This is a genomic window from Acaryochloris sp. IP29b_bin.148, from assembly GCF_028285565.1.
GTDB lineage: Bacteria > Cyanobacteriota > Cyanobacteriia > Thermosynechococcales > Thermosynechococcaceae > Acaryochloris.
The window spans coordinates 1-41757 of record NZ_JANQOY010000153.1 but is presented as its reverse complement, the minus strand read 5'-3'; the positions used below and the strand labels follow the sequence as shown (position 1 = coordinate 41757).

General features: G+C 46.8%; 29 protein-coding genes and 1 pseudogene. 17 read left to right on the top strand and 13 right to left on the bottom strand.

Going from position 1 to position 41757, the window contains the following annotated elements; all coding sequences use genetic code 11:
- Positions 1–209 precede the first annotated feature (209 nt).
- Both Q0986_RS14630 and Q0986_RS14625 read right to left on the bottom strand, forming a co-directional pair.
- Positions 210–2816, bottom strand: a complete 2607-nt coding sequence (locus Q0986_RS14630; protein WP_299411577.1) for a M1 family metallopeptidase — start codon at positions 2814–2816, stop codon at positions 210–212.
- Between the two features lie 919 nt (positions 2817–3735).
- Positions 3736–4998 (bottom strand): MSMEG_0569 family flavin-dependent oxidoreductase, encoded by a 1263-nt coding sequence (locus Q0986_RS14625; protein WP_299411575.1) that lies wholly within the window; start codon positions 4996–4998, stop codon positions 3736–3738.
- Positions 4999–5209: 211 nt separating this feature from the next.
- Here Q0986_RS14625 and Q0986_RS14620 point away from each other — a divergent pair, with 211 nt between their 5' ends.
- On the top strand, positions 5210–5392 hold the full coding sequence (locus Q0986_RS14620; protein ID WP_299411573.1) for a hypothetical protein: 183 nt from the start codon (positions 5210–5212) through the stop codon (positions 5390–5392).
- Positions 5393–5800: 408 nt separating this feature from the next.
- Here Q0986_RS14620 and Q0986_RS14615 read toward each other — a convergent pair whose 3' ends face one another.
- Together Q0986_RS14615 and Q0986_RS14610 are read right to left on the bottom strand one after the other, a co-directional pair.
- A complete protein-coding gene (locus Q0986_RS14615) occupies positions 5801–6142 on the bottom strand; it encodes a hypothetical protein (protein ID WP_299411572.1) in 342 nt (113 codons plus the stop codon).
- Entirely contained in the window at positions 6139–6816 is a 678-nt protein-coding gene (locus Q0986_RS14610; RefSeq protein WP_299411570.1) for a hypothetical protein, read from the bottom strand. Before Q0986_RS14610 ends, Q0986_RS14615 begins: the two co-directional genes overlap by 4 nt.
- Before the next feature lie 439 nt (positions 6817–7255).
- On the opposite strand from Q0986_RS14610, the gene Q0986_RS14605 reads away from it, so the two are divergent.
- The 5 genes from Q0986_RS14605 (at position 7256) to Q0986_RS14585 (ending at position 11450) form a co-directional block, all read left to right on the top strand.
- Complete coding sequence (locus Q0986_RS14605; protein WP_299411568.1) at positions 7256–7738, top strand: MSMEG_0572/Sll0783 family nitrogen starvation response protein; 483 nt, start codon at positions 7256–7258, stop codon at positions 7736–7738.
- 26 nt (positions 7739–7764) lie between these two features.
- On the top strand, positions 7765–8763 hold the full coding sequence (locus Q0986_RS14600; protein WP_299411565.1) for a Nit6803 family nitrilase: 999 nt from the start codon (positions 7765–7767) through the stop codon (positions 8761–8763).
- Between the two features lie 9 nt (positions 8764–8772).
- Complete coding sequence (locus Q0986_RS14595) at positions 8773–9858, top strand: MSMEG_0568 family radical SAM protein (protein ID WP_299411563.1); 1086 nt, start codon at positions 8773–8775, stop codon at positions 9856–9858.
- Between the two features lie 75 nt (positions 9859–9933).
- The gene (locus Q0986_RS14590) at positions 9934–10449 is read left to right on the top strand and encodes an MSMEG_0567/Sll0786 family nitrogen starvation N-acetyltransferase (protein WP_299411561.1); all 516 of its coding nucleotides are present in this window, start codon (positions 9934–9936) and stop codon (positions 10447–10449) included.
- Entirely contained in the window at positions 10449–11450 is a 1002-nt protein-coding gene (locus Q0986_RS14585; protein ID WP_299411560.1) for a sll0787 family AIR synthase-like protein, read from the top strand. The genes Q0986_RS14590 and Q0986_RS14585 overlap by 1 nt, the downstream gene beginning before the upstream one ends.
- Here the strand turns inward: Q0986_RS14585 and Q0986_RS14580 are convergent.
- Positions 11439–12593 (bottom strand): PDDEXK nuclease domain-containing protein, encoded by a 1155-nt coding sequence (locus tag Q0986_RS14580; RefSeq protein ID WP_299411559.1) that lies wholly within the window; start codon positions 12591–12593, stop codon positions 11439–11441. The two genes, Q0986_RS14585 and Q0986_RS14580, sit on opposite strands and share 12 nt — an antisense overlap.
- Positions 12594–12652: 59 nt before the next feature.
- Between Q0986_RS14580 and Q0986_RS14575 the strand changes: the two genes are divergently transcribed.
- Complete coding sequence (locus Q0986_RS14575; RefSeq protein WP_299411556.1) at positions 12653–13810, top strand: MSMEG_0565 family glycosyltransferase; 1158 nt, start codon at positions 12653–12655, stop codon at positions 13808–13810.
- Here Q0986_RS14575 and Q0986_RS14570 read toward each other — a convergent pair.
- Positions 13794–14087: an MSMEG_0570 family nitrogen starvation response protein gene (locus Q0986_RS14570; protein WP_299411555.1), complete on the bottom strand. Its 294-nt coding sequence runs from the start codon at positions 14085–14087 to the stop codon at positions 13794–13796. The two genes, Q0986_RS14575 and Q0986_RS14570, sit on opposite strands and share 17 nt — an antisense overlap.
- A 166-nt stretch (positions 14088–14253) precedes the next feature.
- Between Q0986_RS14570 and Q0986_RS14565 the strand changes: the two genes are divergently transcribed.
- Entirely contained in the window at positions 14254–15663 is a 1410-nt protein-coding gene (locus tag Q0986_RS14565) for a LuxR C-terminal-related transcriptional regulator (protein WP_299411552.1), read from the top strand.
- A gap of 593 nt (positions 15664–16256) precedes the next feature.
- The gene (locus Q0986_RS14560; RefSeq protein ID WP_299411550.1) at positions 16257–17630 is read left to right on the top strand and encodes an NAD(P)/FAD-dependent oxidoreductase; all 1374 of its coding nucleotides are present in this window, start codon (positions 16257–16259) and stop codon (positions 17628–17630) included.
- A gap of 152 nt (positions 17631–17782) precedes the next feature.
- On the opposite strand, the gene Q0986_RS14555 is transcribed toward Q0986_RS14560, so the two are convergent.
- Positions 17783–18259, bottom strand: a complete 477-nt coding sequence (locus tag Q0986_RS14555; RefSeq protein WP_299411548.1) for a hypothetical protein — start codon at positions 18257–18259, stop codon at positions 17783–17785.
- 114 nt (positions 18260–18373) lie between these two features.
- On the opposite strand from Q0986_RS14555, the gene Q0986_RS14550 reads away from it, so the two are divergent.
- The gene (locus Q0986_RS14550) at positions 18374–18745 is read left to right on the top strand and encodes a VOC family protein (RefSeq protein ID WP_299411546.1); all 372 of its coding nucleotides are present in this window, start codon (positions 18374–18376) and stop codon (positions 18743–18745) included.
- A 27-nt stretch (positions 18746–18772) separates the two neighbouring features.
- On the opposite strand, the gene aroF is transcribed toward Q0986_RS14550, so the two are convergent.
- Genes aroF through rpsO form a run of 3 tightly spaced genes read right to left on the bottom strand, consistent with a single transcriptional unit; the run spans position 18773 to position 20773 of the window.
- Entirely contained in the window at positions 18773–19831 is a 1059-nt protein-coding gene (aroF, locus tag Q0986_RS14545) for a 3-deoxy-7-phosphoheptulonate synthase (RefSeq protein WP_299411544.1), read from the bottom strand.
- Positions 19832–19843: 12 nt separating this feature from the next.
- Positions 19844–20488 carry a PAM68 family protein gene (locus tag Q0986_RS14540; protein ID WP_299411542.1) on the bottom strand — a complete coding sequence of 215 codons (645 nt, stop codon included), beginning with the start codon at positions 20486–20488 and terminating at the stop codon, positions 19844–19846.
- A gap of 15 nt (positions 20489–20503) precedes the next feature.
- A complete protein-coding gene (gene rpsO / locus Q0986_RS14535) occupies positions 20504–20773 on the bottom strand; it encodes a 30S ribosomal protein S15 (protein ID WP_299411541.1) in 270 nt (89 codons plus the stop codon).
- Between the two features lie 130 nt (positions 20774–20903).
- On the opposite strand from rpsO, the gene larE reads away from it, so the two are divergent.
- The 7 genes from larE (at position 20904) to Q0986_RS14500 (ending at position 39069) form a co-directional block, all read left to right on the top strand.
- Positions 20904–21728 carry an ATP-dependent sacrificial sulfur transferase LarE gene (gene larE / locus Q0986_RS14530; protein ID WP_299411539.1) on the top strand — a complete coding sequence of 275 codons (825 nt, stop codon included), beginning with the start codon at positions 20904–20906 and terminating at the stop codon, positions 21726–21728.
- Positions 21729–22229: 501 nt separating this feature from the next.
- Positions 22230–22673, top strand: a complete 444-nt coding sequence (locus Q0986_RS14525) for a hypothetical protein (RefSeq protein ID WP_299411537.1) — start codon at positions 22230–22232, stop codon at positions 22671–22673.
- Entirely contained in the window at positions 22670–23788 is a 1119-nt protein-coding gene (locus Q0986_RS14520) for a DegT/DnrJ/EryC1/StrS family aminotransferase (RefSeq protein WP_366918594.1), read from the top strand. Before Q0986_RS14525 ends, Q0986_RS14520 begins: the two co-directional genes overlap by 4 nt.
- Positions 23789–23944: 156 nt before the next feature.
- Positions 23945–25039, top strand: a complete 1095-nt coding sequence (locus tag Q0986_RS14515; protein WP_299411533.1) for a hypothetical protein — start codon at positions 23945–23947, stop codon at positions 25037–25039.
- Positions 25040–25774: 735 nt separating this feature from the next.
- Positions 25775–29737 (top strand): FkbM family methyltransferase, encoded by a 3963-nt coding sequence (locus tag Q0986_RS14510; protein ID WP_299411531.1) that lies wholly within the window; start codon positions 25775–25777, stop codon positions 29735–29737.
- 153 nt (positions 29738–29890) lie between these two features.
- Positions 29891–34756 carry a type I polyketide synthase gene (locus tag Q0986_RS14505; protein ID WP_299411529.1) on the top strand — a complete coding sequence of 1622 codons (4866 nt, stop codon included), beginning with the start codon at positions 29891–29893 and terminating at the stop codon, positions 34754–34756.
- A 26-nt stretch (positions 34757–34782) separates the two neighbouring features.
- Positions 34783–39069, top strand: coding sequence for an amino acid adenylation domain-containing protein (locus tag Q0986_RS14500; RefSeq protein ID WP_299411528.1), 4287 nt, complete (start codon positions 34783–34785; stop codon positions 39067–39069).
- A gap of 27 nt (positions 39070–39096) precedes the next feature.
- On the opposite strand, the gene Q0986_RS14495 is transcribed toward Q0986_RS14500, so the two are convergent.
- The 3 genes and pseudogenes from Q0986_RS14495 to Q0986_RS23010 all read right to left on the bottom strand — a co-directional run.
- The gene (locus Q0986_RS14495; RefSeq protein ID WP_299411526.1) at positions 39097–39918 is read right to left on the bottom strand and encodes an ion transporter; all 822 of its coding nucleotides are present in this window, start codon (positions 39916–39918) and stop codon (positions 39097–39099) included.
- An 84-nt stretch (positions 39919–40002) separates the two neighbouring features.
- A complete protein-coding gene (locus Q0986_RS14490; protein WP_299411524.1) occupies positions 40003–41307 on the bottom strand; it encodes an AAA family ATPase in 1305 nt (434 codons plus the stop codon).
- Between the two features lie 234 nt (positions 41308–41541).
- Positions 41542–41658, bottom strand: a pseudogene (locus Q0986_RS23010) (IS6 family transposase); the annotation flags it as partial.
- Between the last annotated feature and the right edge of the window lie 99 nt (positions 41659–41757).

Below are 41757 nucleotides of genomic sequence, written 5' to 3'. Positions count from 1 at the left end.
GTTTAAAATTTAAGATCATTGATTCACAGTCCTCTGCGCATCAGAAATGGGTTTGCCAAGATTTATTGTCGAATTTTGAGGGGCCTTTGTAAAGCGAATAACCTGTAAAGCCCTGCTTTGGGGCTGATGTTTGTAAAGGTTTGTATTTTTTTACCTGTCTCCTCTTCCGGGTGCCAGCCGTTGCGAATTGGGTGGAGGGGACGTCAGATCTAAGTTGTCGCTGATTTGGCTTTAGCCTCAAGATCCGCTAACCGACTTTTTAGATCTTGATTGGCTTTTTGCAACTGCTGTACCTCCTCTTGGAGGGCGGTCAGCGCTTGATTCGATTTCACCTGGGCCTGCACTTTTTTGATCGATTCTTCCGCCATCCGTCGGACCCGGCCATCGGGGGTTTGGTTGGCTAAGGTTTTGAGCAGTGCGATCGCTTTCGGTGTTTCCATTTGTCCCAGAGAAGCAGACACAGATACCTGCGTTAAAAAGAAGCTTTCACCCACCAGCACCGATAATCGGTCCAAAATGCGTTGCAGTTGTTCTGGGGATTGGCCAGTGGAAATACTGCCTAAGGCTCGAATGGCAGCGAGGCGCAGCGGCTGTGGGGTGCCTGCCTCGGTATAGGCCAAAATCAAATCCAGTGCTGCAGTGGAGGTTTTCATTTGGCTGAGAGCACCAATGGCACCAGAACGCACTACTTCATTCCAGCCGCCCCGATCCTTAAGGACTGATTTGAAGAGCTTGATTACCTTCGTTTCCTTAGGTTTGGTGGTCAGGGTGGAGGCTGCGATCGCACCCACGGCTCGTAACGCACTCGCTTCCACGTAGTAACTGGGGTCGCCCTTTTCGGCGAAGGGTTTAATGGCTTTGTAACTTTCATCGGTCTTAAAGGTCGCCATGGCTTCCACGACTGCCCGTCGGACTCTAGCATCCTGATCTTTTAGTCCGGGCTTAAGGGCAGGCAACACCTGATCGAGCTTGATCTGGGCGAGCTGCTTGGCCACTTCGACCCGGACGCCCCAGAACCCATCGGTAGTTAGGGCTTCTCCTAAACTCTTGACGACTTCTAAGCCGCCTTTTTTCGCTAAGGACTGAGCAGCATAAATGCGAGAGAGGGGATCGGGGTCTTGCTTTAGCTGAGCTTTCAGCTCCGGCATCGGATATTCGAGGGCAACCTGCTTGAGATAGTGATTGCCTTGATCAAAGCTAATCAATAAGGGCTTTTCGGATAGACCAAAGTAAAAGCTCTGCTCCTGCTCATGGACGCGGACTGTAAAGGTTTGGAACTCCACGGGTTGTTTGCCTCGGTCATAGCCAAAGGCAATGGGCAGACTCAAGTCAAACAGCTCTTTGGCGCTATTTTTATCCTTGGGATTGACCTGGGTTTGAGTGACCGTTACTTTGGCCATTTGGTGATCGGCATCCCAGCTATAGCCCAACTTATATTCGGGGTGACCGCCCCGATAGACATACTGATCAAATAAGAAGAGCAGATTGCGACCCGTGGCTTTTTCGATCGCCCGCAGTAAGTCGATAGTCTCTACGGTTTGGTGGGCGTTGTCCTGGACAAAGGTATGGATGGCCCGCCAAAACAGTTCATCCCCCAATTCGGCCCGAATCATATGGTAGATACAGGCCCCTTTTTCATAGAGATGGCGGTCATACAGCTCAATCGCTTCTCGATAAACATGGGTGACTACGGGGCGACGATAGCGAGTACTGTCCTCATTGAAATAATTCCGTGCTTCCCGCAGCCGATAATAGGCGGCATCCTCAGCCCCATACTCATGGTTGGTCCACATTACCTCGGAGTAAGAGGCCATCCCTTCCTTAATCCAGGCATGGGACCAATGCTTAATCACGACTAAATCGCCAAACCACTGGTGGGCCAATTCATGGGCCACTAGACTTTCCGCCGCCCGATTATCGATGGCTGCCCGCTCATCCAACAAGCAGCGATCGGTCAGTAGGGTGGTGGAGGTATTTTCCATGCCCCCAAAGATAAAGTCATCCACACAGACCTGGGCATACTTGGGATAGGCGTAGGGGTAGCCGTAGTATTCGCTAAAAAATTCGATCATCCGGGGCGTTTTGCCCATGGTCAGCTTGGCCTGATCTTCTCGCCCTTTTTCGACATAGTAGGTAACGGGTTTGCCCTGCCACTCATCGATAATTTCCGCAAACTGCCCCACTGCCAGGGTCATTAAGTAAGTCGGATGGACTTCTCGCTGCAGCCAGTGGTAGATTTTTTGCTTGCCGTCCACTTCCGTTTCAATCAGCTCTCCATTGGAGATGGCCATATAGGCTTTGGGTACCCGCACCCGAATCTCTGAAGTGGCGAGTTGGCCGGGATAGTCAAAGCAGGGAAACCAAAACCGGGAGTCTTCATCTTCCCCTTGGGTCCACACCTGGGTGGGTTTATCAGGATAATGCTCGTCCGGTTGGACAAAGTAAAGGCCGCGTTGGGGTTGGTGGACGGAATATGCGATCGCAACCGTAAATACTTTTCCTGCCGTCGTCGGCTGCTTCAACTGAATCTGTAACTGCTCGCCATCATAGTCAAAGGGCTGTTTGGTACGGCCCACTTTCACCCCGTCGATTTGTAAATCGACAGCATCCAATATTAAGGTCTCAATCCCACTGCGCACCGGGTTTAACCGGATCTGGCAGGTACCATTAAAGGATTGACCCGGAATATCCAGGGTTAAATCCAGAAAAATATGTTCGACTTGACCGGGGCGATCTGGGTTGTAGTGCGGTCGTGCCCCTGCCATTTCAAAGGACTTGTGCTTTTTGGTTTCAGAATCGAAGAAAAGATGGGACATCTTGTTACCTTGCTGAGGATGGTGCTAGCTGAAGAGAATTGCTGGCAATGATTGGCTCTCGATCCAGCGTAGCGCTTTATCAGGACTATCAGTGCAATGAAATTAAAGCGCACGAGCTAGGTGCAGCATCTAAGGAAATGGTGCTTAAATCTCTAGAATTATGGCCTCAAGTCCCAGGATACTTATGGCTATGTGTTATCTACAGAAATATCTATGAGGATATGCCAAAAGCCATTAATTTCGCCCATCCAGCTTTGAAACTAAGCCCTACCTCAGCGAAACGTGGGTATACTGAGGATTTCATTAGGAAAGTCCAAGGACTATTGGCAATTCAACGCTAATATCCTGAGAGCAGGAGCGGCTAAACCTTTATGTCTTGCATGGGCTGAAACCTGCCTTATTCCGTAGAATAACTTCAATCAAGAGGGAGATGGTCTGCCTTCGCAACACAAGGTTGAACTAGTCCCACATCGATATGGGCTTACCAATAAAAAATAAATATGTCAACTTATGTTGCATTTTGTTTACATAGATGTTACTTTGATTTACATAAAGATACATTTTGTTTGTCATCTTATTTTTGTAATCGGTTTCTACAGCGAGTTGAAAGTTAGACCATGCTTGTCCTTATTTCATTTGCGATCGCAGGTAAAGTACTAGGTTCAGTTCTTAGAACTGAAGCATATTCTCCAGTTGAGCAAATGGTTGCCTACACTCAACAGGCGGGCTCAAAACCTTTTAAGACGACTAAAAATTTTGGTTTAGATCTATCGGGTCATCGTTCAAACTCATTGCCGTATCTAACTCCAGAACCTTGTTCTTGATGGGTGATTAAACGGCTTAGACGCTATGTTTGTCGGCATCACTGATGACATCGCTACGATCCAATCGCCATTTCGTTGAAGCGAAGTTGCGATGCTCAAAGAGCGGCCTTCGGCCATTGCACATTCACCCGATGATTGGCCTGCACATAGTCCGCAAGATACCGAACATCCCGAGCAATCCCTGAAAAGCGTCCCGACCCCCAGGTATAGAGCCAAGGCAAGCCGACAAAATAGAGTCCTTTCACCCCAGTGACACCCCGATCATGACCAGGGTAACCCTTGCCATCAAACACAGGAATTTCCACCCAGGAATAGTCCATGTCATAGCCAATGGACCAAATCACAGTGGTAATATTGGCAGCCTCTAGGTTAAGAGAAGTGGGTTCAGTAGCAGGTTCCCAAACCGGACAATAGGAGGCCTCCATGGGGGCATCAATTTGATGCTTATTAATATAGGCATCAATCGTTCCTTTGATACTTTCAGCTACCGCATCGGCCTGATCCAAGTTCTCTCGCAAATTGGCCTGAAAGGTTAACTGAGCATCGCGAATATCCGTCAGTCTGCCGTAGAGCTGCATTCCTTCTAGGGCAAAATGACGTAAATCAATTTCCCGCCCTCTACCACGGCCCGTTACATAGTGGTTGGTTTTGGTTCTCACCTGTTCTTTTTGGGGATGATCTTCAATGGTCAGATCGTAGTAACCCAGTTGATCGAGCCAATCCACCACATCTTTGCCTCGGTATTGCCGGGGCGATCGCGGCGCACTACCCACACATAAATGCACCTGTTTCCCTGCAAGATGGAGGTCTTCAGCAATCTGGCATCCTGATTGTCCGGTGCCTACTACGAGCACGGCTCCATCAGCTAAACTCTCAGGATTTTTATACTCAGAAGAATGGAGTTGGCGAATCTCGTTAGGTAAACGCTGGGCCATACCAGGGATGCGAGGTCGATGATACCCACCAGTGGCCACCACAATTTGATCGGCGGAAAATTCACCGATGGAGGTGGACACTTCAAACACATCGCTAATCGGATTTTTACGCACTCGCTGGACGCTGACACCTTCTCGAACCGGAGGGTTAAAGGACTGGGCGTAAGCTTCGATATAATCCACGATTTGTTCTTTCTGCATAAACCCGTTGGGGTCATCCCCTGGATAGGAAAAGCCCGGTAGCTGACATTGCCAGTTCGGGGTAACGAGACAAAAAGAGTCCCAACGCTTATTTCGCCAAGAATGGGCAATCTGATGCTGCTCAAAGATAATGTGATCGATCTGGCGTTCGCCCAAACAGTAACTAACCGATAAACCAGCCTGTCCTCCACCGACAATGACGACGGAATAGTGACTCCCCATATTTGCCTCCAATCTGCGATTGTTTGCACCATAGAAGGCATACAGACGTGATCCTGTTACAGAGGCTACGAAATTGAAATGTTTAGTACTATCAGTAGGTTAGAAAAGGTTCGCTGATGTTTCGGGCTTGTGCTTAGGCTCAGCAATATTGCACATCCTATGATTTTCGATAGTTATAAATGGATTAATCTAAGCGCTTTGGAGGTTGAGCATGAATGATAAAGATTGGTCAGATATGATTGGAGGTCTGACTGCTGATGCTCTATTAGATGCAAATATTATCCAGAAAGATCAATTTGAAGATGCTTGCGAAGTGATTGCCGAAGAAGTCTTCGTTCGTTTATGTCTTAATGACAGACCTACACAAAAAGACCTCGACAGCATGAGTACCTAAGACCCTACCAAAGAAAATCTGATCTTCCGAGTCAAACTCAATGATGGCTTCATACCCCTTATACTTCATCGTTGATACCTGCCTTGGTTAAGAAGTTTCGAACGGCTTGCACTTGATAGCGTTTTAGCGTTCAGACAATCGGCGGCATTTTCTTGTTAAGAACGGGTTTATAGTACCTCACAGCCAAATTTTCAGCTCGGTTAAGCAGCCATTCTGGTAATTGAACCCAGTCGATAAAAGCATTCGTTCCACAACGAGATAGGATATCGCTGATTTTGTGATGTCCCTTCTGCCAGCGTTGATGGATATTCTTCGCTTGCCCAACGTAAATAACTGTCCCAGCGCCATCCAGAACTCAATAGATTCCACCATAAGTCGGTAAATTGTCTAGCTGGGTAATCGGTAACACTAAACCTCTAGCTCCTCAAGGGTGACATCGATTGAGTTGGCCTGGGCATTGTGTTGAATCCTGTCCCATATTTTGTCTACCGCTTTGGCTGATAATCCCGTCACTCTACCTACTCGATGTAAGGATTGCTGAAGTTCTATCTCTTGTTGATCCAGTTGATCGAGGGTTATATCTGGTTGGATGGTTTGCTGATGCTTCAGTAGGTCAAGTATCGCCAGCCATTCAGCTTTATAGCGTAAGTCACGGCCATGGGTAAGATCTGGGCGCTGACGCTTGAGTTCTGGTGTTCGAGGGACACCAGTTAATTTAAATACCTCAACCTTAATTCCTTGAAGTTTCACGATTTCTCGTTCTCAGATCCAGAAAGATGTTTATAGCGAATTGCTTTTTTCACCAGCTTTAAGATTTCTGACTGTTCCCAATCCAACAGTGACTCCCCGATCGCGATCGCTTTATTCACGGATCGAGTACTGTAAATCTGATCCACTTTTGTCCGAATTGAGGGATCTACACCTTCGTGTTCCAGGACTTTTTTGACTAAAGTGCGCTGCACCCGGTAGGTATCATTCCATTGTTGAAGCGATCGCTGGCTATTTTCTAATTTTGCAACCGTTTTAAGCTTTTCAGACCAGCTATCGAGGAGGTTGGAGAGGGCACTAGCAGAACTAACCCCCACCTTTTTCATAAGATTTCGCAGAACATTGCCGCGATCTTGCGCAACTTGGATAACCCGCACATGTTCATCGCGGTAGAGCGCCAATACTAACTCTGTTGCAGCATTGGTGGCATGTTTAAGCTGACGACCCGACATGCTCCCTTGATTATGCTCAATTTCTTGCAGAACATCGTCGTAATTGGTCACATTATGGCGCAAGTGATTGAGTAGCTCCCGCCCTGAAGCAGAAGAGAAATCGAGGACATCACCATATTCATCCTTAATTTGATACAGCAAATCAGGTCGCTTAAGTTCGACCATTGATTTAATCTGCTCTTTGGAATAATACGGACTGGGCATGGTTACAGCTTGAAAACAGATGTTATGAATGATCTCAACAGTTGAAGTGAGTCATCATCTATAACGTCACCTACAAAGATCCTTCTTCTCTAGGATTCCCCTGTATAAAGGCTAATTCTTATATTGGGTACCAATATCACTGTCTCACAGCATTATTTTCCCAAAAATGTAGCGCATTACTAATTTAATTCAATCATGATGAATGTTCTCAAGTGAACGCTATGACCTGTAATAAACCTATTAAAAGTGATAGGAAATCTCTAAATTTTTCACCTAGAGACCATGCAATAGTTGCACTCCCCTATCACTTCAATTAGACATTGTAGGTTTGTAGTTATTGATACAGGGGAAGGATTTCAACCCACTTACTGTGCAGAGTTAATGATGCTGATTGACGCATCAGGCACTTCCAAAACTCTTCAAGAAGGATGCTTAACCGATGCCAGAAGTAACCACCCCCATCCACCAGACTGGCGACTTTTTTGTGGATTATGAGGAAAAAGTCTTCCCCGATGTGCAGGCCGATTCCGGCGAAAAAGCACTAGTTACCTTTCACACCGTTGCCTTTGAAGGATCGATTGGCTTGGTGAATCTATTGCAGGCCACCCGTTTGATTCGCAAAGGATTTGAGACCTCCGTTTTGCTTTATGGGCCAGGCGTCACCCTGGGTGTGCAGCGCGGCTTTCCCAAGATTGGCGATGAAGCCTTTCCCGGTCATCAGGCCATGAACAACCAGCTCGTCAAAATCATGGAAGAAGGGGGCAAGGTCTATGCCTGTCGATTTGCCTTGCAAGCTCTCTATGGTCACGGTGAACCCTCTTTGATTCCGGGGATTCGGCCCATTAACCCCTTAGATGTCTTAGATATTGTTTTGATGCACCGTAAGTCAGGGGCTTTTATTCTCGATACCTGGACCACCTAGCCGCCAGCCCCCTGAGGTCATTAGTTATGGAACAGGCAAAAACGGTACGCGCCGCTGCGGTACAGATCAGTCCAGTCTTGTTTAGTCGAGAAGGGACCACGGAGAAAGTTTTGGATGCGATCGCATCTGCAGCCCAAGAGGGCGTACAACTGATTGTCTTCCCAGAAACCTTCGTTCCCTACTACCCTTACTTCTCCTTTATCCAACCCCCGGTGGTGATGGGGAAGGCTCATCTGCAGCTATACGAAGAAGCGGTGACCGTACCGGGGGCGGTGGTGGATGCCATCAGTCGAGCAGCTCGATCCTACGAAATGGTGGTAGTTCTGGGGGTCAATGAGCGAGAAGGCGGTTCCCTCTATAACACCCAGCTGATCTTTGATGCCGATGGCACCTTGGGACTAAAGCGACGTAAAATTACTCCCACCTACCATGAGCGGATGGTCTGGGGACAGGGAGATGGGGCGGGACTAGTCGTCCTAGAGACGGCAGTGGGTCGGCTAGGGGCCTTAGCCTGCTGGGAGCATTACAATCCCCTAGCTCGCTATGCCCTGATGGCTCAACAGGAAGAAATTCACTGTGGGCAGTTTCCCGGATCAATGGTGGGACAAATCTTTGCCGACCAAATGGAGGTAACGATGCGCCACCATGCTCTGGAGTCGGGCTGTTTTGTGGTCAATGCCACGGGCTGGCTTACCCCAGAGCAAAAGCAGCAAATTACCGCCGATGAAAAACTGCAAAAAGTCCTAAGTGGGGGCTGCTATACCGCCATTATTAGCCCCGAGGGGGTGCCCCTCTGTGACCCTGTGACTGAGGGCGAAGGGATGGCCATCGCCGATCTCGATTTCTCCCTAATTACCAAACGCAAGCGAATGATGGACTCCGTGGGCCATTATTCCCGGCCCGATCTACTCCAGCTCCAGGTGAACCAACAAGCGTGGGCCGTCATGCAATCCGCTCCCACCGTACCGCTCCCAGAGCAGGATTCTCCCTTATCCAGTGAGCCCATCCCTCACCCCGTCGATTAACCCAAGATTATGGACAAACAACATCTAATTACTGAACTGCAATCAAATGGACTGCAGGTAATTGACCCCAGTATTGGCGTGGCGGGTCGTCGGGGTGGGGCAGGCCCCTCGGATCATAAAGCGGTAACCGTGGATGGAACGACGGTGATGGTTCCCATCTATACGGGCACCGCTAGCCAGTCCCCTTATACTGCCCAGGTGAATCAAGGTCGGCAGGCGATGCTAGAGAAAGCCGACCAGGCTGTAGCCACGGTGGAATTTCCGCAGCAGCCCCAGTTTTATCAACTGCAAACGGCAGAGGGTATCCCCTACTGGAAGATTGCCCTCCTCCATAGCCATGACGTGTTGGCCACTACGGTATTGCAAACCTGTATGCGGTATCGAAATCCCGATACGGCCTGTCAGTTTTGTGCCATTGAAAAGTCCCTAGAGGCGGATCGGACCATTGCCCGCAAAACGCCAGAACAACTGGCAGAAGTGGCAGAGGCGGCGGTGCGTCTAGATGGGGTCAAACATATGATTATGACCACCGGCACACCCAATACCCGCGATCGCGGGGCTGCCTACTTAGCTGAATGTGCCCAAGCCATTAAAGCGCGGGTCAACCTACCGATTCAGGCCCAATGCGAACCCCCAGATGATTTTGGCTGGTTTGCCCAGATGAAAGCGGCAGGGGTAGATAGTTTGGGAATGCACCTAGAAGCGGTGGATGCGCAGGTGCGATCGCACATTATGCCCGGCAAAGCCGAAGTCCCTCTATCCCATTATTTTGAAGCTTTTGAGGCAGCAGTGCAGGTATTTGGCTGGGGCCAAGTTTCCACCTATTTATTAGCTGGACTAGGGGATAGCTTAGACACTTTGGTGGAGACTTCGCAACGACTGATTGATTTGGGGGTATATCCCTTTGTTGTTCCCTTCGTTCCCATTTCTGACACCCCCTTAGCCAACCATCCCGCCCCCAGCAGTGAGTTTATGTTTGCCCTCTATCAGCAGGTGGGGGCAATGCTCAAACAGGCGGGCATGTCCTCGGCAGATATCAATGCGGGATGTGCCAAATGTGGGGCTTGTTCCGCTTTGTCTACGTTTGAAGCTTAATTTTTTTGAGGGTTTATAGAAGCCTGCAATCCCCCGATTGCTGAGCAGCACTATTTAGCAGCACAGAGGTATCTGATGGCATCTAGTCGATATTGCTTTAAGTTGGCGCAATCTCCCCAGGATCTACGGGGATATTTTGACTTGCGTCAGTCTATTTTTTGCCAGGAACAAGGTCTATTTGAAGGGAACGATGAGGACGATATTGATACCACCGCCTATCCGATCGTGGCTATTGATAAAGAAGCACCTCCAGACCAACAGGTGGTCGGCGTAGTCCGCATCTACGAAGAGCAAGATCGGCTCTGGTACGGTGGTCGCTTAGGGGTTCATGCTGACTATCGGCGGGTGGGTCGCATCGGTAAAGGATTGATCTATAAAGCCGTGACCACGGCCAATACCTGGGGATGCGATCGCTTCTTGGCTACGGTCCAACTCCAGAACGTCCGGTTCTTTCAACGCCAGCACTGGGACTCCTTAGAAGAGATACAGATTTGCGATCTCCCCCATCACCTAATGGAAGCAGACCTGGCCTTTTATCCTCCCGGCCATGAACCCCGTCCCCAAACCAAGCCCCTGCTGCAAGCCTCTTAATGCTGTCGGATCTAGCCGCCGAATTACGACAAACTTTGGGCCTGCTGCATAAACGGGATATTCAACCTGTTGCCCGCCATCTAGGTGCTTGGGTTTCGGACAATACCACTCAAAAACCCATTTGGTTGGGGGATGACTGTGCCGCTATTCCCGATGGCGAGGGGTATCTGCTGCTGGCAGCGGAGGGCATGTGGTCCGTGTTAGTGGAAACAGAACCTTGGTTCGCAGGTTGGTGTGGGGTGCTCGTCAACGTCAGCGATATCTATGCCATGGGGGGGCAACCCATTGCCGTAGTGGATGCCCTTTGGAGTCAGTCCACAGATCAGGCGGAGCAACTCTGGCAAGGGATGAAAGCAGCATCTAAGGCCTTTAATGTGCCGATTGTTGGGGGTCATACTCACTGTCATAGCCCTTATGAAGTTCTATCGGTGTCAATTTTGGGACGCGCCCAACGATTGATAACCAGTTTTAATGCCCAACCGGGCGATACCCTACTGCTGGTTACCGACCTAAAAGGTAAGCCCCATCCGAAATATCCGTTTTGGGATGCAGCAACGATGGCAGAACCCCAGATATTGCAGGCCAATCTGAATCTATTGCCCATCCTGGCTGAGTCAGGACTATGCGATGCCGGGAAAGACATTAGCATGGGGGGCTTAGTGGGCACCTTATTGATGTTGCTGGAGACTTCCGGTTGCGGGGCTGTGCTAGACCTAGAAGCAATTCCCAGTCCTGCTGATCTGGACTTTAAACAGTGGCTGGTGAGTTTCCCCGGTTATGGTTTTTTGCTCAGTGTTAGACCCGATTGTGTGGAGCCAATCCAGCAATTATTTGCCCCCCATGATTTGGTCTGTGCAGCTATTGGCCAGATCACGCCGGGGCATACCTTAACTCTAAAACTTGGCGCTGAGTCAACTGCCTTCTGGGACTTGAGTCAAGAATCCCTCACGGGTTTTTCTCCGTCCCATGCAGACCGGAATCACAGCCCATCAAACCTCTGAATCGGGCGGTCGTCGATCTTGCAATTGGGCCATTTCTCGATGGAGTTCGGCTTGGAGTTCAGCTTCGGTGGGCAGGTGGAGCTGATAGCGGCTGGCGAAGATTTTGGATTGTTGGTTGGGGCCAAGGGTGTATTTGACCACGGCATCATTTTTATCGGAGCAGAGGATCAGACCCAGGGTGGGGTTGTCGTCTGGGGCACAGCGTTCGAGATCGTAGTAGTTAACGTAGAGCTGGAGCTGGCCAAGGTCGCCGTGGTTGAGTTTTCCGACTTTCAGATCGATCAGAATGTAGCACTTCAGGATGGTGTGGTAGAAAACAAGATCGATATAGAAGTGATCGCCATCCAGGCTGATCCGTTCTTGGCGTGAGACAAAGGCAAATCCTTTGCCCAGTTCGAGCAGAAAGGTTTGCAGGTTGCTAATCAGAGCGGTTTCGAGATCGGATTCGACGAGGCGAGGGGATTCGGGGAGGCCGAGGAATTCGATCACCACGGGATCTTTGAAGATATCGCTGGGAGTTTGAATCATTTGGCCTTCGGTGGCGAGCTGTATCAGTCCGGCTTTGTCGGTGCTTTTGGCGAGGCGTTCAAATAGAAGGCTGCTGATTTGGCGTTCAAGTTCGCGGGCGGACCAGTTATTTTGAAGCGCTTCGATTTCATAGAAGGCGCGAGCATCTAGATTATCCACTCGCATCAGTCTTCGGTAATGGGTCCAAGAAAGATTGGGATGAAGTTGACCGGGTTGCCAGTTGGGGTTGGGTTGAAGAGTTTTCGCGAGGTCGAGCGGGGCATCAGAAAGGCTACTCACCGCGTAGCCTTTGTCCTGTTCACCCAGCAGTTGCGGATAAGCAAAATAAAATTGGCGAATAAGTTTTAGATTGGCATAGGAAAAGCCTTTACCAACATCTTTGGTCAGTCTACGGGAAAGATCTTTGAGTAGGTTTTCGCCATATTCGGCCCGTTGTTGCCCCTGTTGTTCTTGTTCAACAATTTCGCGCCCGATCAGCCAGTAGGAGACGACTTGTGTCGTGTTGACAGTTCGGGAAACGCCAATTTTGGCGGCATTGAGAATGTCGAGAATACGTTGATACAGTAAGTTGGAGTGATTATCGCTCAAGGGGAAAAGGGTTTTCAGGGGAAACATTTAGACTTTCACTTTAGACTAATTGCACTGTGTCAGTAAGCAATGACCAGAGACATTACATGCCAGAGTCGACACTATCAATCGCACTGTTGACCTATGCCACCAAGCCACGGGGCAGCGTTATCCATACCCTAGAACTGGCAGCAGCGCTTACCGCTTTGGGTCATCAAGTTTGTGTGTATGCCCTCGATAAAGATGGTCAAGGCTTTGAGCGGGCCTTACCTCATCCTGCGCAGCTTATTCCTGCTCAAGCCGCACCTATTAATATCGATGCTCTGATCCAGCAGCGGATTCAGGAATTTGTAAAATTCTTCGGGGAACATCCCCCTCAACACGATATCTATCATGCCCAAGATTGCATTAGTGCCAACGCTTTAATGCAGCTTCGCCAGAAACAGTATCTCCTCTCCGTCGTCCGCACCGTCCACCATATTGAAGACTTTCAGAGTCCCTATTTACAGCAGTGCCAAGACCGCTCAATTCGAGACCCCGACTTATGTTTATGTGTCAGTGATTACTGGCAAGAGAGACTCGCCGCCGAGTACCAGATCACGGCTCCCCGTGTAACGAATGGCGTTAACTTAGAGCGGTTTTCTTCCACACCTACTGGACATGAATCTGCCCTTAAAGAAACCTTGGGCTTGCATGGATCGCCTATTTATTTGACGGTGGGCGGGATTGAACCCCGCAAAAACTCCCTCCGGTTACTCACTGCCTTTGCCCAAGTATTGCAGCATAGGCCCCAAGCTCAGCTGGTGATTGCAGGCGGAGCGACATTGTTTGACTACCAAGCGTATCGAGACCAGTTTTTCCAGCAAGTCCAGGCATTACAAATTGACATTGGGCGGTCGCTGATTTTGCCAGGGGTTGTGCCTGATACTGATCTTCCGGTTCTGTATCGTTGTGCGGATGCCTTTTGTTTTCCGTCTTTGAAAGAAGGATGGGGACTGGTCGTGCTAGAAGCGATCGCATCTGGGTTACCGCTACTTCTATCAGACCAACCGCCGTTTACAGAATTTTTAGGTAGGGAGCAAGCCGTGTGGGTCAACCCCCAAGACCCTGACCAGATGGCTAAGGGGATGTTGAGCCTGGATCCAACTCACAGTTCAGCGTCTCTCTCCTCTGCTACCCCAATTTTGGACCAATATTCCTGGCATCAGTCAGCGCTTTGTCATGTGGAACAGTATTACCGCTTACGGGCTAACCAGCAGGAATAAACTGAATCATTTGCACCTTGGGGTCGGCGAGATCTTGATAGGTCTGAGCCCGAGTTTCCAGAGATTGCAGTTGTCCTAGGGCGAGACTGCAAGGCATACCATATTTAGCCTTGACCCGATCACTGGCAATGGTCAGAGCGGTTTGCGATCGCGCAATAAAGTCACTCAAATCGTAGGTACTTCCTGGCTCTAGATAGTCTTTGACAACCAAGGAAGGGGAATAGCAAGTTTCCTGGGTACCGTCAGGCCATTGAATTTGAAAGCGAATTTCTGGCATGGATCCATGTACGAAAAGAGGTGGGTGGAACAGATTTCCTGCCCTTTACTTTAACGGTGCAGGGGGAGTCGCCAGTTGTACTGGTTGATACAAAGCGAGGAGAGTCTTTTTTATTCAATAAAGAAGTGATCCGTTTTCCCAGGCCATTTCATCCTCCAGCCGCACCTTGCTAAATTCAGTTCAGTTACGCTCCCATCTTCAGGATGTCAATGCGATTGGTCAAAGTATTTCTGGGTGCTTAGATCCAGCAGCAATTGCCCATCGTGTCACTGAAGCGTTAGTCCAGCGTTTTCAATGTGCCTTTGCTCGCATCTGGTTAACGGACACGGAACAGCAAACCCTGACCTTAGTTGCTTCTTCCGGGCTGTATACCCATACCAATGGTTCCTTTGCCCATGTGCCGATGGGGGCCTATAAGGTGGGCAAGATTGCTCAAAACCGGGTGCCGTTTTTAAGTAATTATTTACCGGATGAACCCTGGGTCAAGGATCGAGACTGGGCAATTGCCAATCAAATTCAAGGATTTGCCGGGTATCCGCTAATGGCGGGTGATCGCGTGTTAGGAGTCCTGGCTACCTTTAGTCATACTCCCCTTGCCCCAGAATTTCTGGAAGTTCTGCAAATGCTGTGTCTGACGACCACTATCGCCTTGGATGCCGCACTTCAGTCTCAGAGAACGATACCCAAATCTATGTCTCAAAGTAGAGCGATGGCCTTGTCCGATCAACTGGCACAGGTGCTCACCTCAACTCAGTTAATGTTGGTGGGCACGGAACGGGATCTCCCGGCTTCTATGGCTTATGCCCTGCTGCGGGGGGTGGAGCTGTTAACCCAACTGAATTGCAGCTATTGCCGCTTGACCTATGGTGAACAAGCCATATTGTTGGATGCAATCGCAATCTTCCCCCCTAACATCCGTGAAGATCGACTAAAGCGAGCTGCCTCACCCTTGGCAGAGCTACAACGGATGACTCTATGGCTGGGAGGGACGTTGACCACCCAACCCGACCCTCAAGATCGGGTATTTGAGCTGACCTTAACGCTGCCCTATAGGGCGGCTGCATCTGAGCATTTATCCGTGTCGGTTCAATGTCAGCAATCTGTCTTACAACTGGCATTTACCCATCTATGCTTGCAAGCAGGCTTAAATCTGAAGCATGCACCCTCTAAAACGGCAGCATCAGATACCCCAGAAGTCCTGCTAACGGATCGTCTAGATGTTCCCCCATCAAACTCGCCCATCATTTGGATTCAGCATTCTCCTCGGGGGCAGATTCCTGCTGCAGCTCAAGCAGTGGTGACACTGGATATCATTCCCCAACAACTCTATACGGTCGTGGCTCAAGTCTCTCAAGGCCAAGCTGCTTTGCCGGAGCTGATCGCTCCGGTGTTATCCGACCGAGAGCAGGAAATTATGCGGTTGTTGTCTCAAGGGCTGAGAGATCGCGATATTGCCAACCGATTGCATATCAGCGCCAGTACGGTTCGGTTTCACGTCAACAATACATTGACCAAGTTAAAGGCCAAAAATCGGTATCAAGCCGTTTATGAAGCCACCAGTCGAGAGTGGATCTAGATGCGATAAGTCGTCTTAAAGATTCACATTCTCGAACTAAATGCACAGTATCTCATAATTAATATATAGAGCTACATTTTCACTATTTTTAGAGCTTTTTTTAAAATATTTTTTATAGCTGCAACCATCTAGAATTAGATGCATTTTTCGGATTTATTAGAGAATCGTCATTCTATATAAAATATTGACCATACAGCTTAATTGAGTTCATTTCTTACTATATAGAAAATTCATTGATGTGCATTCAGGCCTGAAGGGATAGGTAAATCCGCTACTGGATGACATTCCAGTCTTTTACGGAGAGTCCACTATCTGGCTAGCTGTAATCAACCATAAGTCGGCGATTTAAGAGGTCGTTGTTTATGATTCAAGATGCTAGTTCGTTCACCATCATTAAATTTTATTTTAAGGTGGTGATTTTTATAATTAACATTTGAGATTCAGTTACGAATACATCCATAAACAAACTGATAGTGACTAAGGTTTTGTTTTATATCATATTTATGATTCAAACTATTTCCTTGAGTCATAGATTGAATCATAAAAACACTCATTAAGCGGTACTATTGAGACATAAGAATGGAGAATCAAGCATGGTAAATCCGTCTGCATATTCTTCACCCTCTGATCAGAAAAGCACAGCAATAATAGTCGGTGGTGGACCAACAGGCTCACTAACCGCCTTATATTTAGCTCAGATGGGTTGGCATGTATCTGTTTATGAGCGGCGCAGTGTTATTGCCGAAACTTCAAGTACTCGTCGCTCGTTCAATATTGTGCTCAACAGGCGAGCACTCAATGGATTGGAAGAAGTGGGGGTTCAGCTATCACCAGAAAAAGTCGTATCTATTCAAGGTGGTATTCGACACACTGTTAAACAAGCAAAGTTAAGCCAGGGATTTCGAGACTCGATTTCAATCGATCGTTTTACGCTAGCTCAATCTTTAATTTCAGACGGGAAAAATCGTTATCCTGACAAAATTAATTATTATTTTAATCAAAAACTATTGCAGATCAATATCCAAGAAAAAACTGCGGTTTTTCAAGCAGAATCCAAACAACATGAGGAGACATTTGATCTACTAGTGGGCGCAGGTGGCGTCTTTAGTACGGTTAGAGCTGCAATGGAATCTCAGATTGAGGAATTTACAGTTCGGCAGAACACAGACAATATGTTGTACAAAATCTGTGATTTAGGATTAGTCGAAAATTTCTCCGGAGCGACAAAAGAGTGGGAAAACCGCTTTCATACCTGGCCTGGTACTCAGCCTGTTACCCTGCTTGCACCCCCCAAGATTGATGGAACACTCAATGGGGTTTTGATTTTGCCCCAAGAGGGAGAGATAACCTTCGATAAACTGCAAACTGAAGAAGACATATGCACCTTATTTAAAGAGAAATTCCCAAATATCTTCCCTAATCTTGATCAAGCAGGTTTACCCTCTCACTTCGCCCAAGATTTACTATCGCAAAAAGCTGCCAATGGTGGGATAACGACTGTCTGCAATCAGCTCGTCGGCAGTGACTGTATTGTTCTGCTGGGAGATGCCGCCCATTCAGTGTGGCCATCCTTAGGACAAGGGTGTAATACGGCCCTTGAAAGTTGTCGAGTTTTTGCAAACACCTTGGCCCAATCTAATGGGAACCTCTCTGTTGCTTTGCCCACATTTAGTCAGATACGGAAGCCCGATGTGGATGCGATCGCTCAACTTTCTGAAATTGGGTTTGGTGGCAATAAACGAGCAACGAGCACGCTTTTTATCGCTAAAGTATTGATACTTATGCTTCTGCATAAGCTTTTGCCAAAGTGGTTTCACAAATATGCTCTCCTTCAACTAGGAGATGCTAATGTCCCTTATTCTAAAATTTGGCAACAATCTCAGAAGCAGGAGAAACAGCTACTTGTCTTATTAGCCGTTGTTATTGCCATCGGTCCAGTCATTTGGTTGGCGCTGCAGATCAGTTGAGGAATTATGATTCTTTCTCGCCTATTCTCATATTTTTAAGCTAAAGAATAGTTTTCGATTATCACGAAAAATCGTCATTTTAGATTTTATCTAGCCAGATTAAAGTAGGGATCAGTGCAAGCATAAGATCGTTTTCTGATAAGCGGTGAAATTCATCTCGGAAGTGGTGAATGTAATGGCCCAATTTGAGGTCGTGAATCCATTGCGCAAATAGACTGGGCGACGCGCACTTGTTGAGGCTCAATCGGGGAATGGTTATGGACCTGAGCCATGATATTCCGACCTATTGTTAGACAATAACCAACAACAGTTCGAACGATATATCGTAAGCTTTGAGAATGCCATCCAGCCCAAGCATTAAAACTCAGACAAACCAGAGCAATAGTGAACAGAATATAGGTGGGAGCCATAACCACACCGATCATCAACCAGGACAGATCATGCAGCGCCAGCAGTACCGCAGCTAGACTGGCGACGCCAATATTAAAGTGGACGGAGCGCGGAGAATGGTTCCGACTGACCTGAACAACGGTGAAGGCCGTGGCGAAGATATTGATGGGAACTAAGGATGCACAAATTCCAACACAGTGGCATCGGGAGAAGTCAAGGAGAGCGTTAAGACTAAGCATGTTCCCCGTTCTATCATGTTTAGAGGGTAGATGTTGCTAATTTAGAAAGCTAGGCAATAATACTTAATGCTGCTCTAATCCCTGTATTTATCAATTTCGGCGAGGTAAACTCTGATGAGTTCGTCCCCAACTTTAGGTCCCATCCATCCCCTCGTACCCGCTGGAGAGGATCTAGAACCTGCGATCGCATTCTACGAACAGAAACTCGGTTTCAACGTCATCCACCGCGAAGGTGATCCGCTTCGACTGGCGATTGTGCAACGGGATACGGCTGTTCTCTATCTGTGCAAAAACAGCTACCAAAATTTGGGCAGTCCTACCAGCCTCAGGATTCAGGTCAATAATATCGAGCAACTCTATGCTGAATACCAAGCGAGGGATAAGAGTATTGTCCAAGAGCATCTAGAACAAAAACGCTGGGGACCCAAAGAATTTGTTGTCTATGACCCAGTTGGCGGCTGCTTAACGTTTTTTGCCATGCCTTGATCCGGCTTTGCCTAAGTTGGTTAGAAATTAGGCAGCAATCGCAGCAGATTGAGGCCAGCGACCTACAGCATTGCCAATCGTAGCTAATTCCTGAGTTAAAACTGCAAACTGATCAGGGGTGAGTGACTGAGGACCATCCGATAATGCCTTAGCAGGGTTAGGGTGAACCTCAATCATCAAAGAATCGGTTCCTACTGCGATCGCAGCTTTTGCTAATGCCGGAACATATTCAGCCCAGCCCGTTCCATGACTGGGATCAACCATAATAGGTAAATGTGTCAGCGATCTCAGCACCGCTACCGCTGCCAGATCCAGCGTATTGCGTAAATGCTGCCGATCAAAGGTGCGAATGCCTCGTTCACACAAAATGACCTGAGAATTCCCGGCAGCCAGGATATATTCTGCAGCCATCAGCCATTCCTCAATCGTGGCAGATAGTCCTCGCTTTAATAACACCGGCTTAGATTGAGCCCCAGCGGCCTTCAGCAAAGGAAAGTTCTGCATATTCCGAGCCCCGATCTGAACCACATCGGCAACCTCAGCCACCTTCTCCAAATCTGCCGTATCCATCACCTCGGTAATAATGCCCAAGCCAGAGGCATCACGAGCCGCAGCCAATAGGCCCAGAGCACTCTCTCCATGTCCTTGGAAGGCATAGGGAGAAGTACGGGGCTTATAGGCTCCGCCACGCAAAAAAGAGGCCCCAGCAGCAGCAACCCGCTGGGCCGTCTCCACAATCATGGCTTCATTTTCAACAGAACAGGGGCCTGCCACTAAAACAATCGGATCGCTTTCTCCAAAAAACACGGGTCCCTTGGGGGTTGACACTGCAACACGGCTGGATGCGCCATGTCGAAATTCTCGACTAACCCGTTTATAGGGCTTACCCACTCGCAAGACTGATTCAATCCAGGGGCTCAAGTCCCGAATCCGATCGGGATCTAACGCTGCCGTTTCGCCCACCAACCCAATAACGACATTGTGTTGACCGACAATTTTCTCTGGCGTTAACCCCCAATCTCGCATTTCTTGGTCCAAGGACTGGATCTCCGGCTCGGGGGTGCCATTTTTGAAAACGATGATCATAAGGTTTACTCCTTACGAATTAGCTGACTCCTCTTGAGACTCAGTAGCTTCCGTTGTCGATGGGGGTGTCTCTGCTTTAGCAGACGCCTGTTTTGCCTTGGCCTTGCCTTCTGTTTTGGCCTTGCCTTCCGTTTTAGCTTGTTCTTCCTTGAGGCGTTGCCGCTCTGCCTTCTGCACGCGACGACGGTCTTGGATGCGGCCTAGGTTCAATCTAAACTCGCTAATGCCAAGCGGTGATCCCTTAATTTCCTCATCCCAAGAGGCGGAAATAATCCCATAACTCACCCCAACCAGACCTAAGATTAAAAAGGTAATACTGGCAAACAACACTAGCGTGCCGGGAAACTCCGCCCATCCTTGCTCAGTGACAAAATAACTGGCAGGGATGGTCAGAAAAGCCAACAGGGTGGGAATACCCGAAAAAATTCCCACTCGTCGAATCATGCGGTTGCTGACAACTTTAGGAATAACAGCGGAGGGATCAGCTCGCTTCTTCCCTTTGGCCTTTTTCTGCTTTTTCTTCGACTTAGGAGCTTTTGCAGATAGTTTGGGGGCAGACTTTGCTTTCTTCTTATTCTCAGACGCCGAAGCATCAGCTAAGTCTAAGCCAAAGCCTGATTTGCTGTTTGTGTTATTACCGTCAGGTTTAGAAGCCATGGGAGTAAAGTACCGTTAACCCCGAATACCTAAGCGTTGAATCAGCTCACGGTAATGGGCTGGATCTTTTTTCATGATATAGGTCAACAGGCGCTTACGCTGACCAATCATTTTCAGAAGACCCCGACGAGAAGAATGGTCTTTTTTGTTGGTCTTGAGGTGTTCACTCAGCTTACTGATCCGCTCAGTCAGCATGGCAACTTGAACATCTGCAGAGCCTGTATCAGTCTCGTGCACTTGATAGGCTTCAATAAGTTCCTGTTTTTTTTCTTGTAACAAAGCCATACGTGATCCGTGTTTTCTCAAAACGCTAATTCTATCATAATGACATCTCATTCCCTGTTCTTTGTTGCTAAACGTACGTTCTCCTTTAGAACCGTTTAGACTAGAAGGATAAAGAATTCTTAAGGGGCTAATGACGGTTCAGGACAAGCTGCAAAAACTGCAAACCCTCTTCGCTCAAATGGAACGTGCTCTGATTGCCTATTCAGGGGGCATCGACAGTACCTTAGTGGCAAAAGTTGCTTTTGATGTGTTGGGAGATCAAGCGCTTGCCACGACCGCCAATTCCCCCTCCCTTCTGCCTGAAGATTTGGAAGATGCTCAGGTGCAGGCCGCCGACATTGGGATTCCCCATCGCGTTGTCGCCACTCACGAAATGGATAATCCCCATTACACAGCTAATCCTGTTAATCGGTGTTATTTCTGTAAAAGTGAACTCTATGACACCCTAAAACCCTTAGCCGCAGAATGGGGATATGCCTATGTGGTGGATGGGGTAAATGCGGATGATCTGCACGATTATCGTCCGGGGATTCAAGCGGCGAAGGAGCGGGGCACGCGATCGCCTTTGGCAGAGATCGGTATTACTAAGCTAGAAGTGCGAGAAATTTCTAGGCTATTGTGTTTGCCCTGGTGGGACAAGCCTGCACAACCTTGTCTCAGTTCTCGTTTTCCCTATGGGGAAGCAATTACGGTGGAGAAGCTACGGCGAGTTGGACAAGCAGAACGGTATCTTCGTGATTTGGGCTGGTCGACATTGAGGGTGCGATCGCAAGCCGATACAGCGCGGATTGAACTTCCTGCTGCTGAGATCACGGCCTTTGTCCAAAAGACCAATCTCGCCCAACTAGTAACAGCATTTAAGAACTATGGCTTCACCTATATCACCCTCGACCTTGAGGGATTTGTGAGTGGCAAGCTCAATCAGGACCTCTCCTTACTGTCATCATTGCCCTGAGATAGCGTTACCTTTGACTACCCGCAAAAAACGTCGTGCCATCGGAGGATGGGTTACTTGTGCCCCTACGTCGACAGGGGGATTGCGGGGATCATCTTGAACTCTTATGCAAGAAGTCTACCCCCTCAAGGATGTAGGCCAAGTCTATCAACATAAGCTAGTATTGACAGCAATAGCATGCTGAATGCAGCTCAAGAGGGATAAGGACTTAGATGTAAATGTGCTGATGGATATCAATCATTAGATGATACCTATCCTTGTTTCAAGAAAGATTTAGGTGTCTTTTTGATGGCTTGTTTAACGCTATCTTGTATCCACACTTAGAATGCCTCAGCATCATGTAATAGAGACAGAGAGCAGCTGGCATAAGTGAGCAAGCAAAATACTAATTAAATGGATGCATTACTGACACTTTGTTCTGACAGTATTGTCCTATGAGCCTTCTCCAAAGAATGAGTCTTTCAACTCAGCCTCGAATAACAAATATCCTCATACTAAATAATGATTAAAAAAGTTACAGATGGCGATCGACTTCTTGCTCTAATCGTATCCCATCATTTTCATGAATCAGGGATTCATTTTTTTACCCCTGATCAACTTTCTCAGCAACTAGCCTATATGCATCATCCCACCGGAAAGCATATTAAGCCACATGTCCATAATCCAGTTCCTCGTCAAGTGGAATATACCCAAGAAGTCCTATTTATTCGTAAAGGGAAGTTACGAGTGGACTTCTATAACGACCAGCAACAGTATCTTAATAGTTACATCCTAGAAGCAGGAGATGTCATTCTTCTAGTGACCGGTGGGCATGGATTTGAAGTGCTCGAAGAAGTTGAGATGTTCGAAGTCAAGCAAGGTCCTTACGTGGGCGAGGAAGATAAAACACGATTTACTGGCATTGCTGCTGAACAAGTTACTATGATGGATTTAGGGGATAGCTGATGGCGTTTGTTCCAGTTAATGAACCTCTTCTCAATGGCAATGAGAAAAAGTATCTAAATGAGTGTATCGATACTAAGTGGATTTCTTCAGAAGGTCCTTTCGTTAAACAATTTGAACAGCAATTTGCTGAGCAAATGGGGAGGAAGCATGGCATTGCTGTTTGCAACGGTTCTGTTGCCATAGACGTTGCCCTTGCTGCGCTCAAAATCGGTCATGGGGATGAAGTGATACTTCCCTCATTCACCATCATTTCCTGTGCCGCTGCGATTGTGCGGGCAGGTGCGACACCCGTAGTTGTAGACTGCTGCCCTGCAACTTGGAATATGGATGTCAGCCAAATTGAAGCCAAGATTACCGACAACACAAAGGCCATCATGGTTGTTCATATTTATGGATTACCTGTGGATATGCAACCACTGATGGAATTAGCGAATAAATATGGGCTATATATTATTGAAGATGCCGCTGAAATGCATGGCCAGACTTATAATGGAGCCCCTTGTGGTAGTTTCGGTGCGATTAGTACATTTAGCTTTTATCCCAATAAACACCTCACCACAGGGGAAGGTGGAATGGTACTGACCAATGATGAGACATTGGCTGATCGTTCTAGATCTCTGAGAAATTTATGCTTCCAACCGCAGAAACGATTTGTTCACCTGGAGTTAGGGTGGAATTATCGGATGACCAATATGCAAGCTGCGTTGGGATTGGCACAACTAGAACAAATAGATACGTTTATCGCTCGCAAACGCCATATGGGGGAAGTCTATAATCGCCTATTGGCAGAGATTCCTGGACTTCAGCTACCTGTCCCTAAAACTGATTATGCAACCAATATATATTGGGTCTATGGCATTGTTTTAGAGGACAATGTTCCCTTTGATGCCCAGGAAGCGATGAAACGTCTAGCAGCTCATGAAATTGGGACGAGACCCTTCTTCTGGCCGATGCATCTTCAACCTGTCTTCCAAGAGATGGGACTATTCGATCAGGTGTCCTGTCCCATCTCAGAAAAGATTGCCCGCCGTGGTTTCTATATTCCCAGCGGACTCGCATTAACTGACCTACAGATGCAACAAGTCGCTCATGCTTTGCAAGACGTTATGCGATAGTCATCTATCTTGAACCCTTTTTATCCCAGCACCCAACAAATTATCATGGGTGCTCGGCTACTCTAATTGAAGCAACTCTATTGAATGGGACCAATGCTTGGGAAACTTGCTTTTATTCACTATCCTCATGGGCCTAAAAATGCACGGCTTGAAACGATGCCATTTGCCCTGAATACGGTTATGTCTTTAGCCAAAATGGGTTGGGCCGTTGATTTATACCTTTGGGAAAAACCTTTATGGGGAAGACCTATTGCAGACTATAGAGATTTACTGCCTCAAAACGTCTCTATCCAATTCTTTACTGAATCGCGATTTGGCCTGACTGGACGCTATTTGGAGCGCTGGTTAAGATCTCGATTTAAGCAAAGGAAAGACTATCATTGTGTATTGGGTTTGGGGCAAAAAGGTGCATTCATTGGCAACGTGCTGGCTAAAGCGAATGAATGTCCGTTGATCCAGGTGGTTGATGAGTTTCCCAGCAATTGGCCACAGACCATGTGGACCACTTTAGAACAAGAAGCTGCCCAAAAGGCAGCCATGATTGTAGTGCCTGATCCTCAGCAATACCCATTAATTTCTGAAGAACTAGGCCTGTCTCAAACGACGCCTTATGCAACGCTTCCCAACATAGCTGCTATTCAGCCTTGTGCTCACGATATTGATTGGCATCTCAGATTCAAGCTTCCTAAGGATTCTATTCCATTTCTTTATGCAGGCACTGTCGATACATGGGCTCGTGTGCCAGAGATTCTTTCGTCTGTGGCTGACTGGCCTGAACCTGCAGTACTTATTGTCCATAGCCGCTCTAAGGGGGAAGTTGACGCTTTCCGACAAAGATATTCTCATCTGGAAAATCACCGGATTTATTGGAGTGATCAGGTTTTGTCCCAAGATGAATTGAATTCACTGGTCGCCTATTGTGAAGGGAGCTTTGCACTTTATCATAATTCTGGCCCACATATTGAATATGTGGGTTTCTCCTCTGGCAAACTGATGCGTAGTCTGGCCTGTGGCTCTCCAGTTATTGCATCTCAACTCTCCTCTTTTAGCTTTATAGAAAAAGAAAATTTGGGTATTTTAATAGAGGGGGGCTCTGAGATTCCGTCAGCAATCCATACACTAATGGGTAAGCAGTCGGAGTATCGAGAGCGATGCCTGAACTTTTGTCAGACCAAAGCTTCCTTTGAGGCTTACTGGCCCAAGTTCTATGAGCAACTGATTCAAATGACGGGTAATCAACTTGAATCATAGATTTGTCCTAGCTTGGCCATTGGTTTGAATCGCGTAGTGTCTCACTTCCTTGCCTGCCTGGTAGTGCGCTAGGAATTCACCGTTAGATGATCAAAAGTAGTGCTGCAAACTGAGATTCTATTTGTATTCTAGTCTGATCGTATCGTTGAGTTGAGGCTTGAAAATTGGTGCATGCCTCCATGTTTTGCAGTTTAAGATTTTTGCTAGCTAAACAAACAGCTTAATTGGGGATTTTACTACAACTGAAGTGACTGAGATCACCCTTGGCAAATTTGCTCTATGGAACAATGAAGTTTAATGCCTCTAGGACGGAGGCTGACAGATTTGACCTTATAATATTTATAAATAATCACGTATGGAAGCTGAATAATCCCAAAATCAACATATTTAAGAATGATAGAACTGATTTTAGATTAAAAGCTCGTAATTTTATCCTATTTCGTTATATAGTGGTTGTTTAAGGTGGTTTTCGCTCGATCTTGTCTAACCACTAAATATCTGTACAACATAGGTTCTTCAAAAGCTGGCTTTTATTCTCTTGATAAGAATATAAAAAGATCAATTATTTAGGCAAACTAATTGGGTTGAATACTATAGAGGTTTAAGGCTGACGGAACCAGATGTTTTGTTCTAAGCTTTGTAGAGTAAAAACTCTCTCTATAGAAGATGGTCTCTTGGCCATCACAAGGACATTATCAAGTCTTAAATGCATCTATATAAGTTGGGGAAGTTAACATGAGCTACACTTCAGAATCTGACCATGCAACTAGCAAACTTTTTCATCCTCTTTTAGGCCAAAAACAGCAGTCTCCTCCCCCTCAAACCCTAGAGTTTAAGGCTCAAGTTAGCGTTAATAAGCCAGGTTTTTTAGCACATCATTGTGTTTATGATGTTGCGATCTTACCCGCAACTGCTTATGTGGAGATGGTGTTAGCGCTAGGACACACTGAGTTCGGGATCAAGAACTGGACGATTGAGAACATTAGTATCCAACAGGCTTTAATTCTACGAGAGAACACTCAGCACGATGTTCAGCTCACCCTGACATCTGGTGAAGACAATCGCTCTACCTTTCAGATTTTGAGTGAGGTAACGGGTGGGCAGCCTGGAGAATCGTCCCCCATTTTTCATTCATCTGGCTCCTTGGTGGCTCTCCATCAACCCTCAGACTCTAGTCATAATATTCCTGTAGTAGAACTGACGTCTTCGCTGCAGATCAGCGCCGTAGATGCTTTTTACCAGGACTGTGAAGATCGAGGGATTATGTATGGTCCTTGTTTTCAGGTGGTTGAGCAGCTTTGGCGACGGGATGGCAAAGCTTTAGGTCAGATTAAACTCCCCGCTGACTTGCTAGCGAACGCGTCGGACTATATCGTTCATCCTGTGCTGTTGGATAGTTGCTTTCAAGTACTCTGGGCTGCTTTACCCGAGGCAGTTAAAGGGGAAACTTATTTGCCGGTAGGAATTGAGCAGCTGAATGTGATTGGCGATTTTCCCGAGGTAGCGGGTTCTCTATGGAGTTATGCTCAACTCCATGCGTCACAAGAGTCTCGTCCACAAACGATGACGGCTGATCTATACCTATGCGATCCGCAGGGAACTGTTGTAGTCGAAGCCAAGGGGGTTGTGATTGAGCATGCCCACCATGAGGCTTTGCTGGGGAGTCTGCGCCAAAGACAAACGCTTGCCATTTCTTCGACCTACACGGCTGAGCCTGTTGAGGATGCTTTGGCCTTTTGGATGCAAGAATTAGATCTGCCTTTCCAGATCCAATTTGCCCCTTACAATCAAGTATTTCAAGAGTTGTTGAATCCCTCTAGCTTACTGTCCAGTAATCACGAGGGTGTCAATGCTGTATTAGTGCGCTTAGAAGATTGGAATCAGGGGGAATCGTCGCTACAACTAAAAGTAAGTCCTGCTGAAAAAGAGCGTTATCTCGCTGAACGTGCTCATTTTCAGTTGCCAAATCGAGTTGAGGTTGCCCATCTCAATCCCTATGAAACGGAATATTTGTACAAAGAAATTTTCATCGATCAAGTTTATCAAAAGCATGGCGTAGTCTTGCAAGATGGAGACTGTGTTGTGGATATTGGGGCGAATATTGGCCTATTTACATTATTTGTCCAACAACAATGTCCCAACGGCACTGTGTATGCTTTTGAACCTGCGCCTCATGCCTTCGATAAGCTTCAGTGTAATGCAACACTATACGGCCAAAATACGCACCTGTTTAATTGTGGTTTAGGAGGAAGCGATAGCGTTGAGACCTTTACCTTCTACCCCAATTCCTCGGTGTTTTCTAGCTTTGCTGCTGATTCCCTGGAGGATGAGCAAGCGATTCGCGCTGTGATTCTCAATATGCTGCAGCGGGATCAGGCTATGACCGAGAGCGAAATTGATGCTTTGGCGGATGAGTTTTTAAAGGATCGGCTCAATAAAGAAACGTATCAGGCTCAGTTGCGGACCCTATCTAGCATTATTGAAGAACATCAGATTGGGAAAATTGATCTCCTAAAGCTAGATGCAGAGAAAAGCGAGTTGCCAGTTTTGCAAGGGATCAAAGAGGAGCATTGGCCGATTATTCAACAAATGGTGGTGGAGGTCCACGATCAAGAGGGCAGCATTATTGAGGCCGTTAAAACACTATTACGGACCAAAGGCTTTGAGCTAATTATCGATGAAGAGGATATGCTCCAAAGTTCTGGACTCTATAATATTTATGCCATCCGTCCTGAAGCCAGAAGAACGCCAGTAGCTGTAAAGAATGAAGTTAATACTGGAAAAATCGAGAAAAATATCCAGGATCTCTGTGATTCTCTTAGAAGCGCAGCAGGACGATCTTCAACGCCTCATATCGTTTGTATTTGTCCTAACTCACCCGATGCGATCGCAGATCCAACCGTTCATTCTATTTATCAGCAGATGGAGACAAAGCTAGTTAGCGAAGTTGAGCAGATAGAAGGTATCTATAGCTTAACCAGTTCCATGCTGAGTACGCTCTACCCAGTCTCTTCTTACTATGATCCGCATGGACATCAGTTTGGTCATGTTCCTTATACTTCAGCATTCTTTGCCGCTTTAGGTACTGCCCTGGCCCGCAAGGTTTACGCCATTCAGCATCCCTCCTATAAAGTGATTGCCTTAGATTGTGATGGCACCCTTTGGCAAGGGGTTTGTGGTGAAGATGGAGCACAAGGCATCGAAATATCACCGTCTTACCAATTTCTGCAAGCGTTTATGGTGGCTCAACAGGAAGCAGGAATGTTGCTATGCCTGTGTAGCAAGAATTCTGAAGCGGATGTCTGGGCCGTCTTTGATGCTCGTTCAGATATGCCTCTCAAACGGGATCATCTGGTTCAATCCAAAGTGAACTGGTCGTCTAAGTCTGACAATATTAAAGCGTTGGCTGCTGAGCTGAATCTGGGGCTGGATAGCTTTATTTTTATTGATGATAATCCTATTGAATGTGCGGAAGTACAGACAAACTGCCCACAGGTACTAACGTTACAGCTTCCCACTAATGCGGATGACATTCCCCATTTCCTTAAACATGTTTGGGCCTTTGACCATCTGCAGACTACAAAAGAGGACCAGCAGCGTACCGTTCTCTATCAGCAGGAAGTGCAGCGAGAGCACTTTCGCCAAGGAACGTTGACCTTTAGTGATTTTCTGGCTGGTTTAGAGTTGAAGGTTGATATTGGACCCATGACGGCTCAACAGCTGTCTCGGGTTTCTCAGCTGACCCATCGAACCAATCAGTTCAATTTCACGACGATTCGACGCTCTGAAACGGAGATTCAGCAGTTACTGGCCTCCAATCAATATGAGTGTCTAACGGTGCAGGTGAGCGATCGGTTTGGTGAATATGGACTGGTCGGGGCTGTCCTGTTCAGCACCGATGGAACCAAACTGCAGGTCGACACCTTCTTGTTGAGCTGCCGTACGTTGGGCAGAGGGGTTGAGTACCAAATGCTTGCTCAATTAGGTGCGATTGCCCAATCGAGAGGTTTAGCTTCTGTTGAAGTCCTCTATAAACCTACGCCCAAAAACCAACCCGCTATGGATTTCCTCAATAGAGTGGGGACTGAGGTTAAACACCCAGTGGGCAATGACTGGCAATTTACCTTTGATTCTGCGATCGCAGCACAACTGGCCTTTACACCGACTGAACGCGCGCCAGAACAAGAGGCGTCTTCCTCCTCAGCTCCTAAGCGATCGGTGCTGACATCAACAGTGACTCAGGTTGATTCCAACACCATTCATCGTATTGCAACACAATTCAACAACCCAGAAGAAATCCTTCAGGTCGTCGAAGCCCAAAGACACCGAGATCGGCCTGATCTGAACGAGCCATTTGTGCCCCCCAGTAATGACTTTGAAGCTGAACTTGCCAAAATTTGGTCTGAAGTTTTAGGTCTGGATCAAGTGGGGGTTCATGATAATTTCTTTGAATTAGGGGGACGATCATTGCTGATGGTGCAAGTGCATACTAAATTGCAAGAGAAATTTGCCAGCAATATTTCACCGGTCGATTTATTTAAATATCCAACGATTCATGCTCTGGCCAACCAATTAAGAGAAGGGCAAGGCGAGCAACCGTCCATGAATCTGCCGACTCAAACAGCTGATCAACGAGCCCAACGCAAGCGAGAGGCTCGCAATAGGCGACAACAGCAAAGACAATCACGTCGACGCTAAACGCTTTGACGAATGAAGGGAGACGTTATCATGTGACTATCGTCGAATATATCTGCAAATCAGACGACAATTAATCCAAATTTTGCTGGAATAAGGCTTCCTAGAATAGTACGGAGAGGGTGAATAATGGATGATGGGGTAAAGTACGACTCCATGGAGGGAATCGCTATTATCGGTGTAGACGGCCGCTTCCCAGGTGCTGCAACAGTCGAAAAATTTTGGCAAAATTTATGTGATGGTACTGAATCCATTGCGTTCTTCTCAGATGAAGAACTCACAGCCGCAGGAGTTCCGCCAGAGACACTCAATCATCCGAATTACATCAAAGCAGGATCGGTTCTATCAGATGTGGATCTATTTGATGCGTCCTTCTTCGGTTTTTCTCCGAGAGAAGCGCAGTCGATGGACCCTCAACATCGACTATTACTGCAATGTGCTTGGGGGGCGCTTGAAAATGCCGGCTACAATAGTGAGACTTATGACGGTAGAGTTGGCGTCTATACAGGGTCTAGCCTGAGTACATACCTACGACATAATCTGCTGCCAAATCAAGACTTTCTCAACCGCACAGGCGAGTTACAGATCGAGATTGGTAATGACAAGGATTTTGTCCCCACTCGGATCTCATACAAAATGAATTTGAAGGGGCCAAGCGTTTGTATTAATACGGCTTGTTCATCTTCGTTAGTTGCTGTACACATTGCTTGCCAAGGGTTGTTGGATGAAGAGTGTGATATGGCTTTGGCGGGTGGCGTTACGATTCAGATCCCCCAAACTCAAGGATATTGGTATCAAGAAGATGGAATTGCATCTCCAGACGGACATTGTCGCCCTTTTGATGCCAAAGCCCAAGGAACGATCTTCGGTAGTGGTCTGGGAATTGTTGTCTTAAAACGCTTAGAGGATGCCTTGGCGGATCAGGATCACATTTATGCTGTGATCAAAGGTTCAGCGATCAATAATGATGGCTCTCTTAAGGTGGGGTACACTGCTCCCAGTGTTGATGGCCAGGCAGAAGCAATTGCAGAAGCTTATGCGATCGCAGATATCGAACCAGAAACCGTTTCCTATATTGAGGCTCATGGAACAGCGACAGGAATGGGAGATCCCATTGAAGTGGCTGCTCTTAACCAAGTTTTTCAAGCTCAAACCGACAAAACAGAGTTTTGTGCCATCGGGTCCGTTAAAGGTAATATTGGTCACCTCAACCGCGCTGCAGGTATTATCGGCCTGATTAAAACGACTTTAGCTCTAAAGCATCAGCAGATTCCCCCAAGTCTGCATTTCGAGCAATCCAATCCTCAAATCAACTTTGGCCAAAGCCCGTTTTATGTCAATACCCAACTTCAAGACTGGCAAGTAGAAGGAAGTCCAAGACGTGCAGGTGTCAGCTCCTTTGGGATTGGTGGTACCAATGCTCATGCAGTTCTAGAAGAAGCACCCACATTATCGCCCTCCCAGCCCTCTCTCAGACCTTGGCAACTCCTCGTTTTATCTGCCAAAACTAAAACTGCCCTGAATGCGGCAACCCAAAATTTAGCCCTCCATTTTCAGCAAAATCCTGATATTAATCTGGCAGATACCGCATTTACCCTGCAGGTTGGGCGGCAAGCCTTTACCCACCGACGAATGCTGGTGGTTGAGACTGCTTCCCAGGCGATCGAATCGCTGGACACACTCAATCCACAATGGGGCAGTACCTCCTCAAAACCCCCTAAGCATCGTCCTATTGTCTTTATGTTTTCTGGGCAAGGGGCACAGTACGTCAACATGGCTCAGCAGCTTTACCAAACTGAGTCCATCTTTCGTTCGCAAGTCGATCAGTGTGCCGAGATTCTAAAACCGCTTCTGGATCTAGATCTTCGCCAACTTCTTTATCCAGCTCCCTCTCAAATCGATGCCGCAACTGCCCAGTTAAAACAGACGGGGATCACTCAACCCGCTCTCTTTGTCATTGAATATGCCTTGGCACAGTTATGGATGGCTTGGGGAATTCAACCTCAGGCGATGATTGGACATAGTATTGGTGAATACGTAGCCGCTTGTATTGCCGGTGTCTTTACTCTAGAAGATGCCTTAGCCTTGGTGGCGGCTAGAGGCAAAATGATGCAAGCTTTGCCATCAGGGTCACTTCTAGCAGTATTTCTGCCTGAGCAAGAGGTTCGTTCTCTACTAACGTCTGAACTGTCCTTGGCTGCTAACAACGCGCCATCCATTTCTGCAGTGTCCGGTCCCAACGAAGCCATTGATGCCTTAGAGCAAAGATTACACCAACAGGAAATCGATTGCCGACGCCTCCATACCTCCCATGCATTCCACTCCCAGATGATGGATCCTATCCTAGATGGGTTTACTGCGCAGGTGGGTAAAGTTGCCTTAAATCCCCCCCAGATTCCCTATATTTCCAATGTGACGGGAACATGGATTTCAGCAGCAGAGGCAACCGATCCGTCCTATTGGGCTCAACATCTACGACAAGCGGTGCGGTTTTCTGGAGGGGTTCAAGAATTACTCCAAGATCCAGATCGAATCTTATTAGAAGTTGGTCCAGGACAAACATTAAAGTCTTTAGCCAAGCAGCAACCTGATGCTGCAGGACGATTTATTCTGTCTTCTGTTCGTCATCCGAAGGAAGAAATGTCAGATGTGGCGTTTCAGCTTAAGACCTTAGGAGAACTTTGGTTAGCAGGAGTTGACGTTGACTGGTCTAGCTTTTACCGCGAGGAAAAACGATATCGTATCCCCCTCCCCACCTATCCCTTCGACCAACAAAGACACTGGGTTGAACCCACCTCTCAATCCGCTTCACTTTCAGAAAGTAATGTCCAGGCTTTGATATCCAAGTTATTGGATGTAGGGGAAATACAAACTACGGACCAACCCCTCACCCAAGCAGAGAAATTTTCTGAGCAATTGACACGGTTATTAGCCCAAGCCGGTCAATTCTCGACTGAGGAAATGACCTTATTGCCCAAAGTGCTAGAAGTACTAGCTGCACAGCATCAACAGTCCCCCTCAACGCAAGATTGGTTCTATCAGGTCCAGTGGCAACCCAAGCCACGCCAACTTCAGTTACCTAAGTCCACGACTCACCAACAGTCACCAGGGAGTTGGCTTATTTTTTCTGACCAGGGTGGCATCAGTTCCGCTTTAGCCAGTCGTTTAGATAGCTTCGGACAACAGTGTATTTTTGTCGTTCCTACAGATACTTATCAAAGTATCGATCAAAATACATGGGGGATTAATCCCACTCGACCTACCCATTTTGGGCAGCTACTGCAAGAAGTTGCTAGAACGCACCACGGAAAACCACTACAAGGCATTATTCATTTGTGGAGTATTGATGCTGCCACAAATGAGGTTCTAGATAGTGCTGCCTTGGATCAAGCTCAATCCCACAGTTGTGGCAGCATACTGCATTTGGTTCAAGCCCTTAACCAACAGAATAGTAAAGCAACACCTAAGCTTTGGCTGATGACCCAGAATGCGGTGCCCGTCGTAGGTAATCAGCAAATAGCTGTTGCACAAGCCCCTGTGTGGGGACTGTGCAAAACCATTGCTTTAGAGCATCCAGAAATCTGGGGGGGCATATTTGATGTGTCCTCAGACTCATCCCCCCCATCACAGAACGTGGCAACAGCAGAAATTGAAGCTGTATTAGCAGAGATTTTGCATCCAGATGAAGAGGAATATGTGGCCCATCGAAATGGCCAGCGTTATGTGCCTCGACTGGTTCGCCATCACCAGCCTGAGCAAAATACTAGCCCCTTGGATGGCAACAGTACTTATTTGATTACAGGTGGTTTAGGGGCTTTAGGGCTTAAGGTTGCCCGCTGGATGGTTGATCAAGGTGCCCGACATTTAGTGCTTCTTGGACGAAAAGGTCCTTCGGACAAAGCAAAGGAAAGTGTTGCAGCTCTCGAAGAATTAGGAACTACAGTGAAGGTGATTCAAGCAGATGTTACGCAAGAAACGGAGCTAGCTCAGGTCTTCACAACGATGAAGACATCTATGCCAGCTTTGCGAGGCATTGTTCATACTGCAGGGATTCAGGATGATGGAGTATTACTCCAGCAAGATTGGGAACGATTCACCCAAGTCACAGCGCCCAAAGTAAGAGGGGCTTGGGCACTTCATACCCTATCGAAAGATATACCTTTAGATTTCTTTGTGTGTTTTTCTTCAATTGCTTCGGTACTTGGGGCCGTCGGCAAAGGAAGTTATGGTGCGGCCAATACTTTCTTAGACGCTTTAGCTCATTATCGACAGGGGCTGGAGTTGCCGAGTTTGAGTATTAACTGGGGACCTTGGGCAGATGTTGGTATGGCAACAGCACTCAAGTCTCATGACCAAGACCTTCTAGACAAACTAGGGTTCAACACAATTCCTCCAGACATTGGAGTGCAAGCGTTAGCAGATCTATTAAGTCAGACGTCTACTTGCCAGATGGGGTTCTGCTCCTTAGATTGGCCCAAATTTATCCAACAACACTTTTCTAGCGGCAAAATTCCTGGTTTTCTTTCTGAGCTAACCCAGCAAAATATGCAGGAGCACGCAGAAACACTTTCAGTTCAGGATGTAATGTCCGCTTCCCCTACAGAGCTTCCTCGAATGCTAGGAATCTACATTCACACTGAAGTTGCGAAACTATTAGGGATTGAATCTTCCAAACTAGATAAAGAATCATCATTGATAAATCTTGGCCTTGATTCAATGATGGCAATTCAATTAAGAAATACCTTAAAAGGGAATATGGGGGTCAATATACCCATGGTCCAATTTATGGAAGGACTGACGGTTAATGGTCTGACAGCACAGGCAGAAATGCAATTGCGAGAGGTATCTGCTCCAGCAGAAAGTCTATCTGAGCCAGATCAGTCCAGAGATAAACTTGACCACCAGAATCAGACGAGCCATAAATCTGAGGCAGAACAAGCATTGGAGAACCTAGAGCAACTTGCAGATGATGAAGTTGATTCTTTACTTAACTCTATGCTTTCTCAAGATAATCATTTGTAGAAGAACTCAATTTATATCCTTAAGCCATGACTCATCTGTCTGAATCAAAAGCGAGCCTTTCGACTGCAGAAAAACGCGCACTATTAGCCAAACTGCTTCGGGACAAAGTCAACCAAGAGAATCAAACTTACCCATTATCTTACAATCAAAAATCACTTTGGTATTTATACCAAAGTGATACTTCAAGCGCAGCTTATAATCTCGCTTTTTCTGCTCGCATTTGCTCTGATGTGGATACTTTTGCGTTAGAACGAGCATTTCAGTGTCTGATCGATCGTCATGCCATTTTACGAACAACTTATGCGACCGAGAATGGTGAAGCCATTCAGATTGTCCATAAAAAACAGCAAGTTAGCTTTGAGAAAATCGATAGCTCTAGCTGGACCTTTGATCAATTAAATCAGCAGGTAATTGAATCTTACCGCCAGCCTTTTGATTTGAAGAACGGGCCAGTTATTCGCGTTAATCTATTTTCGAGTTCAGCACAAGACCATATTCTTTTAGTTACAATTCACCATATTGCTTATGATGGATGGTCTCACTGGCTGATCCTGAATGAATTAAAAGCTTTTTATCTTGCCGAAGTTAACAATACACCTTCGACACTACCTGAGCTGAGCCAGCAATACAGTGATTATGCAGGTTGGCAAAGTAACATGTTGTCAGGGCCTGAAGGAGAGGAACTTTGGCAGTATTGGCAACAACAACTCGCTGGCAACTTGCCCATCTTAAATCTGCCAACGGACTATCCACGCCCTACTTTACTGACCTATGAAGGATCATCACATCTATTTAAAATCAATAAAGAACTAACTTCAAAACTCAAAGAGTTAGCACAGAGTGAAGGGGTAACGCTCTATACACTACTTGTTGCGGCTTTCCAGGTTCTTCTATACCGTTATACAGGTCAAGAAGACATCTTGATTGGAACACCAACATTAGGGCGAAATCAGATCGAGTTTTCAAAAACGGTTGGAGACTTTGTTAATCCTATCGTTATACGTGGATTCCTTGGCAATAATCCTAGGTTTACGGATTTTCTAGCTAATGTTCGCACGAACGTCCTGAATTCGTTAGATCATCAAGATTGTCCCTTCCCATTTTTAGTTGAACGGTTACGCCCTGATCGGGATCTGAGTAGTTCACCTATTTTCCAAGTACTGTTTAATTATTTAAAACCTCAAAACATTGGGGAAGTCACTTCACTGCTTATTCCGAATGATAAGATCACCCAGATTGAATGGGCTGGACTTAAACTAGAGTCTTTTCATATCGAACAACAAGTAGGCCAATTCGACTTAGATTTAGAGATTTTTGAAACTGAGGATGAATTGATTTCTGTTTTTAACTATAAAACAGACTTGTTTGTTCATTCTACAATCACTCGACTGTCAGAGAATTTTCAGACTTTGCTAACGGGTATTATTGCTGATCCTTGCGAGAATATTGCGAATCTATCTCTCTTGCCCCAACAGCAAAAAGATAAGCTTTTAGTAGAGTGGAACCAAACTCAAACAGCTGATGCTCAACAGGAATGCTATCATCAGCTGTTCGAGCGCCAGGCACTGCAAACCCCCGATGCAATTGCTGTTATTCATCGAGATCGGCAGTTAACCTATCAAGAACTGAATAGTAGAGCCAACCAACTGGCGCATTATCTCCGACATCGCGGCATTGATACTGATCAAATCGTTGGTATTTGTGTTGAGCGCTCTTTAGAGATGGCCATAGGGTTTTTAGGTATTTTTAAGGCTGGAGGTGCTTATTTACCTTTAGACCCCAAATATCCTAGTGAACGTCTAGCATTTATGATCGAGGATTCTCAAGCCCCTATTATCCTCACGCAAAAACATCTCCTGGAGACTTTACCTTCTCATAATGCTCAAGTTATTTGCCTTGACGAAGATTGGCCTTTAATTTCGGAGCAAAGTATCTCACCACTCTCTCACACCGTATCATCGGAAAATCTTGCCTATATTATTTATACTTCTGGTTCTACAGGAAAACCAAAAGGAGTCATGATTCCTCATAAGGGGTTAGTGAATCATAACTTGGCAATGGCTAAGCAATTTGGACTAACGGAAAATGACCGCGTTCTTCAATTTGCATCTATTAGCTTCGATATTGCTGTTGAGGAGCTCTTTCCCACCTGGCTAAGGGGTGCAACGATTATTTTGCGTCCAGAAGAGATTTTATCGTCTATCCCAGAGTTCTTAAAGTTTGTTCTCCAAGAACAGATCACCATCCTTAACTTTCCAACAGCCTTTTGGCATGAGTTAGTGAATGGGATGCAACAGTTACAACTTGATCTACCTCAAACCGTTCGCCTAGTGGTTGTTGGAGGGGAAAAAGCTTCAAGAGCTATCTACCAAACATGGGTAAAACGGGTTGGAGATCGCTGTCGTTGGTTGAACACCTATGGCCCCACTGAAACCTCTGTAACGGCTACAGCCTATGAGCCAGGTATTGAGCTAGAGAGCGATAGTCGTATGACCGAAATTCCTATCGGTCGTCCCATTGATAATGTTCAGATTTATGTTCTGGATCAGCAGTTACAACCCGTTCCCATCGGTGTTCCAGGAGAACTCCATATTGGAGGGGCAGGCGTTGCACGCGGGTATCTCAATCGCCCAGCGCTATCAGATGAGAAATTTATCCCTCATCCCTTCAGTCATGACTCGGAGGCAAAGCTGTATAAAACAGGGGACCTAGTTTACTATCGACCCGATGGAAATATCATGTTCCTCGGTCGTGGAGATGACCAAATAAAAATCCGAGGGTTTCGGATTGAACTTGGGGAAATTGAATCAGCGTTGGAGCAACATCCAGATATAAGAGAAGCAGTAATTTTAGCTCATGAGGATCAGCCTGGTGACAAGCGCCTAGTGGCTTATCTCGCTGCTGACCCAAAACAATTGAGCACGAAGGATATACGTCGTTACCTCAAGGAACGATTACCTATTTACATGGTTCCTTCTGCTTTTGTCATGCTTGAGGTATTACCCCTTACGCCGAATGGCAAAGTAGATCGACGCTCTTTACCCGCACCTGATTTTTCGCGTGTTGAGCAAGAAGAAACTTTTGTAGCTCCTCGTAGTGAAACGGAGCAACAGCTAGCTAAAATCTGGTGTAATGTGCTTCGAATAAAAGAGATTGGTATTCATGATAATTTTTTCGATTTAGGTGGGAATTCACTCCTAGCTGTGAGTCTATTTCAGGAAATAGAGCAGAAGTTAAGTGTAAGTTTGCCTCTCTCTTCTCTTTTGCAAAATCCAACGATAGAACAACTTGCCCATACGATTTGTCAAGATGAAGATTCTACAATTTGGTCTTCTTTAGTACCTATTCATACAAACGGGACTAAGCCTCCTTTGTTTTGCATTCATGGTGGAGGCTTTAATGTGTTGATTTACCATGACTTAGCAAAGCATCTAGGATCAGATTATCCTGTGTATGGCATTCAAGCCCAGGGGTTAGATGGATCCACCGTTCTTCATGGCAGTTATGAGGAGATGGCTGCAGACTATATTCGGCATCTCCAAACTGTTCAGCCTGAAGGTCCTTATTTTCTATCAGGGGTCTCATCTGGTGGCGTGATTGCTTTAGAAATGGCTCAACAACTCCATGCCCAGGGTCATAAAGTTGCACTGGTCGCGATGTTTGACACTTCTGGCCCTGATAATGAGGGTAAAGTGCTTGACCCCATTCCTAGATTCTTTTCTGTCCTGAAGTACGTACTGAACTATACCCTCCCCCGATTTATCAATAAACGAATGCAGGTTGGGCCAACAGCCTTAGTACGTGATGCCATCCAAGAATTCCAAAAGCTTCTTAAGAAAAAAAGCTCTGAGCAAGCGAGTGAAGAAGTGGTGAATCTCCCCTTTGAAGAGGATATTAGTAATTCCATCAAAGTGCTTCCCCGCGAAATGAATAAGCTGGAAGGCTGGGTCCATCATTTTCATTTATGGGTGTTAAGGCGCTCTCAATTAGCTTATGCTGCGCCAGAAGTTGAAGTATTGGGACGAGGCGGTTCTTTTTCAGAGGTTGCCGAGAAGCTGAAAGCTTCCCACTACAAGGCTTGGATAGATTACGAATGTAAACCTTACCCTGGTACTATTACGATCTTCAAAGCCCATGAACAACTTCCTGGTTTTTATGTTGATCCTCAGATGGGTTGGGGTAGCATTGCTCAGGATGGGGTAGAGATTTATTCAGTGCCAGGCTATCACGCCGATCTCGTAAAATCACCTATGCTTGCAGAAGGTATGCAAGCCTGTATCAACAAGGCCATCAATCATACTCATGCGAGTTAAACTGGGCTACTGGAAGTAGAAGGACGATTACAAACTTTTTCCGCAATGTGGACAGGTATTTTGGGGCAGTTTGGACTTGCGCCGTTCTAATTCTTCCGTAAATCCAGAGGCTAAAATCCCTGTGGGCAAGGCGAATAACCCAATTCCCAGAATAGAAATAAAACTCCCGAGAATTCGGCCTGCGGTGGTAACTGGATAGATATCCCCATAGCCTACGGTGGTTAGGGTTGCAACTCCCCACCACATCGTGGCGGGGATACTGGCGAAGGCTTCTGGCTGGGCATCATGTTCAATGAAATACATTAAGGTTGAGGCCAGCCACAACAGTCCCAAAACACCGACCAAGGTGACCAGCAACTCATCTCGTTTGGATTTGAGAATATTACCTAACACCTGAAAGGACTGAAAGTATCGGCTAAGCTTAAACAACCGCAGCACTCTCAGTAGTCGAACAACGCGAATAAAGCGAATATCGATAGGAATCAATAAGGGCAGATAAAACGGAGCCAGGGCCGTCAAATCAATTAAGGCTAAGGGGGTAAACAGAAATTTGAGCCGTCCTAGTAGAGGGTGGCGAAACTCTGGGGCTGCGGTACAAGACCAGATTCGCAATAGGTATTCAATCGTAAAAATCGTGATACTGACGGTTTCACATACTTCAAAGTAAACCTGATACTGTGCGGTCAGCCCATCAACCGTTTCTAGGGTAATGACAGCCAGGTTGGCTAGAATCAGTACGAGGAGGCTGATATCAAAGAGTTGGCTAGCGCGATCGCCAACATCAGCCACTTCTAAAATTTCAAATACCCGTTGCCGGAATGAAGTTCTACGTTGATTCTTTCGATCCATACCCTTTCCTGACGCGTGCAGCCCGGTTCATCAGCATAGCCTAGCAGCTATTGAATTTTGGATTCGACATTGCCGGTCAGCCCATTAGCGCGCTTGGCAGATAAACAGCCGCTTGGCCGCACGGGTCACCGCAACATAAAGCAGCTGGTTGCGCTCTCTGATATTGCGGTTTCGCATCAGATTGGGCAGATCGACGAACACATTCTGAAAGGTAGATCCTTGGGACTTATGCACCGTTAAGGCGTAGCTGTAGTTTAAGTTGGCAAATCGCTGCTGTTTAAGCAGCCAAAAATCCTGCCATTGTTTGCCTTCTGCTAGACGTCTGAGTTCTTGTTGAAACCGCTGTTGCTCAGACTCATGTAAAACCGTAACTTCTGCTTCGAAGTTGGCATCAGTGACCACAAATAGTCGCCACACCCGCCAACCAGAGGAGTCATCTTCTTCGGCATCTTCTACCCAACATTCAGAGGAGGTGGGCATCAGAATTTCATCCTTACGCCGAAAGACGGGACTCATGGCGATCAGGCGTTCACCAGGGACAAACCGATAGGCATCCGCACCAAAAATGGCATTGCGAATTTGTTGGTTAAGATGGGCAACGCGTCGGTTGGTATAGGCCAAGGCCCGGACATAGTCGGAATCGTCCTGGCCTTTTTCGCTGGTAAAGGCCCGCAGGAGCTGTTTCGTCCAGTCTGTCTGTCGGAGGACGACGGTGCCTTCGGTTTTATCGTCGTTGAGATCGGTATGGAAGGTGGGCAGCTGATGGATGTCTAAATGACAACGGACGGATTCTGCTAATACCCCAATCGAGCTGCCATAACGCACTACTTCGGTCAGTTGAGCCTTATTGGAAATCTCCAGAAAGGTGGGGGAGGCGGGTTCATTAATGGGGGGAAGCTGAGCCACATCGCCCACAAACAAGAGCTGGGTGGTGAGGTGAAAGGCAGACAGCTCGGTTTGCAATAGCTCCCAAAGGTTGCGGTTGACCATTGAACATTCATCCACCACTACAAGGGCAAATTTGCCAAAGGAGCTTTCCTCATTGTGTTCAGGCACAAAGTCCTGCTCTCCTGTCTCTGGATCGATCTGTGGACGCAGCCCCAGAAGTTGACAGCAGGTGAGGCATTCTATGCTCAGTCCCCAGGAGGACACCATTTGGTTGAGGACTTTGGTGGCTTTGTTGGTAAAGGCGCTAAAGACGATGGCACGTCGGTCGCCCCGATCTTGTAACTGGGAAACAAAGGCTTGTAACAGGGTGGTTTTACCTGTGCCTGCATAGCCTTCTAAGACAAACAGTCTTTCTGGACTGTCCAAAAAATCATGGAGCTGTTCCAGGGCGGCTTGCTGATGGGTAGTAAGAGTGATGCCAGTTTTAGTTTTGACTGCCATTGGTCAGCAGTGTGAGGGAGGATTTTCACCATACTAATACTAATGCATTAGTTATTTGGGGACAGGTCGAAGGATAGTTAACGACCTAGACAGGATAATTCTCATACCAATTTCGTATGGAGATGAACTGTTTGCCCCAAATGATTGACCAAATTTCAATGCATTTGGCGATCTATACAGGTCATTTAGTTGGGTAATTGGTATCACTGCAGGTAGAGGCAGAAATCTTTCTTACCAATCCCGCACTGTTTTATGAGTGAAAACAAAGCCTCGGAGCAAGAAGTACTCGGCCATATCTCGGTAGTTAAGTTTGTCGCGTACTCGAAGTAGGAGTACCTGGAATACTATATCTACGTGAGTTCGACGCTAAACAATCGCGGCAGGGAGGGCCTTTAGCTCCTCAGGCGTCAGATCCAGAGCAGGCTTCATCGGGTGATACGAATAGGCAAT

Bases quoted from the DNA above. Each gene is read 5' to 3' on its own strand.
- Q0986_RS14630 (WP_299411577.1), bottom strand. From the start codon at position 2,816: ATGTCCCATCTTTTCTTCGATTCTGAAACCAAAAAGCACAAGTCCTTT.
- Q0986_RS14625 (WP_299411575.1), bottom strand. From the start codon at position 4,998: ATGGGGAGTCACTATTCCGTCGTCATTGTCGGTGGAGGACAGGCTGGT.
- Q0986_RS14620 (WP_299411573.1), top strand. From the start codon at position 5,210: ATGAATGATAAAGATTGGTCAGATATGATTGGAGGTCTGACTGCTGAT.
- Q0986_RS14610 (WP_299411570.1), bottom strand. From the start codon at position 6,816: ATGCCCAGTCCGTATTATTCCAAAGAGCAGATTAAATCAATGGTCGAA.
- Q0986_RS14605 (WP_299411568.1), top strand. From the start codon at position 7,256: ATGCCAGAAGTAACCACCCCCATCCACCAGACTGGCGACTTTTTTGTG.
- Q0986_RS14600 (WP_299411565.1), top strand. From the start codon at position 7,765: ATGGAACAGGCAAAAACGGTACGCGCCGCTGCGGTACAGATCAGTCCA.
- Q0986_RS14595 (WP_299411563.1), top strand. From the start codon at position 8,773: ATGGACAAACAACATCTAATTACTGAACTGCAATCAAATGGACTGCAG.
- Q0986_RS14590 (WP_299411561.1), top strand. From the start codon at position 9,934: ATGGCATCTAGTCGATATTGCTTTAAGTTGGCGCAATCTCCCCAGGAT.
- Q0986_RS14585 (WP_299411560.1), top strand. From the start codon at position 10,449: ATGCTGTCGGATCTAGCCGCCGAATTACGACAAACTTTGGGCCTGCTG.
- Q0986_RS14580 (WP_299411559.1), bottom strand. From the start codon at position 12,593: ATGTTTCCCCTGAAAACCCTTTTCCCCTTGAGCGATAATCACTCCAAC.
- Q0986_RS14575 (WP_299411556.1), top strand. From the start codon at position 12,653: ATGCCAGAGTCGACACTATCAATCGCACTGTTGACCTATGCCACCAAG.
- Q0986_RS14570 (WP_299411555.1), bottom strand. From the start codon at position 14,087: ATGCCAGAAATTCGCTTTCAAATTCAATGGCCTGACGGTACCCAGGAA.
- Q0986_RS14560 (WP_299411550.1), top strand. From the start codon at position 16,257: ATGGTAAATCCGTCTGCATATTCTTCACCCTCTGATCAGAAAAGCACA.
- Q0986_RS14555 (WP_299411548.1), bottom strand. From the start codon at position 18,259: ATGCTTAGTCTTAACGCTCTCCTTGACTTCTCCCGATGCCACTGTGTT.
- Q0986_RS14550 (WP_299411546.1), top strand. From the start codon at position 18,374: ATGAGTTCGTCCCCAACTTTAGGTCCCATCCATCCCCTCGTACCCGCT.
- aroF (WP_299411544.1), bottom strand. From the start codon at position 19,831: ATGATCATCGTTTTCAAAAATGGCACCCCCGAGCCGGAGATCCAGTCC.
- Q0986_RS14540 (WP_299411542.1), bottom strand. From the start codon at position 20,488: ATGGCTTCTAAACCTGACGGTAATAACACAAACAGCAAATCAGGCTTT.
- rpsO (WP_299411541.1), bottom strand. From the start codon at position 20,773: ATGGCTTTGTTACAAGAAAAAAAACAGGAACTTATTGAAGCCTATCAA.
- larE (WP_299411539.1), top strand. From the start codon at position 20,904: ATGACGGTTCAGGACAAGCTGCAAAAACTGCAAACCCTCTTCGCTCAA.
- Q0986_RS14525 (WP_299411537.1), top strand. From the start codon at position 22,230: ATGATTAAAAAAGTTACAGATGGCGATCGACTTCTTGCTCTAATCGTA.
- Q0986_RS14515 (WP_299411533.1), top strand. From the start codon at position 23,945: ATGCCATTTGCCCTGAATACGGTTATGTCTTTAGCCAAAATGGGTTGG.
- Q0986_RS14510 (WP_299411531.1), top strand. From the start codon at position 25,775: ATGAGCTACACTTCAGAATCTGACCATGCAACTAGCAAACTTTTTCAT.
- Q0986_RS14505 (WP_299411529.1), top strand. From the start codon at position 29,891: ATGGAGGGAATCGCTATTATCGGTGTAGACGGCCGCTTCCCAGGTGCT.
- Q0986_RS14500 (WP_299411528.1), top strand. From the start codon at position 34,783: ATGACTCATCTGTCTGAATCAAAAGCGAGCCTTTCGACTGCAGAAAAA.
- Q0986_RS14495 (WP_299411526.1), bottom strand. From the start codon at position 39,918: ATGGATCGAAAGAATCAACGTAGAACTTCATTCCGGCAACGGGTATTT.
- Q0986_RS14490 (WP_299411524.1), bottom strand. From the start codon at position 41,307: ATGGCAGTCAAAACTAAAACTGGCATCACTCTTACTACCCATCAGCAA.